Annotated in this window: 47 protein-coding genes and 1 tRNA gene (1 of these 48 running past the window's edge); 16 read left to right on the top strand and 32 right to left on the bottom strand. The window is 64.4% G+C overall.

Annotated elements, in window-relative coordinates; translation table 11 throughout:
- Nucleotides 1–171, top strand: the 3' portion of a protein-coding gene (locus L288_RS23715; RefSeq protein ID WP_021236606.1) for an inositol monophosphatase family protein. 627 nt of this gene lie to the left of the window's left edge; 171 of the gene's 798 nt are visible here — the last part of the coding sequence; its start codon lies beyond the left edge, outside the window; it ends in the stop codon at nt 169–171.
- A gap of 51 nt (nt 172–222) precedes the next feature.
- Here the strand turns inward: L288_RS23715 and trxA are convergent, their stop codons facing one another.
- The 10 genes from trxA to L288_RS23665 form a co-directional block, all read right to left on the bottom strand.
- Nucleotides 223–543, bottom strand: coding sequence for a thioredoxin TrxA (gene trxA / locus L288_RS23710; protein ID WP_021236605.1), 321 nt, complete (start codon nt 541–543; stop codon nt 223–225).
- 29 nt (nt 544–572) lie between these two features.
- Complete coding sequence (gene addA, locus L288_RS23705; protein WP_021236604.1) at nt 573–4013, bottom strand: double-strand break repair helicase AddA; 3441 nt, start codon at nt 4011–4013, stop codon at nt 573–575.
- Nucleotides 3994–6969, bottom strand: coding sequence for a double-strand break repair protein AddB (addB, locus tag L288_RS23700; RefSeq protein WP_021236603.1), 2976 nt, complete (start codon nt 6967–6969; stop codon nt 3994–3996). Before addB ends, addA begins: the two co-directional genes overlap by 20 nt.
- Nucleotides 6962–7672 carry a nucleotidyltransferase family protein gene (locus tag L288_RS23695; RefSeq protein ID WP_021236602.1) on the bottom strand — a complete coding sequence of 237 codons (711 nt, stop codon included), beginning with the start codon at nt 7670–7672 and terminating at the stop codon, nt 6962–6964. Before L288_RS23695 ends, addB begins: the two co-directional genes overlap by 8 nt.
- The gene (locus L288_RS23690; RefSeq protein WP_021236601.1) at nt 7669–8658 is read right to left on the bottom strand and encodes an aminoglycoside phosphotransferase family protein; all 990 of its coding nucleotides are present in this window, start codon (nt 8656–8658) and stop codon (nt 7669–7671) included. Before L288_RS23690 ends, L288_RS23695 begins: the two co-directional genes overlap by 4 nt.
- Nucleotides 8655–9113 (bottom strand): tRNA (adenosine(37)-N6)-threonylcarbamoyltransferase complex ATPase subunit type 1 TsaE, encoded by a 459-nt coding sequence (gene tsaE, locus L288_RS23685; protein ID WP_021236600.1) that lies wholly within the window; start codon nt 9111–9113, stop codon nt 8655–8657. The genes L288_RS23690 and tsaE overlap by 4 nt, the downstream gene beginning before the upstream one ends.
- On the bottom strand, nt 9106–11454 hold the full coding sequence (locus L288_RS23680) for a PAS domain-containing sensor histidine kinase (protein ID WP_021236599.1): 2349 nt from the start codon (nt 11452–11454) through the stop codon (nt 9106–9108). The genes tsaE and L288_RS23680 overlap by 8 nt, the downstream gene beginning before the upstream one ends.
- Before the next feature lie 232 nt (nt 11455–11686).
- Nucleotides 11687–13096: an adenosylhomocysteinase gene (gene ahcY, locus L288_RS23675; protein ID WP_021236598.1), complete on the bottom strand. Its 1410-nt coding sequence runs from the start codon at nt 13094–13096 to the stop codon at nt 11687–11689.
- A gap of 124 nt (nt 13097–13220) precedes the next feature.
- Nucleotides 13221–13772, bottom strand: a complete 552-nt coding sequence (locus L288_RS23670; RefSeq protein ID WP_021236597.1) for a hypothetical protein — start codon at nt 13770–13772, stop codon at nt 13221–13223.
- Between the two features lie 182 nt (nt 13773–13954).
- The gene (locus L288_RS23665; protein WP_030541829.1) at nt 13955–14515 is read right to left on the bottom strand and encodes a YqgE/AlgH family protein; all 561 of its coding nucleotides are present in this window, start codon (nt 14513–14515) and stop codon (nt 13955–13957) included.
- A gap of 137 nt (nt 14516–14652) precedes the next feature.
- Between L288_RS23665 and L288_RS23660 the strand changes: the two genes are divergently transcribed.
- On the top strand, nt 14653–15135 hold the full coding sequence (locus tag L288_RS23660; RefSeq protein WP_021236595.1) for a peroxiredoxin: 483 nt from the start codon (nt 14653–14655) through the stop codon (nt 15133–15135).
- A 74-nt stretch (nt 15136–15209) separates the two neighbouring features.
- Nucleotides 15210–16664 (top strand): AMP nucleosidase, encoded by a 1455-nt coding sequence (locus tag L288_RS23655; RefSeq protein ID WP_021236594.1) that lies wholly within the window; start codon nt 15210–15212, stop codon nt 16662–16664.
- Between the two features lie 31 nt (nt 16665–16695).
- Here L288_RS23655 and L288_RS23650 read toward each other — a convergent pair whose 3' ends face one another.
- The 5 genes from L288_RS23650 to L288_RS23630 all read right to left on the bottom strand — a co-directional run bounded on the left by L288_RS23650 (nt 16696) and on the right by L288_RS23630 (nt 21781).
- Nucleotides 16696–17457 carry an alpha/beta fold hydrolase gene (locus L288_RS23650; RefSeq protein ID WP_021236593.1) on the bottom strand — a complete coding sequence of 254 codons (762 nt, stop codon included), beginning with the start codon at nt 17455–17457 and terminating at the stop codon, nt 16696–16698.
- On the bottom strand, nt 17423–18148 hold the full coding sequence (locus L288_RS23645) for a DUF2238 domain-containing protein (RefSeq protein ID WP_021236592.1): 726 nt from the start codon (nt 18146–18148) through the stop codon (nt 17423–17425). The genes L288_RS23650 and L288_RS23645 overlap by 35 nt, the downstream gene beginning before the upstream one ends.
- A gap of 9 nt (nt 18149–18157) precedes the next feature.
- Nucleotides 18158–19183, bottom strand: a complete 1026-nt coding sequence (locus L288_RS23640; RefSeq protein WP_021236591.1) for an aspartate-semialdehyde dehydrogenase — start codon at nt 19181–19183, stop codon at nt 18158–18160.
- Between the two features lie 173 nt (nt 19184–19356).
- A complete protein-coding gene (locus L288_RS23635; RefSeq protein ID WP_021236590.1) occupies nt 19357–21585 on the bottom strand; it encodes a S9 family peptidase in 2229 nt (742 codons plus the stop codon).
- Between the two features lie 121 nt (nt 21586–21706).
- Nucleotides 21707–21781 (bottom strand) — tRNA-Val (locus L288_RS23630).
- Between the two features lie 133 nt (nt 21782–21914).
- Here L288_RS23630 and L288_RS23625 point away from each other — a divergent pair.
- Nucleotides 21915–22043, top strand: coding sequence for an entericidin A/B family lipoprotein (locus L288_RS23625; protein ID WP_021236589.1), 129 nt, complete (start codon nt 21915–21917; stop codon nt 22041–22043).
- 26 nt (nt 22044–22069) lie between these two features.
- On the opposite strand, the gene L288_RS43810 is transcribed toward L288_RS23625, so the two are convergent.
- Complete coding sequence (locus L288_RS43810; protein WP_021236588.1) at nt 22070–22258, bottom strand: hypothetical protein; 189 nt, start codon at nt 22256–22258, stop codon at nt 22070–22072.
- 170 nt (nt 22259–22428) lie between these two features.
- On the opposite strand from L288_RS43810, the gene hslV reads away from it, so the two are divergent.
- A complete protein-coding gene (gene hslV, locus L288_RS23615; protein ID WP_030541824.1) occupies nt 22429–22995 on the top strand; it encodes an ATP-dependent protease subunit HslV in 567 nt (188 codons plus the stop codon).
- Between the two features lie 143 nt (nt 22996–23138).
- Nucleotides 23139–24440, top strand: a complete 1302-nt coding sequence (gene hslU, locus L288_RS23610; protein WP_021236586.1) for an ATP-dependent protease ATPase subunit HslU — start codon at nt 23139–23141, stop codon at nt 24438–24440.
- 42 nt (nt 24441–24482) lie between these two features.
- Here the strand turns inward: hslU and proS are convergent, their stop codons facing one another.
- Complete coding sequence (gene proS, locus L288_RS23605) at nt 24483–26009, bottom strand: proline--tRNA ligase (RefSeq protein WP_031303759.1); 1527 nt, start codon at nt 26007–26009, stop codon at nt 24483–24485.
- Nucleotides 26010–26089: 80 nt separating this feature from the next.
- Nucleotides 26090–26695 carry a polyhydroxyalkanoate synthesis repressor PhaR gene (phaR, locus tag L288_RS23600; protein WP_021236584.1) on the bottom strand — a complete coding sequence of 202 codons (606 nt, stop codon included), beginning with the start codon at nt 26693–26695 and terminating at the stop codon, nt 26090–26092.
- Here phaR and L288_RS23595 point away from each other — a divergent pair.
- Together L288_RS23595 and L288_RS23590 are read left to right on the top strand one after the other, a co-directional pair.
- Complete coding sequence (locus tag L288_RS23595) at nt 26694–27782, top strand: alpha/beta fold hydrolase (protein ID WP_236612986.1); 1089 nt, start codon at nt 26694–26696, stop codon at nt 27780–27782. The genes phaR and L288_RS23595 overlap by 2 nt on opposite strands.
- 46 nt (nt 27783–27828) lie before the next feature.
- Nucleotides 27829–29001, top strand: coding sequence for an acetyl-CoA C-acetyltransferase (locus tag L288_RS23590; protein ID WP_021236582.1), 1173 nt, complete (start codon nt 27829–27831; stop codon nt 28999–29001).
- Between the two features lie 69 nt (nt 29002–29070).
- Here the strand turns inward: L288_RS23590 and alr are convergent, their stop codons facing one another.
- The 7 genes from alr to L288_RS23555 form a co-directional block, all read right to left on the bottom strand.
- The gene (gene alr / locus L288_RS23585; protein WP_021236581.1) at nt 29071–30117 is read right to left on the bottom strand and encodes an alanine racemase; all 1047 of its coding nucleotides are present in this window, start codon (nt 30115–30117) and stop codon (nt 29071–29073) included.
- Between the two features lie 40 nt (nt 30118–30157).
- The gene (locus L288_RS23580; protein WP_021236580.1) at nt 30158–31750 is read right to left on the bottom strand and encodes an MFS transporter; all 1593 of its coding nucleotides are present in this window, start codon (nt 31748–31750) and stop codon (nt 30158–30160) included.
- Between the two features lie 283 nt (nt 31751–32033).
- A complete protein-coding gene (locus tag L288_RS23575) occupies nt 32034–34019 on the bottom strand; it encodes an acetyl-CoA carboxylase biotin carboxylase subunit (RefSeq protein ID WP_021236579.1) in 1986 nt (661 codons plus the stop codon).
- A 164-nt stretch (nt 34020–34183) separates the two neighbouring features.
- The gene (bioB, locus tag L288_RS23570; RefSeq protein ID WP_021236578.1) at nt 34184–35185 is read right to left on the bottom strand and encodes a biotin synthase BioB; all 1002 of its coding nucleotides are present in this window, start codon (nt 35183–35185) and stop codon (nt 34184–34186) included.
- Between the two features lie 103 nt (nt 35186–35288).
- The gene (scpA, locus tag L288_RS23565; protein WP_030541815.1) at nt 35289–37442 is read right to left on the bottom strand and encodes a methylmalonyl-CoA mutase; all 2154 of its coding nucleotides are present in this window, start codon (nt 37440–37442) and stop codon (nt 35289–35291) included.
- A 91-nt stretch (nt 37443–37533) separates the two neighbouring features.
- Nucleotides 37534–37974 (bottom strand): methylmalonyl-CoA epimerase, encoded by a 441-nt coding sequence (mce, locus tag L288_RS23560; RefSeq protein WP_021236576.1) that lies wholly within the window; start codon nt 37972–37974, stop codon nt 37534–37536.
- A 65-nt stretch (nt 37975–38039) separates the two neighbouring features.
- Complete coding sequence (locus L288_RS23555) at nt 38040–39572, bottom strand: acyl-CoA carboxylase subunit beta (protein ID WP_021236575.1); 1533 nt, start codon at nt 39570–39572, stop codon at nt 38040–38042.
- Between the two features lie 120 nt (nt 39573–39692).
- On the opposite strand from L288_RS23555, the gene L288_RS23550 reads away from it, so the two are divergent.
- Both L288_RS23550 and L288_RS23545 read left to right on the top strand, forming a co-directional pair.
- Nucleotides 39693–41108, top strand: coding sequence for a helix-turn-helix domain-containing protein (locus L288_RS23550; RefSeq protein WP_030541812.1), 1416 nt, complete (start codon nt 39693–39695; stop codon nt 41106–41108).
- A 77-nt stretch (nt 41109–41185) separates the two neighbouring features.
- On the top strand, nt 41186–41902 hold the full coding sequence (locus L288_RS23545) for a 2OG-Fe dioxygenase family protein (protein ID WP_021236573.1): 717 nt from the start codon (nt 41186–41188) through the stop codon (nt 41900–41902).
- 32 nt (nt 41903–41934) lie between these two features.
- Here the strand turns inward: L288_RS23545 and gor are convergent, their stop codons facing one another.
- The gene (gene gor / locus L288_RS23540; RefSeq protein ID WP_021236572.1) at nt 41935–43281 is read right to left on the bottom strand and encodes a glutathione-disulfide reductase; all 1347 of its coding nucleotides are present in this window, start codon (nt 43279–43281) and stop codon (nt 41935–41937) included.
- Nucleotides 43282–43378: 97 nt separating this feature from the next.
- A complete protein-coding gene (pgi, locus tag L288_RS23535; RefSeq protein WP_021236571.1) occupies nt 43379–44881 on the bottom strand; it encodes a glucose-6-phosphate isomerase in 1503 nt (500 codons plus the stop codon).
- A gap of 178 nt (nt 44882–45059) precedes the next feature.
- Between pgi and lepB the strand changes: the two genes are divergently transcribed.
- The 3 genes from lepB to era all read left to right on the top strand — a co-directional run bounded on the left by lepB (nt 45060) and on the right by era (nt 47761).
- Complete coding sequence (lepB, locus tag L288_RS23530; protein WP_021236570.1) at nt 45060–45884, top strand: signal peptidase I; 825 nt, start codon at nt 45060–45062, stop codon at nt 45882–45884.
- Complete coding sequence (gene rnc / locus L288_RS23525; protein WP_051209595.1) at nt 45839–46552, top strand: ribonuclease III; 714 nt, start codon at nt 45839–45841, stop codon at nt 46550–46552. The genes lepB and rnc overlap by 46 nt, the downstream gene beginning before the upstream one ends.
- 300 nt (nt 46553–46852) lie before the next feature.
- Complete coding sequence (gene era, locus L288_RS23515) at nt 46853–47761, top strand: GTPase Era (protein WP_021236567.1); 909 nt, start codon at nt 46853–46855, stop codon at nt 47759–47761.
- 105 nt (nt 47762–47866) lie between these two features.
- Here the strand turns inward: era and topA are convergent, their stop codons facing one another.
- The 3 genes from topA to plsY form a co-directional block, all read right to left on the bottom strand.
- Nucleotides 47867–50455 (bottom strand): type I DNA topoisomerase, encoded by a 2589-nt coding sequence (gene topA, locus L288_RS23510; protein WP_021236566.1) that lies wholly within the window; start codon nt 50453–50455, stop codon nt 47867–47869.
- Between the two features lie 74 nt (nt 50456–50529).
- On the bottom strand, nt 50530–51612 hold the full coding sequence (gene dprA, locus L288_RS23505; RefSeq protein WP_021236565.1) for a DNA-processing protein DprA: 1083 nt from the start codon (nt 51610–51612) through the stop codon (nt 50530–50532).
- Nucleotides 51609–52208, bottom strand: coding sequence for a glycerol-3-phosphate 1-O-acyltransferase PlsY (plsY, locus tag L288_RS23500; protein WP_030541805.1), 600 nt, complete (start codon nt 52206–52208; stop codon nt 51609–51611). Before plsY ends, dprA begins: the two co-directional genes overlap by 4 nt.
- Before the next feature lie 230 nt (nt 52209–52438).
- Here plsY and murI point away from each other — a divergent pair, with 230 nt between their 5' ends.
- Together murI and hemA are read left to right on the top strand one after the other, a co-directional pair.
- Entirely contained in the window at nt 52439–53242 is an 804-nt protein-coding gene (gene murI / locus L288_RS23495) for a glutamate racemase (protein ID WP_021236563.1), read from the top strand.
- A 155-nt stretch (nt 53243–53397) separates the two neighbouring features.
- Nucleotides 53398–54618 (top strand): 5-aminolevulinate synthase, encoded by a 1221-nt coding sequence (gene hemA / locus L288_RS23490; RefSeq protein ID WP_021236562.1) that lies wholly within the window; start codon nt 53398–53400, stop codon nt 54616–54618.
- Nucleotides 54619–54693: 75 nt separating this feature from the next.
- Here the strand turns inward: hemA and L288_RS23485 are convergent, their stop codons facing one another.
- Both L288_RS23485 and L288_RS23480 read right to left on the bottom strand, forming a co-directional pair.
- Nucleotides 54694–55341, bottom strand: a complete 648-nt coding sequence (locus tag L288_RS23485; protein WP_021236561.1) for a class I SAM-dependent methyltransferase — start codon at nt 55339–55341, stop codon at nt 54694–54696.
- Complete coding sequence (locus L288_RS23480; protein WP_021236560.1) at nt 55341–56558, bottom strand: DUF3419 family protein; 1218 nt, start codon at nt 56556–56558, stop codon at nt 55341–55343. Before L288_RS23480 ends, L288_RS23485 begins: the two co-directional genes overlap by 1 nt.
- Nucleotides 56559–56689: 131 nt before the next feature.
- Here L288_RS23480 and L288_RS23475 point away from each other — a divergent pair.
- On the top strand, nt 56690–57671 hold a 982-nt coding region (locus L288_RS23475), incomplete at its 3' end, for a ligase-associated DNA damage response exonuclease (protein WP_021236559.1).

Raw genomic sequence — 57671 nt, 5'->3', positions numbered from 1 at the left:
CGCACCCTGCCCTGGGACCATGCAGCCGGAACCCTGTTCGTGAACGAGGCTGGCGGATGCTGTCAGAGGCTGAACGGGTCGCCCTATCGCGTGGGCGATCTGCGGCGGGGGCTGCTGGGCGCGTCTTCGCCGCGGCTATGGGATCTTGCGGCGGAAAAGCTGTTTGCGTGAAAGCATATTGCGCGCCCTCTCCCACCAAGGAAGGGGCGCGCGATAACGTGGTCAGAGGACGCTTTCGATCCAGCCCTTGAGCGCGCTCTTGGGCGCGGCGCCGACCTTGGTCGCGGCCGCTTCGCCATTCTTGAACAGGATCATCGTCGGAATGCCGCGGACGCCATATTGACCGGGCGCATCGGGATTTTCGTCGATGTTGATCTTGGCAATCGTCAACTTATCCGCCAACTCCTCGGAGATTTCCTCCAGGGCCGGTCCGATCATCTTGCAGGGGCCGCACCATTCCGCCCAGAAATCGACAAGCACGGGCTTGTCGGCGTCGATCACGTCCGCCTTGAAGCTGAGGTCAGTGACTGCCTTGGTAGCCATATCGAATTCTCCTTCAGTTGGACGCGTATCTAAGGCCGCAACGCATCCGTCTCAACGGTCGAATAGGGCAAATTCTCCTGCGCGGCTACAAAGCCGGGCTTGTGAGGCGCGAGCAGATCGGGCGAAAGCGGGATCAGGCGCGGCGCGCTGGTATAGAGCAAGGCGGCTTCCACTTGCCGGCCGGGAAAGATCACCTCCAGCGCGGCGGCATAGGCGGCCATCTGCCGCACGTGCGCGACGGGCACTTCCCCGGCGGACATGGGGGCCACGCGCCCGGTCTTGAAATCCACCAGTTGCACCCGGTCATCGTCGACGCACAGCCGGTCGACAGTGCCCGCAATCACCATTTCGCCGACGACAGCGGCAATGGGCGCTTCGGCCAGCGCTCCCGGCGCGAACAGGGCGGAGAATTGCGGATGATCGATCACGCGCAACGCCTGAACGACCACTTCCTGCCTGGATTCGGGGTCGGCAAGCCCCTGCTGCTGCAACCAGCTGTCAGCGCGCGCGTGCCGCTGATCGGGCGCGATGCCGGGCAGACGCTCGAACAAGGCATGGAGCCACCGGCCGCGTTCGGCCGCCTGACGCATGGCGGGCGTCGGCGGAGGATAGGGAATGTCATCCTCGACCTGTGCTGACGGCGCGAGGGGACGAGGCGGGCGCGATTCCGCCGGGGCGGGTTGCCGCAGCCATGCCGGTTCGGGATGGACGGCGGTTTCCGCAGCGGCCGCCTGTTCCGCGCGGCGCGGCGGCAAGGCTTCCGTCCCGCGCCAACTCCGCCGCGCGCCCCACAGCGGGTCCGCATCCCATTCCGCGCCCAGCGCCGCCATCGCATTTTCGACCGCCGTGAACCAGCTTTCCGGCTGCGGCGCGCCCTTCGCGCGGGGGCCAAGCGAACCGGCGACGGCCAGCTTCTCCTCCGCGCGGGTCAGGGCGACGTAGAGCAGGCGCCAATGCTCCTCCCGTTCAGCCGCGCGCGCCTGCTCCAGTGCTTCACCTATGGGGCCCTGCCGCTCAGGCTTGCGCGGCGCGATGATCGGGATGCCGTTCCATTCGAGCGAGTCGGTGCGCGTGCCTGCATCGGGGTCAAGGCAGGCGTCGGCCAGGATCACGACCGGCGCCTGCAACCCCTTGGCCCCATGCACCGTCAGCAGGCGCAGCGAGTCCGTCTGCGCCGCCGCGTCGCGGACGATCTCCACCTCTCCCCGGTCGAACCAGTCGATGAAGCGTTGCAGCGACGGATGATCATCGGTCTCGAATGTCAGGGCGGCGTTCAGCAGTTCCTCGATCGGATCGAGCGCTTCCGCGCCCAGCCGCTCGACCAGCCGCTCGCGGCCCTGCGCCGGGCCGGACAGGATCGCCTCCAGATAGCGGTAAGGCGTGGTGAAGTCGGCCCGCGCCAGCAGGGTGCGGAGCGGCGCCAGTTCCGCCTCGTCCAGCGTCGCCGTCAGGTGACGCCACAGCCCTGTGCGCCGCCCGGCGAGGCGCGTCATCAACTGATCCTGCGACCAGCCGATCAGCGGCGAGACCAGCAGCGATGCGAGGTTCAGGTCATCCTCCGGCTGCACGGCGAAACGCAGCGCGGCTAGCAGGTCGCGCACCGCCAGCGGCGCGTTCAGCCGCAGCCGGTCGATCCCGGCGACCGCCACCCCTTCCTCATAGAGGCGCGCGACGATCAGCCGCGCCAGTTCGCTGCGGCGGCGGACCAGGATCATGATGTCGCCAGCAGTGACAGGGCGGCCCCTGCTTTCCAGCATCATGCCGTCGTCGATCCATTGGCGAATCTGCCGCGCGATGGTCTGCGCCAGCACTCGCTCCTGATCGGCGGCCCAATCCTCTTCGCCTTCGGCTTCGTCGGACAGGCCCGCGACGATCGGTTTCCACAACAGCACTTCGCCCGGAAAACGGTTGGCGCTGACATGCCGCACCGCGCCGGAGGGAAGCCCCAGCCTTTCGGCGCTGAGGGTGGCGATCGTCTGGTCCACCACTTCGAGCACGGCGGGGGTGGAGCGGAAGCTGCGTTCCAGCGAAAGGTCGTGGAAGGGGTGCTCAGCCCGCTTCGCGTCACGCTCAAACAGTATCTGCGCCGCTGCAAAATTCTGCGGGCTTGTTCCTTGGAAACCAAAGATCGCCTGCTTGAAATCTCCCACAGCGAAGATGGTCCGCACCTTTTCGCTGACTTCCCACTCGCTCGTGAAAAATTCCTCCGCAATGGACCGTACGATCCTCCATTGGGCAGAATTCGTATCCTGCGCTTCGTCCACCATGATATGGTCGATGCGCTGATCGAGCTTGTAGCGTATCCAGTCGGCTATGCCAGGTTGCCCCAGCAGCGAAGCGGTGCGGGCGATGAGGTCGTTGAAATCGACCACGCCCGCCAGCGCCTTGGCCTCCGCATAGGCGCGGGCATAGGCGCGCCCGGCCTGGAGCGCCTGGCCCAGCAGGCCGGCATAGGCGGCGAGCGCCTGAAGGCCCAGAAGCTCGGCGCAGCGGCCATGCAGTTTCGCGGAGGCTTCGGCATAGCCGTCGACGGGCGGGACCCAGCCCTTGGCCGAAAGGATGGAGCCGTCAGACTTGCACCAGGCGAGATGAAGTTCCGCCAGCTTCTCCGCGCGTCCGGCGGCGTCGAGCGCGCGCCATTTGGCGATACGGTCGCAGCGCTCCAGCGCCCGGTCCTTCCCCCAATCCGCGTTAGCTTTGGCGATCCATGCCAGCGTGCTCATGTCGAACAGCGCGTCGCCGCATTGTTCCGCAATATATTCCGCCATGTCTCCTTCGGGCAGGCCAAGTTCCCGGTGCAGCCATGCCGTAATGTCCTGCGGAATCTGCTCAAGCGCATCCAGCTGCGATGCGCAGCGCAGCAGGAACTGCTCCGCGCCCCCTTCCCCCAGCCTGAGGCTGAGAGCCTGAAGCGCGCCGATGAGTGCGCCATCACCCTGCTCCTGCGCGCGGACGGCCATGTCCGCCAGCGTTTGCCGGGCAAGGGCGGCCTGCTCCCGCTGGTCGAGCGGACGGAAGCCGGGGGGTAGATCGGCCTCAAGCGGAAAAGTGGTCAGCAGTTGCTGGCAAAAGCCATGAATGGTCTGGATGCGAAGGCCGCCGCCCGTCGATTCCAGCACTTCCGCAAAGAGCCGCCGCGCCCGGTCGCGCGCATCGGGGCCGGATTCCTCGCCCAGCGCCTCCAGATCCTCGAACAGCCCCTTCTCATCCATCTGAACCCAGGCTGCCAGACGATCATGGATGCGATCGGCCATTTCCGCCGCCCCCGCCGTCGTAAAGGTGAGGCAGAGGATGTTTTCCGGCCGGACGCCCTGGAGCAGCAGGCGGAAGACGCGGGCGGTCAGCACATGGGTCTTGCCCGTGCCCGCCGAGGCCGACAGCCAGACATGGGCGTCCGGCTGCGACGCGCGCGCCTGATCGCCCAGCAGCTTCTGCAAGGGGGCGGCCTTCCTAGCCATCGTCGCGGCCATACCATTCCTCCAGCCGCATCAGCTGGTCATAATCGCCATAGCTGGCGACTTCCGGGTTCACCTGCGCGTCGAAGGGGGCGCTGCCGGTCAGATAGGCTGCGGCTACCTGCTCGAACTGGGCGTGAACCCAATCGGTGAAATCCGCCGTCACGATCTTGTCCCGCTTGCCCAGCGGGTCGACGGGACTGTCGCGATAGCCGAACGCATCATTCTTCTTCGCGAGCGACCAATATTCGAAGCTACCTGCTTTGAGCGGTGCTTCGACGCCGGGAAAGCCGCCCTGTTCCGCTATCAGGCCAAGGAGCCCAAGCTGGAGCGCATATCCCGCCCGCACCTGCCGGGCGCTGGGGGGCTTTCCGGTCTTGTAATCCACAATGCCGAGCGGCCCGTCTGGCATGCGGTCGATGCGGTCCGCCTTGCCCGTCAGCGTCACGCCAGCGACATCCGCCCGGCCGTCCGCCTCCACCGCCAATATGGTGCGTCCGGCGGCCTTGTCAGCCATCACCTCCGCCGCGATCCAGCGGATCGCCTCGATCAAGCGGGGCTGCCATAATGCTTTCAGCAGCGGATGAACATCGGGCCGGTCGAACATCGCGCGGGCGCGCCTTTCCAGGTCAGCCGGATCGCGCGCGGCGGACTCCGCCCAATGTTGCAGGATTTCATGCACCGCCGTGCCGCGCCAGGCGGGACCAGCGTCCGCATCGACGGGATCGAGCCGGGCGAGACGCAGGATGCGCTTTGCATAGAAGGCATAAGGGTCGGCCTTGAGGCGGTCGACATCAGTAACGGGGATGAGTTTGGGGCGGACCGATGCGGGAGGCACCGGCGCGGGGCGGCTGGCCGGACGGTGGCCGGAGGGACGGTCAAGCGCTTGCGCCAGAGCCGCATAGCGATCCGCCTGCTTCCAATGCGGCCCCGCCATCGCCTTCAACCGTAGCCAGAAGCGCGAAGCGATCGCCGGTCCGCCGGACCCGCGCCTCGCCCGCGTGATCAACACATGCGGCGCGCCCAGCCCGCTCGCAAAGTCGTGCGCGGCAAGGCCGATGCGGCTTTCAAGGCCGGGAAGGCCAAGCTCCCGCCTTATGCGGGGGGCAAGCCAGGGGTCAGGCGCGGGCAGGCCGGGCCAGACGCCTTCATTGAGGCCGCCCAATATCATGAGGTCGGCCTGAACGAGCTGCGCCTCGATCAGGCCCAATATGGCGATGCGGGGATGCCCCCCCTGCGGCGGCCGCACTGCGACACCGCCAAGCATATGGTCGAACAGGGCGGGAAGCGCGCGGACATCCGCCTGACGCGGCCCTTCCTCCGCCGATGCCTCTATTTCGGCGAAAAGTTCAGCGGCGGCATGGCCCTGATGCCCGGCCCATATGGCATCGAGCGTGAGCGCCCCCGCCTGCTCGCGAATGGCCGCGAACTGCTGCGCCAGCGCCGGGCTGCCCGAAAAGGCACGCTCCAGCGGCTCCAGCAAGGCGCGCGCCTGCGGCCACCACGCCCGCGCCGATGCGCGCAACGCTGCCTGCCTGTCCTCCCCGTCGCGCGGATCGAGCAGCAGGTCGATGCCCTGCAAACCAGCGGGAGGCCGGGGGCCGCGCAGCAGCAGGTCCAGCGATCGGACCCCCTCCAGCCAAGCCACGCGTGGCTCCCCGCGCATCACCAGCGGATGCTTGAGCAGGGTCAGCAGGGCGACCGGGGCAAACCGCTCCGCCACCGCTTCGGCCATGGCGATCAGCAATGTTCCGGGCGGCAAGCGTGACAGAGGCAGGCCCGCCGAATCGTCCGCCTCTATCCCCCAGCGCGCCAGATGCGCCGACACGCGGGTCGCCAACTGCCGGTCGGGCGTGACGAGCGCAGCGGTGCGGCCGGGTTCCTCCAATGCTTCGCGCAGGGCGATCGCGATCGCCTGCGCCTCTTCGCCCGGAGTGGCGACCTCCAGCGCTTCCACGCCGGACAGCGACCGGTCGGCGGATTTCAGGTCTCGCCAGCGGCTCGTCAGGCGAGGCGGCAGCATGGCGTTGGAAATGTTCCGGCTGCGCACCGCGCGCGCATCATGCTCGCTTCCCCAGCGCCATGCCGCCACATCGTCGCGTGTGGCGCTCATGCGGTCGAGCAGCAGCTTCAGCGCATATTGGGGATGGCTTTCATGGCCAGCGGGCGCGCGGCCTGTCAGCGGATCGGGATCGAACGGGCCGATCGCGTCCCAGGCCTGAGCATCCATCTCCTGATCCAGACCGGCGAAAACGACGCTGCCCTGCGGCATGACGGCGATGCGGCGGAGCAGGCTGGCGATGGCGGGCGCTGTCGTCGATATGCCCGCCGCGATCACGAATCCGGGCGGCGGTTCGCTGCTCCACCGTGCCGCTATCCGGTCGAACAGGCGGTTGCGGCGGTCGGCCAGGTCGATCACGCCCAGCCGCGCCAGTTCCTCAGGCCAGCGCATGATGAGGATGGAAAAGAGGTCCAGCGACCTTTGCCAATGAGCGGACAGTTCCTCGGTCAGCGACAGGCTGGCAAGCGCGGTGACGGGCACGCGCTCCACCTGCATCTGGTCCAGCACGGTGCCCAGCGCCTGCCCTAGCTTCAACGCCTGCCCTGCGTCGATCGGCTGGCTGGCGCTTTGCTGCACCATGCGGGCGAGGATCATCTGCCGCCGCACGGGAGCGATGGCGGGAGGAATGGCGTCCCCCTCGCCCAGCAGGTCGAGCGCGCCGCCAACCTGCTCGCCAAGGCCGGGATCGCCGATCGCCACGAGGCGCGGCAGCAGCAATCCGCCGCCGGACCTGCGCACGAATGCGTCGCTGACAGCCCGGACCGCGCGGTTGCTGGGCAGCAGGATCATGCCCTGAGCGAGGCGCAGGACGTCGCCGCCATACTGGGCGAGGATACCGGCCGCCAGCGCATCCGAAAAGGCGCGATGGGCGGGGATGTTGAACAAGGCTGGGCGGCTGCGCTCACCCATGAGCGAGCATGGCCTCCACCACGGGGATGGCGCGCGGGGTGCCTACGTCGAACCAGAGCCCCTGATGCGATACGCCATAGAGACGCCCGGCCTCGATCGCCCGGTTCCAGAAGATGTTGGTGGAAAATACGTCGGACGGCGGATCGACCAGCAGTCTGGGCGACATGATCTGCACCCCGGTGAAGACGAACGGCGCGACATGCGCGGTCTTCCGGCGGCTGAGCTGGCCGCAGGGGGACATATGGAAGTCGCCCTGCCCGTTGTGGCAATGGGCGCGGGCCAGCGGCACGAGCAGCAGCAGCGCGTCCATCCGGTCCGGGTCCCAGATGCGCCGCATCATGCCCAGCGTTTCCTGCGCGCCGTCTACCCACAGATTGTCGCTGTTGGCGCAGAAGAAGGGCTGATCCCCCAGCAATTCACGTGCATGCATGAGGCCGCCACCCGTTTCCAGCAGCTTTTGCCGTTCGTCGGACACCAGAAGCTCTATCCCGTGGCGGTCGGCCCGCAGATGCGCTTCGACCGTGTCGGCCAGATAGTGGACATTGACCACCACTTTCCTGATGCCGCCCGCTGCCAGACGATCGATTGCATGGTCCATCAGCGCCTTGCCCGCCACCTTCACCAGCGGCTTGGGACGAGTCGCCGTCAGCGGGCGCATCCGCTTGCCAAGCCCGGCCGCCATCAACATCGCCGTGTCGATCATGCGGGCACTTGGTCCTTCAGCGCATCATGGCGTTTGTCCGCCGGGATATTGGCGGCAAACCAATCCGCTACCGGGGCGAGCGCCGGGTGAGCAAGGTCCCGTTCCAGCAGCCCCCACATGCGGGGAAGGAAGGACAGGTAACGCGGCTTGCCATCGCGTTTCCACAGGCGGGTGAAGATGCCGATGATCTTCGCGTTGCGCTGCGCGCCGAGCACCGCATAGGCGGCGTCGAAATCGGCGGGCGGCTGGGCGATCGCGCGATAATGATCCAGCATCGCGGCCTCCAGCGTGGGGGAAACGTCGCGCCGGGCATCCTGCAACAGTGAAACGAGGTCATAGGCGGGGTGCCCCGCCAGCGCATCCTGAAAGTCGAGCAGGCCCAGCCCGCGCGCCTCCGGCCGGTTGATCAACATGATATTTTCAGCATGATAATCGCGCAGCACGGTGACGGGGGGACTAGCGGACTGTTCCACTATGGGCAGCACGGCATCCCATGCGCGGGCGTAGCCTTCGGCATCGGCGGACAGGCCTATGGCGGGGCAATACCATTCCGTCAGCAGGGCTGCTTCGCGCTGATAGACGGCGCGGTCATAGGGTGGCAGGCTGCTGGCGGCGGGCAGGCGGTGAAGGTCGGCGAGCAGATCGACCGCGCGGGTATAGACCCCGGCCTCATCGGCGGGCGCGTCCTCCAGATGTTCCTTGAGGCGCAGGTCGCCGAAATCCTCTATCAGCACCAGACCCTGCGCAAGGTCCCGCGCCAGGATGCGAGGCGCGGCGAACCCCTGCGTCTGGAGATGCTCCGCGACGGAGATGAAGGGGCGCGGGTCCTCATGCGGGGGCGGCGCATCCATCAGCACGGCCCGCCGCGCGCCGTCCACCACCCGGAAATAGCGGCGAAAGGAAGCGTCGCCTGCAAGCGGCAGGATCGCCGCATGCTCCCACCCCGCGCGCGCGAGGAAAGCAGGAGCATCGGCGGGCGGGATCATATCTGCGACCATCGCTCCGTCCAAGCGTCCGGCACGCACGCTGTCAAGCGCCTAGCGCCATCGGGTTCGATGCCGATGTGGAGCCGCAACGCATCGGGCCAGGCATCTTCGCCAAGCCTATCCGGCCATTCGACGATCAGCAGGCTGTCCATCCGGTAGTCGTCCAGAGCCAGTTCCTCCACCTCTCCCGGCGTGTCGAGGCGGTAGAGGTCGACATGCGCGACGGGCAAGCGCACCTCTGGCACGTCATAGGGCTGGACGATCGCGAAGCTGGGGCTCGGCGCTTCCCCCTCCAGGCCCAGCCCTTCCAATATGCCGCGCGCGAGCGTCGTCTTGCCCGCGCCCAGCCCACCCTCCAGTGCAATGACGTCGCCGATTCCGGCAACGGCGGCGAGGCGGCTGCCCAACGCGAGCATTTCGGCTTCATCCGCCAGCAGGATCGCCGCGTCAGCCACGGGGCAGATCGATCACGGCCATGGTGCCCTGCCCCGGTTCCGACACAAGTTGCAGGCTGCCGCCATGCGCCTCGGCAAATTGCTTGGCGAGCGGCAGGCCGATGCCCGCCTTTTCCCCACTGCGCGCCTGTTCAGCGCGCGCGGCGGCGTCGAATATCGTCGCCTGCCGCTGAAGGCTGATGCCCGGCCCATTGTCGGACACGACCAGCCGGGCGCTGTCGGCAGTGCCATCCCCATGCAGCAGCACACGCGCGCCCCGGCCGCTATAGCAGACGGCATTTTCCAGCAGATGATCGAGCGCCTGGCCGATCCTGCGCCGGTCACCCTGCACCGTCCCCAGCGAGCCTTGCAGTGACAAAGCAAGGTCGATCCCCTTGGCCAAGGCGTCGCCCTTGACCCGCGCCAGGCTTTCGCGTGCCAGTTCCGCGAGGTCGACGGGACTGCGGTCGATGGGCAGCGTCCCCGCCTCGCCCTGCGTCAGGTCCAGCACATTTTCGATCAGCATCGCCAGCCGGTTCGTGCTCTGCAAGATGCCGTCGACATATTCCTTGGCGGAATCGCCCAACTCACCGGCATAGCCCGCGCTCATCATCTCGGCGAAACCGGCGATGGTGGTGAGCGGCGTGCGCAATTCATAGCTCATATTGGTGACGAAGGCGGTCTTGACCCGGTCGGCATGCTCCAGCGCTTCGTTGCGGTCGCGCAGCACCTGTTCGACCCGGCGGCTGTCGGTCACGTCCAGCATGGTGAAAAGCGCGTTGCCGTCCGGCAGCGGGATGGCGGCGAATTCGAAGATGCGCCCATCGGCAAAACCGACATGGCCGACGCGCTGCTTACGCTCCACGGTCGCGGCGCGCACCAGTTCGCGGACGAGGTTGGCCTGTTGCGGCTTGGCCAGGCGGGACTGGACCGCGCGCATCAGTTCATCGATGCGGGGGTGCTTCGCCAGCACATCTTCCGAAATGTCCCAGATGGTGCGGAAGCGGCTGTTCCACAGGGATAGGCGGCCATCGGAGGAAAAGACGCCGATCGATTCGAACAGATTGTCGAAGGTCGCCGTGCGCACCCGCAGCAGCGTGTCGCGGGCACTCGATAGCTGGACCTGCTCCGTCCGGTCTTCGAAGATCAGCAGCAGGCCGCCATCGGGCAGCGGCTGGGCATAGACGCGCAGATGCGTGCCGTCGGCCAGCAGCCAGTTTTCCTCCAGCGGATCGGGCGAAAGGAACCAGCCCCGCCGCTCCGCCCGCCATGCGGGGAAGTCGCGATGTTCCGGCAGGCGGCGGGTTTCCCGCATGCGGTCGAGCACGCGTTCGAACACGGGCTGGTCGGCCAGATGGTCCTGATCCAGCCCGAACAGGCTCATAAAGGGCTGGTTCCAGAAACGCAGCGTGCGATCCGGGCCGAACCGCGCCACGCCCGCCGACAAGCGGTCGAGCAGGTCGCGCTGCGCCGCTTCCAGCCTGCGATGCTCGACCCGCGCCTGTTCCAGCTCATTCTGGTCCATGGCAAAGCCGGCAACTCCAGCGTCCCCCAGCGGCACGTCCACCACGCGCATGGTCCGCCGCTCGCCGTCTATGGTCGCCGGGACGATGCGCTCGACCGGACGGCTTTCGCTCAACGCCTGTTCCGCAGCGGCCTGCGGCGTCAGTCCTCCAATGGTTTCGACAAGTTCGGCCCCGCTGGCGATCACCTCACCCGCGCTCTCTCCGTCCACCGCCCGCACATAGGCCGCGTTCACAAGGCTGAGGCGCATGTCGGGGGTGCGGTGCCACATCGGGAAGGGCGCTGCCTCCACCAGTCCCGCCAGCGCTTCAAGAGCGTCGCGCAACTGTTCGACCCGCGCCTTGAGCGACTGGATTTCGGACTGGCTGTCGGTCGCGTCGAAGATCCACAGGACCACCCCGCCGCTTTCCGCCAGCACCGGCCCCGCGGGCGCGCCGCGCACCAGCAGCAGGCGGGACGATCCCTCTCCCCGGACCGGCAGCGCGAAGCTGCGCCCGGCGCGCTGCGTGGCGGCGATCTCCTGCGCCAGGGCGGCGGCGTCGGCTTGCTCCAGCCCGCCATCAGGCGCCGTCAGTTCGGAGACGAAGGAAGGCACACGGTCCTTCCCCAGCCATTTGGCGAGGCGGTCCGCCGCTTCCAGACGGCCGTCAGGATGGATGATGACGGGAGCGGCGGGGGCGGAGGCAAGCAGGCTGGTGAGCCGGTCAAGCCTGCCCTGCGCCTGCATCCCTTCGCGCCGCATGCGCTGGCCAGTGGAGAGCGCCCAAATGGCGGCGGCGAGCCAGCCGGCCAGGACAATCCCGAATATAACCGCCGCAAAGGGGGTCAATGACGTCATCGCGCCTGCTCACCCCTCATCACGAACTGCCCGCCCCCTTGCATGATTATCAGGGGACTAACCGAAGTCGGCAGCAGCGTGAAGCGGGCAGATGGAAGAAATATCGGTGATGAGCGCAAGGGCTTGTCTGCCAGCGTCACGCCTCACTTGCTTCGGCATGACGAAGGAGGAAGAAGCCGCGCTTGGCCCCAGATGCAAAAAGGGGAGACTTTCGCCTCCCCCATCAATGCGCTTAGTAGCGGTAGTGATCCGGCTTGAACGGACCTTCCGGCGTTACGCCGATATAGGCCGCCTGCTTCGGCGTCAGCTTGGACAGCTTCACGCCCAGCTTTTCCAGGTGGAGAGCCGCGACCTTCTCGTCCAGATGCTTAGGCAGGACATAGACGTCGTTCTTATATTCGTCCGACTTGGTCCACAGTTCGATCTGCGCCAGCACCTGGTTGGTGAAGCTGGAGGACATGACGAAGCTGGGGTGGCCAGTGGCGCAGCCCAGGTTCACCAGGCGGCCCTTGGCCAGAACGATGATCTTCTTGCCATCGGCGAATTCGACTTCATCGACCTGCGGCTTGATTTCGGTCCACTTCATATTGTTGAGGCCAGCGATCTGGATCTCGCTGTCGAAGTGGCCGATGTTGCAGACGATCGCCATATTCTTCATCGCGCGCATATGCTCGACGGTGATGACGTCTTCGTTGCCCGTCGCGGTGACGAAGATGTCAGCACGGGTCGCCGCTTCCTCCATCGTCACGACTTCATAGCCTTCCATCGCCGCCTGCAAGGCGCAGATCGGGTCGATTTCAGTGACCAGCACGCGCGCGCCGCCGTTGCGCAGCGAGGCCGCCGATCCCTTGCCGACATCGCCGAAGCCAGCAACGCAGGCGACCTTGCCCGCCAGCATCACGTCGGTGGCGCGGCGGATGGCGTCGACCAGCGATTCCTTGCAGCCATAGAGATTGTCGAACTTCGACTTGGTGACGCTGTCGTTCACGTTGATCGCCGGGAAAGGCAGCTTGCCCTTCTTCGCCAGCTCATAAAGGCGATGGACGCCGGTGGTGGTTTCTTCCGACACGCCCTTGATCGCGGCGACCGTCTTGGTGAGGTAGCCCGGACGCTCGGCGAGGAAGCGCTTGAGCGTAGCGACGAAGATTTCCTCTTCCTCGTTACCGGGGGTGAAGAGTTCCTCCCCCGCCTCGACACGCGCGCCCCACAGGGCGAACATGGTGGCGTCGCCGCCATCGTCCAGGATCATGTTGCAGGTGGTGTCACCCCAGTCGAAGATGCGGATGACATAGTCCCAATATTCCTCCAGCGTCTCGCCCTTCACGGCGAAGACGGGAATGCCGCGCGCGGCGATTGCGGCGGCGGCATGGTCCTGGGTCGAGAAGATGTTGCACGAGGCCCAGCGGATTTCAGCGCCCAGTTCGGCCAGCGTTTCGATCAGCACGGCGGTCTGGATCGTCATGTGCAGCGATCCGGTAATGCGCGCGCCCTTGAGCGGCTTGGCAGCGCCGAACTCGTCGCGCAGCGCCATGAGGCCGGGCATTTCGGTTTCGGCGATCTCAATTTCCTTGCGGCCGAACGCGGCAAGGTTGATATCGGCGATCACATAGTCCTGCGCCTGGGTGGCGGGTGCGGTGGCCACGAGCGTGTCTCCATCGGTTTAGAATGTGCCGGAGCCGCTCAGGAAAAGCCGAACGGCGGCGATGGCTGCGCTTTACCAACCGCCGCCGATGAAGGCAACTTCGATATAAAGTTTTCTTTATGTGTTAGTTGGCAGGGCCACGCGCCGCGACCGTGACGGGGGCCTGCCGCGCCTGTTCACCGTCCCGCTGATCGCCCTTGGCTACAGCCATGACCACGTCGCAGCGCGGCCCGGACAGATGCGGCGTGATCCCCGCCGCGTCCGACAGTTCCAGCAACGCCGCGCGCGTCGCAGGCAGCGCGTTGGCGGCATCGGTGATCGACTGGAGATCGCGACAGGCAAGCCCGTCCGCCCCTGCGCCATAGACGTTGGCGAGCGCGGTGACATAGTTGTCATAGGCTCCCAACGCACCCACCGGCCCGGCAACCGACCGGAAATGCTCCCGCAGTTCGTCATTCACCTGCGTCAGCGCATCACGCTTGTCCCGGATGAATTCATTGTAGGATGCAAGGAAGTTGTTTCCGGTCGCGCGGCACCGCAACGCCGACACCATCAGCATCATTTCGAAATCGCGGATCTGAGCCGCCTCGACCGCAGTCGTTTTCCAGCATGTTGCCGCCGTGGCAGGCGCAAGCGGCATCACCGCGGCAATCACCGCCGTCAGAATTTTCTTCATCGACAAAAACCCCCTCCCATTGTGACGGAGAGGGTGCGCGCCGCCGCTTGCGGCTATGTCAATGAAGTGGGTTAGCGGGCTTTTACCGCTATCGGTTCAGTTACGATACAGCAACAAGCGTTGCGCACGGCTGTCGTTTCGTTGTCGGATCGAACATCAACTGGCAGCGGCAGGCTGATTTTTCACGCCGAACCCGCGCCGCTGACCAGATGGGAGGCGTCGACTCCGGCCGCCGCATAGGCCGCCGCCCATTTGCGGTCCGCCGGCACGTCGAACAAAAGCTCCGCAGTGCATTCGGCGGGAAACCAGCTTTCGCCCGTCATCTCCTGATCAAGCTGTCCCGCGCCCCAACCGGCATAGCCGAGCGCGACGATGTAGCGGCTTGGTCCCCGGCCTTCGGCAATGGCCTTCAATATCTCAAGCGATCCTGACAAGCCCCAATCAGGTCCGACCTGCACCATGTCATGTTCCTGCCAGTCGAGCGAGTGGAGCACAAAGCCCCGGCGTGGCTCCACCGGCCCGCCGCGCAGAACCGGAACGTCAGGTACATTGGCGGGATCGATGTCGAAACTTTCCAGCAGGTCGTGGAGGCCGACGCCGTCAATCTCGTCACTGACGGCGATACCCAGCGCCCCGCTTTCATCATGGACGCAGATCGCGACCACCGAATGATCGAAGCGCATGTCCTCCATGCCCGGAAGCGCGAGAAGAAACTGACCCACATAGGAACGAGACTGGTTCATCATGCGAATATACGCCGCTTCGTATCTTTTCCAATGGCGCCCATCGCCGGGAAAAGGCGGCGCGGCACGTTCCGCTTCCCTTGACAGGAGCCGCGCGAGCCACAACCTCGCGGCCCTCACATGCGAGGATAGAGATCATGACCATCGCCAAGGGGGACCGGGTTCCCAGCGTCACTTTCACCATAATGACCGGGGACGGCCCGCAGCAACTGTCTTCGGACGAATTTTTCGCTGGCCGCACGGTCGCCCTGTTCTCCGTGCCCGGCGCTTTCACGCCTACCTGTTCGGCGCGGCACCTGCCCGGCTTTGTCGAGAAGGCCGAAGAATTGAAGCAGAAAGGCGTTGACGAGATTGCTTGCACCGCCGTCAATGACGTGTTCGTCATGGACGCATGGGGCAAGGCCGCCGGTGCTGGCGGCAAGGTGACGATGCTCGCGGATGGCAATGGCGATTTCGCCAGAGCTGTCGGCCTGACCATGGATGGCAGCAAGTTCGGGCTGGGCACGCGCGGCCAGCGCTTTTCCATGATCGTCAAGGACGGCGTCGTGACCGAACTGAACGTCGAGGAACCGGGCGATTTCAAGCTCTCGTCCGCCGACCATCTGCTCGGCCAGCTTTGATCATCATGGCCGCGCCGGGGCAGTTCTGGCGCGGCTGACTTCCTTCGGTCATCCATCTGCGGTAGCAAGGATCGATGACGAAAAGCATCGGCAGCGCGACCGTCGCGCAACTTGAGCAGCTTTACCAGGCCTCCATCGAAAATCTGCGCGAGGCGATGCAGGCCTATGCGCTCGACGGCAGCATTCCTCCGCCCGAAGCGCGGCAGGACAGGCGCTTTTGCTATCCCGAACTGCGCATCATCCATAAGGCGGAGACGGACGCGCCGCCGCCCGGCCGGTCTTTCGCCCGCCTGTCGAAGCCCGGCCTTTATGTGACCACCGTCACGCGGCCGGAGATGTTCGGCGATTATCTGGCCGAACAGATCGACTTGCTGGTCCGCGACTATGGGGTGGATGTCGAAACGGCGGTCAGCGGCCAGCCCATCCCCTTTCCCTATGTTCTCGACGGGCTCGACGTCACGGCGCTGGACGGCATACCGCCGACCGAGCTGGCGCGTCATTTCCCCGCGACCGAACTGGCGGAGATCGGAGACGAGATCGCTGACGGCCTGTTCATGCCCGATGCGAATGGTCAGCGGCCGCTTGCCCTGTTCGATGGCCTGCGCACCGATTTTTCGCTGGCGCGCCTCAAACATTATACCGGCACGCCGCCCGAGCATGTGCAACGCTACATACTGTTCACCAACTATCACCGCTATGTCGACGAGTTCGTGGACTGGGCGTGCCGCGAATTGCAGCGGGCCGACAGCAGCTATACGGCTCTTTCCGGCGCGGGCGGCGTCTATGTGACGCGTGAGACGGCGGACCCGGCACAGATGATCGCCGACAGCGCGTGGCGCAGGCATCAGATGCCCGCCTATCACCTGATCGCCCCCAATCGCAGCGGCATCACGCTGGTCAATATCGGCGTCGGCCCCGCCAATGCCAAGACGATCTGCGACCATTTGGCCGTGCTCCGCCCCGAAGCATGGCTGATGATCGGGCATTGCGGCGGGCTGCGGCCCAGCCAGCGCATCGGCGACTATGTGCTGGCCCACGCCTATCTGCGCGATGACAAGGTGCTGGACGACATGCTGCCGCCCGAAATCCCCGTGCCCGCCATCGCGGAAGTGCAGGTTGCCCTCGCCAAGGCGGCGGAGGCGGTGCTGGGCGGAAGCAGCGAGGAGGATTTCAAGCGCCGCCTTCGCACGGGCACTGTCGTCACCACGGACGACCGCAATTGGGAGTTGCGCTACTCCAGTTCAGCGCTGCGCTTCAGCCTTTCGCGCGCGGTGGGCATCGACATGGAGTCGGCGACGATCGCCGCGCAAGGATACCGGTTTCGCGTGCCTTACGGAACCTTGCTCTGCGTGTCGGACAAGCCGATCCATGGCGAATTGAAGCTGCCCGGACAGGCGAACCGCTTCTATGAAGAGGCGATCGCCGGGCATCTTCGCGTCGGGCTGATGACATGCGAACTGCTGCGGAAGGAAGGCCCCAAGCTCCACAGCCGCAAGCTGCGCGCCTTCAACGAGCCGCCATTCCGGTAAATGCGGCGCCCTCCCGTCAAGGCAGGGGGCATCAGGCCGTCAGAAAATCAACCATCGCCTGCCCCAGTTCCTTGCGAGTCACAGCGTTCATGTGATTGCCGGGCACTTCCACATAGCGGCCGTTGGGCAGGATATCGGCCAGTTCCTGCGCCACGCCATTGTCCTGATCGTCAGCGCCGCAAATGACTTCCGTGAGCTGGGTGAAGCTGCTGATCGTTTCGGCGGGCGTATCGACGAACGTGTCGAGGATGTGGAGCATGGCGACGGGATCACCCTTCGTCGTCTTGAGGAAAGCCTCCGTCATCCATTCCGACGTGCCCCGCTCGAAACTGCCGAGGTTCGTCAGGACGTTGCGGTAATAGCCGCCCTTGTCGAGCGTATTGACCAGCCCCCGCAGCCCCATGCCCGCCAGGATCACGCGGCGCGGCGTTGCGCCATGGGCGAGCATCCGCACCGTCGTCCGCGCGCCCAGCGAATAGCCGCCCAGATCATAATCGGTGAGGCCAAGTTGAGCCACCACCGCCAGATTGTCTTCCGTCAGCGCATCGGGCGGATAGGCGGCTGCATCATGCGGCTTTCCGCTTTCACCATGCCCGCGCAGGTCGGGCAGGATGAGGCGAAAGCCAGCCTCCACCAGCTTCGCTGCATGTCCATAGCGAACCCAATTGGTGTAGGCGTTGGAAAAATAGCCGTGGATCAGCACCAGGTCCCGCCCCTCGCCCGCGATATGGACGGCGATGGGAACGCCGCCCAGCCCTTCAATCTCGCGCTTTTCGAAGTTCAGGTCGGTCATCGGCTTGGCCTCCGGGATGATTGGGATTGATCAGGACGGGACTTTGCGCCTGCCCGATACGGCGCACGACCGGAAGCAGCAACGCCAGCGCCGCGCCGGCTTGAGCCGCCAGCAGATCCTTTTGCGGGTCCCATATGTCGCCCTGCTGGCCATTATACCAGTCTGCGGTTTCCCCGGCGGCGATGATCGTCAGCAGCCATTCGAATATCTCATAGGCAGCGCCGACGAAGCCCACTGTAACGAAGGCGAAGCACAGGCTCCAGCGGCGGCGCATGGCTCCATGGCGATATGCGGCCTGAGCGATCGGCGCCGTCAGCAGCGCGCCGAAAGCGAAATGGACGAGCCGGTCATAGCCGTTGCGCCGCCAGCCTAGGCTGCTTGACAGGTCATGTCCGCTGATCGCTCGCGCCCAATCATCATAAGGCACGTAGGAATAGATGTAGCGGCCGCCCAAAGTGTGGAGAAGGAGGAACGCCAGAACGCACGCAACCGCGCCATTGGACAATGGCCATCGACGCAGCAGCCATGGGGCCGCGAGGGCAAGGGCAAGGGTCGGCCCATGCTGTAGCGGAGCAAGTTCGGGAAAAGGCTGATCGATATTAGCCACGGCGATGGCGGCGATCAGGATCAGGATCATCCGGCGCTGCGCGGCTGGAAGGCTTTTCCAGACAGCAGCAGCGCCGGGGATCATCAAAAGGGCTCAGCCCTTCTTGAGGTGGCGGCGGCCCAGCAGTTCGGCGATCTGCACCGCGTTCAGCGCAGCGCCCTTGCGAAGATTGTCGCTGACGCACCAGAGCGACAGCCCATTGTCGATCGTCGAATCCTCACGCACGCGGCTGACGAAGGTGGCATAGTCGCCCACGCACTCGACGGGAGTGACGTAACCACCATCCTCGCGCTTGTCGACGAGCATCACGCCCGGCGCTTCCCGCAGGATATCCTGTGCTTCCTTCGCCGAAATCTCCTTTTCGAACTCGATATTGAGCGCTTCGGAGTGGCCGACGAAGACGGGAACGCGCACGCAGGTCGCGGTGATTTTCACCTTGGGATCGAGGATCTTCTTGGTTTCCGCGACCATCTTCCACTCTTCCTTGGTGGAGCCGTCCTCCAGGAAGACGTCGATGTGCGGGATCACGTTGAAGGCGATCTGCTTGGTGAACTTCTTGGGCTCGGCCGGATCGCCGACGAAGATGTTGCGCGACTGTTCGAACAGTTCGTCCATGCCCTGCTTGCCCGCACCGGAAACCGACTGGTAGGTCGCAACGACGACACGCTTGATCGTCGCTGCGTCATGCAGCGGTTTCAACGCCACGACCATTTGCGCGGTCGAGCAGTTGGGGTTCGCGATGATGTTCTTCTTCGTATAGCCATCGATCGCGTCCGGGTTCACTTCCGGCACGATCAGCGGCACGTCCGGGTCCATGCGGTAGAGCGAGCTGTTGTCGATCACCACGCAACCGGCCGCAGCCGCCTTGGGCGCATATTCCGCCGTCGGGCCGGAACCCGCGGCGAACAGGGCGATATCCCAGCCGGTAAAATCGAAATGTTCGATATTCTTGCATTTGAGCGTCTTGCCGGTTTCACCGAAATCGATTTCGGTGCCCTGCGACCGGGGCGAAGCAACCGCCGCGATCTCGTCAATCGGGAACTCGCGCTCGGCGAGAATGGTCAGCATTTCGCGGCCCACATTGCCCGTGGCACCAACGACGACGACCTTGTAACCCATGACTAAAGACTCCACTCCGTGCAAAATTGCGGAAGTGCGCGCCATAGCGGCATTGCGCCGTTTGTCCAGCGTGAAGCACCTTTGGCGCGGCAAAGCTGTGCTTGTCGCAACGGCGTTTTGGGGATGATTGAGAGGGCTGAACTGGATTCCTGCCGTAGCGGAAACAGGGCAGGTTATTTGCCGGGATCCTCCTCCCCATTCCCGTGGCGCGACAGAAAGTCTTCTATCGTCCGCCACAGGTGAACGCTGACGCCCGGACCGCCGACCCGATGCGTCTGCCCCGGATAGACCATCATCTCGAACGGGACGGCTGCCGCCTGCATCCTCGCGATCAGCGCCGTCGCATTGTCGAACACGACATTGTCGTCCGACATGCCGTGGATGATGAGGAGCGGATCGCTGATCTTCGCCGCATCCTCCAACGCGCCCGAAGCCGGATAGGCGCTGGGCTTATCCTGCGGCATGCCGAGATAACGTTCGGTATAATGGGTGTCATAAAGCTCCCATCGCGTGACCGGCGCTCCGGCGATCGCGGCGGAAAAGACGCCGGGCGCCTTTTCCAGCAGCTTGAGCGACAGATAGCCGCCATAGGACCAGCCATAAGTCGCGATCCGCCGCGGATCGACATAGGGCTGCGTCTTCAGCCACTCCACGCCCTTTAGCTGGTCATCGACCTCGACCGTTCCCATGGCGCGGTACAACTGGTCCTCGAAAGCCTTGCCCCGGTCGGGCGTGCCGCGATTGTCCACCGCGAAGACGATCCAGCCGCGATCGACCAGATATTGGTAGATGGGCGAACTCCACTGGTTCGTGACGACGCGCCCCGCGCCCGGCCCGCCATAATGCAGCATGAAGACCGGATAGCGTTTGCCCGGCTCAAGCGGCGGCGTCATGATCCGGGTATAGAGGGTGGCCCCATCGGCAGCCTTCAACGTGCCGAAGCGCGTCCTGGCATGGATGGCGAGATAGGGCGCGTAGGGATGATTCCCCGCGATCGCATTTTCGGAGAGCCAGCGCACGCGCTTGCCTTCCCGATCGGCGAGATAGACCTGCTTGGGCTGATCCACATTGCTGCGTGACACGACAAGCCGGGTCGCCGCGCCGTCCATGACGGCATCGTTCCACCAACCGCTGCTGGTAAGCTGCCGGACCGGACCCTTGCCCCGCAGCGGGACGGCATAGAGCTGCTGCTCCAGCGGCGTTTCCTTGTTGCCCGTGAAGTAGACGTTCCCGTTAGCCTCGTCCACGCCGATAAGGTCGCGCACTTCCCAATCGCCGCTGGTGAGCGCCGTCCAGCGGGAGCCATCGACATGATAAAGGTGGCCATGGCCGCTCTTTTCCGACCACCAGAGGAAGCTGCCATCGCCAAGGCTGTGGAAATTATTGGAGAGGTTGATCCAGCTTTTCGCCTTTTCGGTGAGGACGATCCTCCCCCTGCCCGTTGCGGGATCTACGGCCAGCAGGTCCAGCGTCTTCTGGTCCCGGCTCTGGCGCTGGACATAGAGCGTCCTGCCATCCTTCGACCAATCCACGCGGGCGAGGTAGATGTCCGCATTCGGGCCTAGATCGACCTTGACCTTGCCCGACCCGTCCGGCTTCATGACGTACAAGTCAACGAGTGCGTTGGGAGAGCCTGCCGCTGGATAGCGTTGCTGATAGACCCTGGTGCCTTCGCCGCCGATCGCCGTGCGCGTGACGATGCCGACAGGGCTTTCATCCACGCGGGCGACAGCGATCATCCGGTCATCGGGCGACCACCAATAGCCGGTGCGGCGATCCATTTCCTCCTGCGCGACGAATTCAGCAACGCCCCAGCTGACGGTATCGCTCGCGCCGTCCGTCAGTTGCCGCTCCTGTCCGTCCATGGGCTGCACGAACAGATTGCCGCCGCGCACGAAGGACACGAAGCCGCCCTTGGGACTGACGACGCCGTTCAGCTCGCCATCGGGAGTCTGGGTGAGGCGGGTGACCTGCCCGTCCAGCTTTGCGAGGTAAAGGTCGCCGTCGACGGGAACGAGGATGGACTTGCCGTCCGGCGCCCAGTCATAGCTGACGATGCCGGTGCTGCCCGCGACTGAGCGGTCACGTTCACGCTGCATCTTTTCGGCTTCCGACAATTCCGCCCCGCTGCCGGTTTTCTTCGAATCAACCAGCATCCGTTCGGCGCCCGTGGCGCTGTCGATCGCCCACAGGTCCAGCCGTTCCTTCTCATCCGGGCGCGGCTTCAGCAGGGTTACGAGGCTGCCGTCGGGGGAGATTTTGAGGGCGCGCGGCTGAGGTCCCGAAAGATCGGGACTGGCGAAGACCCGCTCCAGCGTCAGCGCCTCACCCGCCTGCGCCGGCATTTGGGACAGCGCCAGCAAAGCGCCTATGGCAACGCCGCTTTTCATGGCTGCGGACATGGTCAACCTTTCACCTAGGCCGCCCGGCGAGCAGCCATGTTTTACAAACGAAAGATTAGCCCGCTGCGGACAAAAAGATCAATGTGGAGAAATAATATTTCCTGCCATGACAAGGATGTCATGGTGGGCGCGACAGGGATTGAACCTGTGACCCCACCCGTGTGAAGGGTGTGCTCTACCGCTGAGCTACGCGCCCCCTGAAAGGAGGATGCGGCCATTGGCACCCGCATCCCCTCCTGTCAAGCAGGGACGCGATTAGCCGCTGAAAATCACTTTATCCGGCGGTCCGCTGCTGTCTATAGAAAGCGGGCTATCAAGGAGTGTCATTCATGCGCCAGACCGCCACCCTGCTGCTTGCCGGGCTGATCCTGTCCACCCTCGCCGCCTGCAATACGGTACAGGGTGTGGGGCGCGACATCGAATCCGTGGGCCGCGCGGGCAAGGATGCAATGCACTGACATAAGGAGCGCATCGCTCCATCTGATCATTGCAGGATGTGGTGGGGCATCCCAGGGCTTCGTTCCAGACGAACGCCGTCGCAGTCCGGCTCCCCGCAACTGCATGCGGCCAGGGTGTAGCGCACGCCGCACATCACCAGCACATCGTGATCGAAGGAATAGTTGGAGATTCCCGCCCTTTCGACCTTCTCCCTGGCTCTGGCCTTCAGAGACATAAGCTACCTCTAGTCATTGGTCGGTCATGATTCATGTCGCGGTGCACAATGTCAATTAACCGGAGTTGGTTCCTGAACGGATTGTCATATTTCACCTTCTTAATGGAACGTTCCGGCGCGAGGCCGCTCCACGCTTGCGCGGAACGGCGGCCGATCCCATATGCCGCGCCATGAACGACCAACATTCCAGCAGCTTTCCCGTGTGGCACGGCACCACCATCATGTCGGTGCGCAAGAATGGAAAGGTGATCGTCGCTGGCGATGGCCAGGTATCCATGGGCCAGACCGTCATGAAGCCCAACGCCCGCAAGGTCCGCCGCCTGCATGACGGATCGGTGATCGGCGGCTTCGCGGGCGCGACCGCCGACGCCTTTACCCTGTTCGAACGGCTGGAGGCAAAGCTGGAGCGGCATAATGGCCAACTCATGCGCGCTGCCGTCGAACTGGCCAAGGATTGGCGCACGGACAAATATCTGCGCAATCTGGAAGCGATGATGATCGTCGCCGACAAGGATGTGACATTGATCCTGACCGGAAACGGCGATGTGCTGGAACCGATTGGCGGCGTGGCCGCGATAGGATCGGGCGGCAATTTCGCCCTGGCCGCCGCGCGCGCCCTGGTCGAATATGAAGAGGACGCCGAAACGCTCGCTCGCAAGGCGATGAAGGTCGCCGCTGACATCTGTGTCTATACCAACGACGAACTGGTGGTCGAGGAGTTGGCGAGCGCCACCTGATTTTTCTGGCTCCTCCCTTTCAAGGGAGGGGTTGGGATGGGTCGCGCGGCACGCGTTCTGGCCTGTCCCTTCGACCGTTGCAGGCGCTTGCCAACGCAATCGCTCCCACCCCCTGCCCTCCCTTGGAAGGGACAAGGAAAGAGATGAACGACAACCTGACCCCCAAAGCCATCGTTTCCGCGCTCGACGCGCACATCATCGGGCAGTCCGAAGCCAAGCGCGCGGTCGCGGTCGCCCTGCGCAACCGCTGGCGGCGGCAGCGCCTCTCGCCCGATCTGCGCGACGAGGTGACGCCCAAGAACATCCTGATGATCGGGCCCACCGGCTGCGGCAAGACGGAGATCAGCCGCCGCCTGGCGAAACTGGCCGATGCGCCGTTCGTGAAGGTCGAGGCGACCAAGTTCACCGAGGTCGGCTATGTCGGCCGCGACGTGGAGCAGATCGTGCGCGATCTAGTGGAGGAAGCCGTCCGCCTGGAGCGCGATCGCCGCCGCGAATCCGTGCGGGAAGCCGCGTCCGAAGCGGCCATGTCCCGCCTGCTGGATGCGCTGACCGGCAAGGAGGCGAGCGAGGCCACGCGCCTGTCCTTCCGCCAGCGCATCGAAAATGACCAGATGAACGATGTCGAGGTGGAAGTGGAAGTCGCCGACAGCCCCTCCATGCCGATGGAGATTCCCGGCATGGGCGGCCAGATCGGCATGATCAACCTTAGCGATATGATGTCCAAGGCTTTCGGCCAGACCCAGAAGAAGCGGCGCAAATTGCGCGTCGCCGAAGCATGGGACAAGCTGGTGGAGGAGGAGCAGGACAAGCGGCTGGACCAGGATGATGTCGCCCGCGTCGCCATTGCCAGCGCCGAACAGAACGGCATCGTGTTCCTGGACGAGATCGACAAGATCGCGGTCAGCGACGTGCGCGGCGGATCCGTCAGCCGCGAGGGTGTGCAGCGCGACCTGCTGCCCCTGATCGAAGGGACGACGGTTTCCACCAAATATGGGCCGCTCAAGACCGACCATATCCTCTTCATCGCATCGGGCGCGTTCCATGTGGCGAAGCCCAGCGATCTGCTGCCCGAACTTCAGGGCCGCCTGCCGATCCGCGTGGAGCTGAAGGCGCTGACGGAGGATGACTTCGTCGCCATCCTTTCCGACACGAAGGCAAGCCTGGTCGAGCAATATCGCGCGCTGCTGGCGACCGAGGGCGTCACCATCGACCTGACCGCGGACGGCATCCGCGCCATCGCCCGCATCGCGGCGGAGGTAAACAGCGAGGTGGAGAATATCGGCGCGCGGCGGTTGCAGACCGTCATGGAAAAGCTGCTGGAAGATGTGAGCTTCGATGCCGAGGATCGGGCGGGCGAAACGCTGGTGATCGATCAGGCCTATGTCGAAAAGCAGTTGGGCGAAGTGGCGCGGAACACCGACCTCAGCAAATATGTGCTGTGATGCGCACCAGCCCCTCCTTTAAAAAGGGAGGGGCTGTTTTGATCAATAACTCCGCCCGACCAGCACCCGCTCGACCGCTTTCCCGCCGGTGAAGATACAGACGCCGTCAGCCACTTCCGCATCGACCGGCACATTGCGCAGCGTCAGCTTTTCGCCCTTGAGCCACTCGACCACCTTGTCGAGTTGAGCCCCCGTCGGCTTGGCCCATTGCACCAGTGCCCAGCCCTGCTTCTTGCTCGCCGCGAAATAGGCTTTCAGCGCGTCTAGCGAAGTGATGGAGCGATCGATGCCGCCATGCAGCCGCGCATGGGCGTCCGCGAACAGCGCCTGCTGAATCTCCTCCAGCATCGCCGCCGCCTGCGCCACAAAGGCGTCCTTCGCGACAATCTGGCTGTCGAGCTTGCCATCCTCGCGATAGAGGCGATCGCGCCGGATCACCGACACATTGCCGCCCGCGACATCGCGGCCGCCCACTTCGATCACGAGCGGCGCGCCCTTCTTCACCCAGCTCCAGCGCTTGTTCGCTGCCTTCGCCGCACGGCGGTCGAGCAATGCGCGAACGGGTTCGCGGAACACATCCTGCTTGTTCAGTTCCGTCACCAGTTCACCGCAATAGGCAAGGATCGCGGCATCCTCTTCCGTATCGCGCAGCATCGGCACGACGACAATTTGATAGGGGGCGATGCGCGGCGGCACGCGCAGCCCGTCATCGTCGCCATGCACCATGATGAGGCCGCCGATCATGCGGGTCGACATGCCCCAGCTCGTCGTCTGGGCCAGTTCCTGCTGCCCTTCGGCATTCTGGAACTTGATATTCTGCGCCGATGAGAAAGTGGTGCCCAGGAAGTGCGACGTGCCCGCCTGCAACGCCTTGCCATCCTGCATCATCGCTTCGATCGAATAGGTGGCGACGGCGCCGGGGAAGCGTTCATTTTCCGGCTTTTCGCCCGCAATCACCGGCATGGCGACGCATTCCTCGGCGAAGCTGCGATAGACTTCCAGCATCTTCATCGTTTCTTCCACCGCCTCTTCCGCGCTGGCATGAGCTGTATGCCCTTCCTGCCAGAGAAATTCGGCGGTGCGCAGGAACATGCGCGTGCGCATTTCCCAGCGGACGACATTGGCCCACTGGTTGATCAGGACCGGCAGATCGCGCCAGCTTTGCACCCAGCGCGAAAAGGCTGCGCCGATGACTGTTTCCGACGTGGGACGGACGACCAGCGGCTCCTCAAGCTTCGCTTCGGGGTCGGGCACCAGCTTGCCGTCCTTCTGGACGAGGCGATGGTGAGTGACGACCGCCATTTCCTTGGCGAAGCCGTCGACATGCTCCGCTTCCTTTTCGAAATAGGACAGCGGGATGAACAGCGGGAAATAGCAATTTTCATGGCCCGTCGCCTTGATGCGATCGTCCAGCAGCTTCTGGATGCGTTCCCAGATGCCATAGCCCCATGGCCGGATCACCATACATCCGCGCACGCCGCTTTCCTCGGCCATATCGGCTTCGGAAATGACGGCCTGATACCAGGCTGCAAAATCCTGTTCGCGGGTGACGGAAAGCGCGTGCTTCACTTGGGACAGACCTTGATCTTCTTGAAAGGAAGGCGCGCCATAAGCCAAGCGCGCCCTTCCGTCGACCCCGAACCCGCGCCTCAGTTCAGCTTGTCGATCTTCGCGTTGAGGGCTGCAAGCTGCGCCTTCAACTGCGCGATCTCGTCATCCTTGCTGCCCTCCGATGCGGCGGGCGTTGGCGTTGGAGTGGGCGCAGAAGCCGTCCCGGACGCGCCCGGCATCGCCGGCATCCCCGGCACATTGCCAAAGGCGCTGGCGGCCGCTTCGAACATCTGCATGTTGCGCTTGGCGATCTCCGCCAGAGGGCCGCCGCCAAACGCGCCCTTCATCGCTTCCTGAAACTGCATCTGGTTCTTGCGGAAAGCATCCATTGACGCTTCCAGATATTGCGGCACCATCGACTGCATGGAATCGCCGTACATGGCGATCAGCTGGCGCAGGAAGTTCACTGGCAGCATGTTCTTGCCTCGCTGTTCCTCTTCCATGATGATCTGCGTCAGGACATTATGGGTGATATCCTCACCCGTCTTTGCGTCCACGACCACGAACTCGCGCCCCTCACGAGTCATCTGGGACAGCAGATCGAGCGTGATGTAACTCGATGTTTCCGTGTTATAGAGACGCCGGTTCGCATATTTTTTGATAATGACCGGTTCTGAAAGGTTCGCGGTCTTGGTTTTGGCCATGGATTCCTCTCCCACACCTGTAGTTTCCGCATTAGCACAGGGCGTTGCCGCACCGCAACATGGCCCACGGCCTTTACCCCTGTTTCTCAGCATTTTGTGGCGGGAAACCGAAGGGAATCCCGATTTGAGACAATCGGCGTTCCGCGGCTTACGCAGATATCAGGAGACGGTTCGCCCCGCGCCGCCGCCCGTTCCAGCGCCGTTCGCATCCGCAGGAAGCGCACGATTGCTGCGTTTCGGACGCGAAAATGGCCGCGCGCCCGTCATCTTCATCCCTTCGCTGATCAATCCGCCGCAGGTGCTCGACCTGTCGGAAGGCCGGTCCATGCTGCGCCACATGGCCGCAGCAGGACATGACGCCTATCTGGTCGATTGGGGACACCCCGCCAGCGAAGACAGGCATTTGGGACTGGACGGCCATGTCACCGGCCGCCTGCTCCCCATGCTCGCTGCCCTGCCCCGGCCGCCGATCCTGGTGGGTTATTGCCTTGGCGGCAGCCTGGCGATCGGCGCGGCAGCGCTCATGGAGGTTCAGGCGGTCGCCACCATTGCAGCGCCATGGCAGTTTGACGGCTTCCCTCCCGCTGACAGGGAATTGATCGCATCCCTCTGGAACAATGCAAAGCCGACTTGCGAGCGGCTGGGCTATGTTCCGATGGAGGTGCTTCAATCCGGCTTCTGGGCGCTCGATCCGGCGCGGACGATTCAGAAATATGCCGCTTTCGCGTCGATGGAGACGGGCTCCGAAGCGGAGCGCGCCTTTCTGGCGGTGGAGGATTGGGCCAATGGCGGAGCGCCTCTGACATTCGCGGCGGGTGAGGACCTGTTCGAAAAATTCTATGCGGCCAACCTGCCCGGACAACTGCAATGGCGGGTCGCGGACCAGATCGCTGACCCCGCCGCGCTTGCCTGCTCCACCCTGTCGATACGCTCCTCGACGGACAGGATCGTGCCTGCCGGTGCTGCCCCGGCGCTTGACGGCGGCTTCACTCTGGACCTGGGCCATGTGGGCATGATCGTGGGCGGCAAGTCGCGCAATCTCTTGTGGAAACCGCTGTCCGAATGGCTTTCCACCCATGGGGGATGATGGTAAGGCGGCGCCAAATTCGTCACCAGACCGAAGGATTGGGCCGTTGTCAGACATCGTCATCACCGCAGCCAAGCGCACCGCTGTTGGCAGTTTCATGGGCGCTTTCGCCTCCACCCCGGCGCATGAGCTTGGCCGCGCCGTCATCGTCGCCGCGCTGGAGCAAGCGGGCGTTTCACCCGAAGAGGTGGATGAAGTCATTCTGGGCCAGATCCTGACGGCCGGACAGGGTCAGAACCCGGCGCGGCAGGCGGCCGTGAACGCGGGCATCCCGGTTGAAAGGACCGCCGTCGGGCTCAATCAGCTTTGCGGCTCCGGCCTGCGCGCAGTCGCTCTGGCGGCGCAGGCGATCAGGGCGGGCGACGCGCGCATCATGGTCGCTGGCGGACAGGAAAGCATGTCGCTCGCCCCGCATGCCCAATATCTGCGCGCTGGCGCCAAGATGGGGCCGATCACCCTGATCGACACCATGACCCATGACGGGCTGACCGACGCGTTCAACAATTACCACATGGGCGTCACCGCCGAAAATCTGGCGGAAAAATATCAGATCAGCCGCGAGGCGCAGGACCAGTTCGCCGTGAGCAGCCAGAACAAGGCAGAGGCGGCGCGCGCTTCCGGCCGCTTCAAGGATGAAATCGTCCCCGTGACGATCAAGGGCCGCAAGGGCGACACGGTCGTGGACGCCGACGAATATATCCGCGCCGGTGCGACGCTGGAGGCTGTTCAGTCGCTGCGTCCTGCTTTCAAGAAGGACGGCACCGTGACTGCGGGTAACGCCAGCGGCATCAACGATGGCGCGGCCGCTTTGGTGGTGATGAGCGCGGAGGAAGCGGCCCGCCGCAACGCGCCCGTCCTCGCCCGTATCGCCAGCTTCGCGACCTGCGGCGTCGATCCCGCCATCATGGGCATCGGCCCGGCCCCGGCCACTCGCAACGCTCTCGCCAAGGCGGGCTGGTCGCTTGCCGATCTCGACCTGATCGAGGCCAATGAAGCCTTCGCTGCCCAGGCTCTGGCTGTCGGGCAGGAACTGGGCTGGGACCCGGAAAAGGTGAATGTGAACGGCGGCGCGATCGCCATCGGCCATCCCGTCGGCGCATCCGGCGCGCGCGTCCTTACCACGCTTCTCTACGAGATGCAGAAGCGGGACGCCAAGAAGGGCCTCGCCACCCTCTGCGTGGGCGGCGGCATGGGCGTGTCGATGTGCATTGAACGCTGATCTCTATTGCTGAACTGACCGGGCCGCCAATCTCCCAACGGGATTGGCGGCCTTTTTTATGGCCCGCGTTCAGTACCAAACGCGATCAAATCGGGCTCCGAGACCCGTCAGCAACTCATATTGGGACAATCCCGAAGCCGCAGCGGCCGATGGAAGCGCATAGTCTATATCCACCCAATCGCCCTCAGCGACATGAGGCGAGCGGCTGGCATCGACCGCCACGAGGTCCATCGAAACGCGTCCGGCGACCGGCAGGCTTTCGCCTTCGAAGGCAACACTGCCGCGCCCAGAAAAGCCGCGCAAATATCCGTCCGCATAGCCGAGATTGAGGACCGCAACCTCCATGTCGCGCTCCGCGATATGGGTGGCGTTGTACCCGATGGTGTCGCCAGCCAGCACGCGCCGTCTTTGCAACACCTGCGCCTGTGGAAAGACGACCTGCCGGATCGCGCCAGCCGCTTGCGCGCGAGGAACGCCGCCATAGAGCGCCAGCCCCGGACGGGTCAGATCGAAGGCGTAGCTTTCGCCCAGGCATATGCCAGCGCTGTTGGCCAGACTGTAGCGGGCGGCAGGCACGATGTTCTTGATGTCTTGGAACCGGTTCAACTGCGTGGCGGTAAGCGGCGTATCCTCATCCGCCGAGGCGAGATGGCTTAGCAGCGTCACGACCTCCAGCTCCTCCGTTTCGGCTACGACATCCTGCCGCCAGTCGAGGCCAAGGCGGTTCATCCCGGTATCCACCATCACGTCGCAAGCGCCGCCGCCTGCGCCTTTCCATCGCGCTATCTGCGCCGGGCTGTTCAGCACCGGCCGCGCACGCGATTGCAGCGCGGCCGCCATGTCCTCCGCACGAACGCCATGCAGCACGGCCAGCGAAACCCCTTGTTCCAGCAGCGGCTCGACCGCGATCGCCTCGCCCCAGTTGGACACGAAAAAATCGCGGCACCCGGCCTTCATCAGGCGGCGCATCACTTCGGCCGCGCCCGTGCCATATCCGTCCGCCTTGATCGCGGCCCCGCAAGCGGCCTTTCCGCTGCGCGCATTCAGCCAGGACCAGTTTGACACAAGCGCATCGCCATCCAGGCGAAGGCGCAGCGGAGCAGTGAAATCCGTCATCGCGCCGCGATAGCCTCATCCATCCGGCGCGTCGAGGCCGTCACGCGTCGAGTTTCGCTCCGCGCGTCTCCGGCAGCGCGGCAAGGCAGGTCACCAGCGCCGCCGCGACCACCGTAATCGTGTACCACAGCCCCGCATAGGGATCACCCGTGCGCGCGACGATATATTGGCTGACCAGCGGCAGGAACCCGCCGAAATAGCCCGTCCCGATATGATAGGGGATGGACAGCGAACTGTAACGGATGCGCGCGGGAAAATATTCGGAAAGAAGCGCGGCCACCGGCCCATAGGTCGCGCCCGACAGCGTCCACAGCAGGAGCAGCGCGACGAACACCAGTGCCGCGCGGGGCCAATCCGGCGTGACTTGCCCCGTGGAGTAGCCATTGGCGGCAAGCGCAGCCTCGATCCCCTTGCTGCTGAGGCCGGCGACCGGATCGCCGCCGATGGTTACGGACGGTTCCCTGCCCGCAACGGCGTCATAGGGAATGCCGCGCTTCGAAAAATGGTCGAGCAGCTTGCCGCACGCCGTTGGCTGGACCTTGGCGAAAGGATCGAACGAGCAGTCAGGGCCGCGCACCACTACCGGAGCCTTCGCCGCTGCCTGGGTCAGGGCTGGATTGGCCATGCTTCCCATGAATTGATAGATCGGAATGAGAAGAAGCAGCACCAGCGCATAGCCGACGATGATCGGCTTTCTGCGCCCGATCCTGTCCGAAAGCCAGCCGAAGAAGACAAATGCCCCCATGCCCGCGAAGGCGCTGCCGCCCACGAGCAATTGGGCGATACCCGGCGCGACATGAAGCCCGCTTTGCAGGAAATACAGCGCCTGAAACATCACGGTGTAGGCAATGACGGTGAAGCCCGCCGCAATGCCGATCATCGCCACGAGCATCCGGCGCTTGTTGCCGGGAAAGGTGAATGCCTCCTTGAGGGGATTGCGGGATTGTTCCCCCGCCGCCTTCATCGCCGCGAAGACCGGACTTTCGCGCAGCATCAGCCGCATCCAGAGCGAAATCGCGAGCAAGGCGAGGGAAAAGATGAAGGGCAGGCGCCAGCCCCAGCTGTCCCATACCTCCGCGCCCACCAGCCATTGGGTGACGACGACCACCACCAGCGACAGGATGAATCCGCCAATCACGCCCGCCTGGATGAAGCTGGTATAGAAGCCGCGCTTTCCGGGCGGCGCATGTTCCGCGACATAGATGGCTGCTCCGCCATATTCGCCGCCCAGCGCCAGCCCCTGGGCGATGCGGAGCAGGATGAGGATGATGGGAGCGGCAATGCCGATGCTGGCGGCAGACGGCGTCAGCCCGACACCCGCCGTCGCTCCGCCCATCAGGACGATCGTGGCGAGGAAAGTATATTTGCGTCCCAGCCGGTCACCCAGATAGCCGAACAGCGCCGCTCCCAATGGACGGAAGCCGAAGCCGATGGCGAATCCGGCAAGGGAATAGAGCAGCTCGACCGTGGGATTATCGGTCGGAAAGAATGTGCGTCCGATGATGGGCGCAAGCACGCCATAGATGTAGAAATCATACCATTCGAATACGGTGCCCAGAGCCGACGCGGTGATGACCAGCCGGTCGCGCTTCGCATTCATCACATAATCGGCGCTGCCTGTCCCCTCGCCCATCTGCCCCCGCTCCCCTCCATGAGCGATTGCTTTTAGAGAAAAAGGAACCGGCGGCAATAAGTGCCGGACGATGCCGGCGACAGGTTATGGATGAGTGTTGCCGCTAGACTCGCACTGATCGAAGTCGAAGGGTTCTGCTGAGCGGAGGCGAAGCACAGGAAACCCCGCCGGGATAAGCCGAGCGCCACTACCTCGCCTCCGGGATTGTCGCACCGGCAACGGACTTATTGCGCCCGCTCATATGGAACGGTCCGCGCCGCCAAGGCAGCGCGGCTAGTCCGCCCTATTCCAGTTCCAGAATGATCGCGTCCACCGGCAGGCTCTCGCCCTGTGCCGCCGACACGCTTTTCACCACACCCGCCTTTTGCGCGCGCAGGATATTTTCCATCTTCATCGCCTCGATCACCGCCAGCGGCTGACCAACCTCGACCTTGTCGCCTTCCTTGACATTGAGCGCGACGAGCAGGCCGGGCATAGGGCAAATCAGGAAGCGCGAAAGATCCGGCGGGATCTTTTCGATCATATGTTTGGCAAGCGGCGCCGCATGAGCGGGCAGGATACGCAGCTTGTGGCTGGCGCCATGAGCCGTCAGCACGAACCCGGCCCGCACCGGCGCGATCCTGACCGCCAGTTGCTCCTCGCCAAACTCCGCTTCGATCAGGCGATCGCCGGGGGTATATTCCAGCGCCATGTCAACCGCTTCGCCATCAACAGTGACGTCATCGCCATTGATGACGACATCATGCACCGCGTCGCCGATCTTCACCTGCCAGCCGGTCGGTGCGCGCAGCTTCTTGCCAAGCTGACCGTCGATACGGCGCGCGCGGTCCGCCTGTGCCATGGCGGCGAAGGCACCGATGGCCGACAGCCGCTTCAGCAACGTTTCGGATGCGGGCGCGCCGGTGAAGCCTTCAGGATATTCCTCCGCGATAAAGCCGGTGGTGATGTTGCCGGAACGGAAACGCTCATGCTGCATTAGCGCGGACACGAAGTCGATATTGTGCCCCGGCCCTTCGATCTCGAACCGGTCGAGCGCCGCGATCTGCTTGTCGATCGCTTCCAGGCGGGTGGGAGCCCAGGTGATCAGCTTGGCGATCATCGGGTCGTAGAACATCGACACTTCGCCGCCTTCGACCACGCCGTCATCGACGCGCACGCCATCGACCGCTTCGGGCGGATTGTAGCGGATCAGGCGGCCCGTGGAAGGCAGGAAGCCGCGATAGGGATCTTCGGCATAGACGCGGTTCTCGATCGACCAGCCGTTGATCTTCACATCCTCCTGACGGAAGGACAGTTCCTCGCCATTGGCGACGCGGATCATCTGCTCGACCAGATCAAGGCCGGTGATCTCTTCCGTCACCGGATGCTCGACCTGCAAACGGGTGTTCATTTCCAGGAAGTAGAAGCCGTCGCCCGTCTTGTCCGCGCCCGACACGATCAGTTCGACCGTGCCCGCGCTGAAATAGCCGACCGCGCGCGCCAGGGCGACGCACTGCTCGCCCATCTTCTTGCGCATTTCGGGGCTGACAAAGGGCGAAGGCGCTTCCTCGACCACCTTCTGGTGGCGGCGCTGGATCGAACATTCGCGCTCGTTCAGGTAAACGATATTGCCGTGCTGATCGCCCAATATCTGGATTTCGATGTGGCGCGGGCTTTCGATGAACTTCTCGATGAACACGCGGTCATCGCCGAAGCTGGCGAGGCCTTCACGCTTCGTCGCCTCAAAGCCCTCCCGGACGTCCTGCTCGGAATAAGCAAGGCGCATGCCCTTGCCGCCGCCGCCCGCCGACGCCTTCATCATCACCGGATAACCGATCTCGTTAGAGATGCGGACGGCATGTTCGGTGTCCTCGATCACACCGACAAAGCCGGGGACGACATTGACGCCCGCTGCCTTGGCGAGCTTTTTCGACTCGATCTTGTCGCCCATGGCGGCGATGGCGTTGGCGGGAGGGCCGACGAAGATGATCCCTGCCTCGTCCAGCGCCTTGCGGAAACTCTCACGCTCCGACAGGAAGCCATAGCCCGGGTGCACCGCATCGGCGCCGGTCGCCTTGCAGGCCTCGATAATCTTGTCGGCCAGCAGATAGGACTGCGCGGCAGGCGGCGGGCCAAGGTGCACGGCTTCGTCCGCCATCAGGACATGAGGGCTGCGCGCGTCCGCGTCCGAATAGACCGCCACGGTCTTGATGCCCATCTTCCGCGCGGTGCGGATGACACGGCACGCAATTTCGCCACGGTTTGCGATCAGGATCTTGGTGATTGCCATTATCTGTCCTTGCCCAGTCCTATTTTGTCGCCCAGTCGGGCTAACCCATCACCATCCCTCAACGTCACCCTGAACTTGTTTCAGGGTCCATTTCCCCCCTCAACCGAAGGCTGCGGAGGCGCGATGGATGCTGAAACAAGTTCAGCATGACGAAAGAGGAGAAACTATTCAGCAGCCTCCAAATGCCCATGCGGCTGCGCCATCATCGGCGTCAGCCCGAGCTTCGAAAGCAGCGCGCTGTCCTTGTCATCGCCAGCATTGGCCGCCGTCAGCAGCTTGTCGCCAGTGAAGATGCTGTTCGCCCCCGCCATGAAGCAGAGCGCCTGACAGGCTTCGCTCATGCTTTCACGCCCGGCGGAAAGCCGTACCATCGACTGCGGCATCACGATCCGTGCCACCGCGACCGTGCGGACGAACTCCACCTCGTCGATCTTGGCGAGCGGCGTGTCCTTCAGCATGTCGCCCAACACGGTTCCGGCCACCGGCACCAACGCGTTGATCGGCACGCTTTCGGGATGCGGCATGGTGCCGAGCGCATGGAGGAACCCGATGCGGTCAGACCGCGTCTCGCCCATGCCGACGATCCCGCCGCAGCAGACGTTGATTCCTGCCGTACGCACATTTTCCAGCGTCTCGATCCGGTCCGCGAAGGTCCGCGTGGTGATGACGTTGGCGTAATTTTCCGGCGAGGTGTCGATATTATGATTATAATAATCGAGCCCCGCATCTGCGAGTTGCTTCGCCTGATCGGCCGACAGCATACCCAGCGTCATGCAGGTTTCCATGCCCATCTGGCGCACGCCCTTCACCATCTCGATGAGCTTGGGCATGTCGCGTTCCTTGGGATTGCGCCACGCCGCGCCCATGCAGAAACGGCCCGAGCCGTGATCCTTGGCCTGCGCCGCCGCTTGCAGCACGGCCTGCACGTCCATCAGCTTGGTGGCCTTGAGCCCGCTTTCCGCCTCGGTGGACTGGCTGCAATAGCCGCAATCCTCCGGGCATCCACCGGTCTTGATCGACAGCAGGGTGGAAAGCTGAACCTCATTGCGCGGAAAGTTCGCGCGGTGGATCGACTGCGCCTCGAACAGCAGGTCGTTGAAGGGCAGGTCGAACAGCGCGGCAATCTCGTCGCGGGTCCAGTCGGTGCGGGGAGCTGTAGCGGTCATTTTCCACCTCCGTTCGCTTCGGGCGAAGTCGAGAAGCGGAAAGTGCCCATATGTCGTTTCTCGACTACGCTCGAAACGAACGAGGCTTGGGTAGTGAGACTATTCAAGCGGCTTCCTCCAGCCCCGCCGGGGGCATGTTGTGGCCGAGGAGGCGCAGCACATCGGCTGCGCATTCCACGACATTGGAGCCTGGTCCATAAATGCCCTGCACGCCCGCGTCACGGAGGAAGTCGTAATCCTGCGGCGGGATGACGCCGCCCGCGATCACCTTGATGTCGTTGCGGCCCTTTTCCCGAAGCTGCCTGATGAGTTCGGGGATCAGCGTCTTGTGACCGGCCGCCAGCGATGACGCGCCCACCACGTCCACGCCGCTGTCGAGCGCCAGCACAACCGTTTCCTCTGGCGTCTGGAACAGCGGACCCGACACCACGTCAAAGCCCATGTCTCCGAAGGCGGAGGCGATCACGTTGGCGCCCCGGTCGTGGCCGTCCTGTCCCATCTTGGCGATGAGCAGTTTCGGCTTGCGGCCGAGGCGCCGCTCGACGGCCTGCACACCGTCAAGAACCTGTTTCCAGCGGCTGTCCTGCGCGTAAGGCTTGGAATAGACGCCCTTCACAGGCGTCGGCACCGTGCCATACCGGTCAAAGCTGTCCTCCATGGCGGAGGAAATCTCACCCAGCGTAGCGCGGGCGCGGGCGCATTCCACCGCCAGGGCGAGAAGATTATTCTCGATGCTGGAAGGCCGGGCCGCACCGTCGCGCAGCGCCTGCAACGCCGCCTGGCACCTAGCTTCGTCGCGTTCCGCCTTCACCTTGTTGATGCGGGCGATCTGCGCCTCCCGAACCTTGCTGTTGTCGACCTCCAGCGTTTCCAGCAGGTCTTCATTAGCAAGGCGGTATTTGTTGACGCCGACAATGACATCCTCGCCACGGTCGACCCGCGCCTGCCGCGCCGCCGCCGCTTCCTCGATCATCGCCTTGGGCCAGCCTGCCGCCACGGCCTTGGCCATGCCGCCTTCGCTCTCGACGCGGTCGATGATTTCCTGCGCGGCGTCGACCAGTTGCTGGGTCAGCGCTTCGACATAATAGCTGCCGCCAAGGGGATCGACGACCTTGGTCATCCCCGTCTCTTCCTGGATCACGATCTGCGTGTTGCGCGCGATCCGGGCGGAAAAGTCGGTCGGGAGCGCGATCGCTTCGTCAAGCGCATTGGTGTGCAGCGACTGGGTGCCGCCCAGCATCGCCGCCATCGCCTCGATCGTGGTGCGGATGACGTTGTTATAGGGGTCCTGCTCCGTCAGCGACACGCCTGACGTCTGGCAGTGCGTGCGCAGCATCTTGCTGCGCTCATCCTGCGCGCCCAGCTTCGTCATGGCGCGGTGCCACAACACGCGCGCGGCACGCAGCTTGGCCACCTCCATGAAGAAGTTCATGCCGATCGCGAAGAAGAAGCTGAGGCGCCCGGCGAACTTGTCGATGTCAAGGCCCGACGCCACGCCATATTTCACATATTCAATGCCATCGGCGATGGTGAAGGCCAGTTCCTGCACCTGCGTCGCACCGGCTTCCTGCATATGGTAGCCGGAAATGGAAATGCTGTTGAACTTGGGCATCTCGCGGCTGGTATAGCCGAAAATGTCCGAGATGATCCGCATGCTCGGTTCGGGCGGGTAGATATAGGTGTTGCGGACCATGAACTCCTTCAGAATGTCGTTCTGAATGGTCCCGTCCAGCAGCTTGCGCTCGACCCCCTGCTCCTCGCCCGCGACGATGAAGAAGGCGAGGATCGGGATCACCGCGCCGTTCATCGTCATGGAAACCGACATCTGGTCGAGCGGAATGCCGTCGAACAGGATCTTCATGTCCTCGATCGTGTCGATCGCGACGCCCGCCTTGCCGACGTCGCCCACGACGCGGGGATGGTCGCTGTCATAGCCGCGATGCGTCGCAAGGTCGAAGGCGACGCTGAGGCCCTTCTGACCTGCGGCCAGGTTGCGGCGGTAGAAAGCGTTGGATTCCTCGGCGGTGGAAAAGCCCGCATATTGGCGGATGGTCCACGGACGGCCCGCATACATGGATGCGCGCACGCCGCGCGTGAAGGGCGCGAAGCCGGGCAGGCCGGGGTCGACGGTCACGTCCTGCGCCGTATAGAGCGGCTTGACGGTGATCCCTTCCGGGGTTTCCCAGTTCAGGTCCTTGCCCTTCACCTCCTTGGCGGCGGCGGCGGCCCACTGGTCCAGCGTCGGCTTGTCGGTCACTTCCATTCTCCGTTCGTCTCGATCGAAGTCGAGAGACGTTATATGCGCCCTGTCCGTGTCTCGACTTCGCTCGACACGAACGGATGTTGGTTCAGTGCGCCCCTTCTTTCGGCGTTTCCATGATCTCGGTCAGCACCCCGTTCATGTCCTTGGGGTGGACGAAGAAGATCAGCGTCCCGTGCGCCCCGATGCGCGGTTCGCCCAGCACTTTCTTGCCCAGCCCTTCGAACCAGGCCTTGGCCTCGTGAATGTCGGGCACTTCATAGCACATATGATGCTGCCCGCCCGCCGGGTTCTTGGCGATGAAGCCGTGGATCGGCGAGTTCTCACCCAGCGGCTCGATCAGTTCGATCTGCGTGCCCTGGGTGCCATTCTCACCCGGCGTATCGACGAAGCAGACCTTCACGCCCTGCGCGGGCAGGTCGAAGGGTTCGTGCGTCAGCGTCGCGCCCATCACATCGCGATAATAAGCCAGCGATGCCTCCAGAGAGGGCGTCGCCACGCCGATATGGTTCAAGCGGCCGAGTTTCATCTTCTGTCACCCCTTGGCAGGAACCTGCCCTGCCCTAACCCCTCCCGCTTGCGGGAGGCGGACTATCACAGCGGAATATTGTCGTGCTTCTTCCACGGATTCTCCAGCGCCTTGTTGCGCAGCTTGCGCAGGCCAAGGGCGATCCGCTTGCGGGTCGAGTGCGGCTGGATCACCTCGTCGATGAAGCCCTTGCTAGCCGCCACGAAGGGGTTGGCAAAGCGGTCCTCATATTCCTTGGTCTTCTCCGCGATCTCTTCCGGCGTCTTGCCGCGGAAGATGATCTCCACCGCGCCCTTCGCGCCCATCACCGCGATTTCGGCGGTGGGCCAGGCATAGTTGAGGTCGCCGCGCAGATGCTTTGACGACATGACGTCATAGGCGCCGCCATAGGCCTTGCGCGTGATGACGGTGATCTTCGGCACGGTCGCTTCGGCATAGGCGAACAGCAGCTTCGCGCCATGCTTGATGATGCCCGAATGTTCCTGAGCGGTGCCCGGCAGGAATCCCGGCACGTCGACGAAGGTCACGATCGGGATTTCGAACGCATCGCAGAAGCGCACGAAGCGGCCCGCCTTCTTCGACGAGTTGATGTCGAGCACGCCCGCCAGCACCATCGGCTGGTTGGCGATGATGCCCACCGTCTTGCCTTCGATCCGGCCGAAACCGCAGATGATGTTGGCGGCATGGGCGGGCTGCACCTCGAAAAAGTCGCCTTCATCCACGACCTTGCGGATCAGCTCATGCATGTCATAGGGCTGGTTCGCATTGGCGGGGATCAGCGTATCCAGGCTTTCCTCGATGCGGTCCCACGGATCGGCGCTGGGACGCTCCGGCACAGGCTCCTTGTTGGAGGCGGGCAGGAAGTCCACGAAATCACGGACCGACAGCAGCGCTTCGATATCATTTTCGAACGCCACGTCCGCGACGCCCGACTTGGTCGTGTGCGTCACCGCGCCGCCCAGTTCCTCCTGGGTCACCAGCTCGTTGGTAACGGTCTTCACCACGTCCGGACCGGTCACGAACATGAAGCTCGAATCCTTCACCATGAAGATGAAGTCGGTCATGGCAGGCGAATAGACCGCGCCGCCCGCGCAGGGCCCCATGATGACGCTGATCTGCGGCACCACGCCCGACGCCAGCACGTTGCGCTGGAAGATTTCGGCATAGCCCGCGAGCGAAGCCACGCCTTCCTGAATGCGCGCGCCGCCGGAATCGTTGAGGCCGATGACCGGCGCGCCGACCTTCAGCGCCATGTCCATGATCTTGCAGATCTTCATGGCGTGCCGTTCCGACACAGCACCGCCATAGACCGTGAAATCCTGACTGAAGACATAAACAAGGCGGCCGTTGATCGTGCCCGATCCGGTGACGACGCCGTCGCCGGGGATATGCTGCTCGTCCATGCCGAAGTCGATGCAATTATGCTCGACATACATATCCAGTTCTTCGAAGCTGTCTTCGTCCAGCAGCACTTCCAGGCGCTCCCGCGCGGTCAGCTTGCCCTTGGCATGCTGCGCGTCGATGCGGCGCTGGCCGCCGCCCAGGCGCGCGGCGTCCCTCTTGGCTTCCAGCTGTTCGATGATGGCGAGCTTCGACATATTAGAATATCTCTCCGGTGACGGCGGACGGCTATATCTGCCCCTTCCCGCTTTTTACAATTTTCGCAAATGCAAATTTGCCAATTTGCAAATCACCATTTCGCAAATTATGGGCGAGACATGGCACGAGGCAATCGCATTTTCGCAGGACCGCGGCTGCGCCAGCTCCGTCTGGACCACCGGATGGATCAGGCCACCATGGCGCAGGCGCTGGGCATTTCCGTGTCCTATCTCAGCCAGCTTGAAAACGACGATCGCCCCCTGACCGCCAAGGTGAAGGCCGCCGTCGCCAGCGCCTTTCCCACCGACTGGGCAAGCTTCGACAGCCGGGAGGAGGAGCAGCTTCTCGGCGCCTTTACCTATGCGCTTGCCCACCCCGAACTGCCCGGTCCTTTGATGGAGCCGGAACGGATCGAAAAGCTGCACTTGCAATTCCCGGAATTCGCCGCCCGCTACATCGATCTCTACAACGCTCATATGCGCGCCAATGAGCGGATCAACATGATCGAGGAAGCGATCGCCAACGATCATGAGGTGCAGGCCCGCCTCCCCTGGGAAGCGGCGCGGGACTGGTTTCATGAGGCGGGCAATTATGTCCACGCGCTCGATTGCCTGGCGGAGGACATGGCGTCCAGCTTCACCGCCGGGCAGGTGTTGGACGAAGGCATGCTGGTCGAAGCGCTGGCGCGGCGTCATGGCATCGAAACGCTGATCGCGGACACGCCCGATTCCGCCCTGCGCGCTTATTCCTCGGCGGACCGGCGGCTGTTCGTGAATGCGGCGCTGCCCACCGAAAGCCGCAAGTTCATGCTGTCGCACCAGCTTATGATGCTGGAGGGGCAGGCAGTGATCGCCGATGTGGTGAACCGTGCCGCCCTGCCCGTCGAGGGCGCGGACCGGCTGCTCGCCATCGGCCTTGGCAATTATGCCGCGGGCGCGCTGCTGATGCCCTATGCGCAATTCCGCGCGGCGGCGCGGGAAGTTCGCCACGATATCGACCGGCTGGCCCGCCGTTTCGGTGTGAGCTTCGAACAGGCATGCCATCGGCTTTCGACGCTCCAGCGGCCCGGCCTGCGCGGCATTCCCTTCTTCTTCTGCCGCGTCGACATGGCTGGCAATATCACGAAGCGGCACAGCGCCACCCGCCTGCAATTCGCCCGCTTCGGCGGCGCATGCCCGCTCTGGAACGTGCATGAAGCGGTCGCCATTCCCGACCGCATCAACGTGCAACTGGGTGAAACCCCCGACGGCGTCCGCTATGTTTCCATGGCGAAGGGGCTGGTGAAGCCGTCGGGCAGCTATTCGCGCACGCCGCGCCGCTACGCCGTGGTATTGGGCTGCGAAATCGCGCATGCGGCGAACTTCGTCTATGCCGATGGCCTTCAACTGGAGATGGAGGGCGCGGCGACGCCCATCGGCATCACCTGCCGCCTCTGCTCGCGCCAGGGTTGCGATCAGCGCGCCTTCCCTCCGGCGGACCGTCCGATCCGCGTCGATCCCGACAACCGGCAGATCGTCCCCTACTGGATCGGTTGAGGCAGCGGCTGCGCAGCCACCCAGCTTGCGGAAACTGGCCCTGTCGCTCGTTTACCCGGCGGCCTAAGAGGGGACCCATGGATAACGCCACCCTTACCGTCCCCGATCTTCGGACCGATCTCGCCCGGCATGGTTTCGCGCGCGTCGCGGGGCGTGAGATGCTGGCGATGCTGGACGCCAGGGAACAGGCGTGGCGCGCCTTCGCGCAAAGCTGGGATGATCTTGGCCCGGACCTTTATATGGCGGATGGAGGCCGCTACCGGCGCAGGAGGCATGCCGCCTTCCATTGCGCGCAGGGCCGCTTCACCCGCAAGCCGCATCAGCCGCACTTTCAGAGCCGCGACTATAATCCCCTGAATGGCGATGTGCAGCGCTGGTTCGATCCGGTGCATCAGGCCGTTATCGACAATCCCGTCATGCAGGCGGTCTTCGCCTTTTGCGCAGCGAGTTTCGGCGAAGCGATCCCAGATGGCTGGCATGTCGAAATGCATCAGTTCCGCATCGAGACTGGCGATGGCGAAATCGGCCGTCCGACGCCGGAAGGGCTGCACCGGGACGGCGTGGACTGGGTGTTCGTGATGCTGATCGAGCGCCGCAACGTCCGCGAAGGCGTGACCCGGATCGGCGCGCCTGATGGCACGCCGCTGGGCGAATTCACGCTGGCCCGGCCGGGGGACGCGGTGCTGATCGACGACCGGCGCATCCTGCACGGCGTCACCGAAATCCATGCGGTGAAGCCCGGCCTTCCCGCCTGGCGCGACGCGCTGGTGGTGACCTTCGCAAGGGAGCGATAACCGTCAGATCCTCCTCTTGAAGGGAGCGGCGATTATTTCAGCAGCACCAATTCTTCCGCCATGCTGGGGTGCAGCGCCACGGTGTCGTCAAACTGCTCCTTGGTGAGGCCCGCCTTCACCGCGACGGCCGCCGCTTGCAGGATTTCCGGCGCATCCGGCCCGATCATGTGCAGCCCGACGACGCGGTTCGTCGTCGCATCCACCACCATCTTGTACAGCGCCCGCTCGTCCCGGCCCGCCAGCACATTCTTCATCGGGCGGAAGTCGGACGTATAGACCTTGACCGTGCCCAGCTTGTTCTTCGCCTGCGCTTCGGTCAGCCCCACTCCGGCCAGCGGCGGATGGCTGAACACGGCCGATGGCACGCAGTTATAATCAACGGTGCGCGGATTGTCGCCGAACACGGTGTCGGCAAAGGCATGGCCTTCGCGAATGGCGACGGGGGTCAGTTGCAGCCGGTTGGTGACGTCGCCGACCGCATAGATGCTCTCGCAACTGGTGCGGCTGTAATCATCGACCTTGATCGCGCCCTTCTCGTCCAGTTCCACGCCCGCGCTTTCCAGGCCCAGCCCATGGACATGCGGCTGCCGCCCGGTCGCGAACAGGACCGTGTCGCAGGGGATCGGATCGCCATTGCTGAAATGCATGCACAGCGTTCCGTCGGCATTCTTCTCGATCCGCTCCATCTCCGCATTGAACCGGAACTGGATGCCCTTGATGGTGGAGATTTGCAGCAGCCGGTCGCGGATCTGCTCGTCATATCCGCGCAGCAGGGCGGATGACCGGTTGACGATCGTCACATGACTGCCAAGCTGATGGAAAATCCCCGCAAATTCATTGGCGATATAGCCGCCGCCGACGATGACGATCCGTCCCGGCGCATCCTCCAGATGAAAGACTTCGTTGGACGTGATGCCATGTTCCGCGCCCTCGATCTGCGGGACCGCGGGCCAGGCGCCGGTCGCAACCAGTATATATTTGGCGCTCACCTCCCGCCCGCTCGCAAGCTTGACCGAATGAGGCCCCGTGATCGTGGCGCGCTCCGGGATCAGTTCGGCCTTATGGCTCGACAATGTGTTCTTGTAGAGCCCTTCCAGCCGGTCCACCTCCGCCAGCACATTGTCGCGCAGCACCTTCCATTCGAAACCGCAGTCCGGCACGTTCCAGCCGAAGCGCCGCGCATCCTTCAGATCCTCCGCGAAATGCGCGCCGTAGATCAGCAGCTTCTTGGGCACGCATCCGCGAATGACGCAGGTTCCGCCGACGCGATATTCCTCCGCCACGGCGACCTTCGCCCCATGCGCCGCCGCCACCCGCGAAGCGCGAACGCCCCCCGAACCCGCGCCGATGACGAAAAGGTCGAAGTCATAGTCGCTCATGCTGGTCTCCCTGTGGATGTGGCGGGATATGGCGGGAGACGGGCCGAGTTACAATCTTCCTAGCCCTCCCTTGAAAGGAAGGGGTCTGCCTCGCGGCTTACGCCCCCAGCGCCAGGTCGATCAGCGCCATGGTGGAAGGATCAAACCCTTTCGTCCCTTCCGCCTCGATCGACTTGGCGATCTCCTTGCCCAGTTCGACACCGAACTGATCGAACGGATTGATCCCCATCAGCACGGCGTTGGCGAAAGTCCGATGCTCGTAAAAGGCGATCAGCGCGCCCAAGGCGTCGGGCGTGACATCGTCCAGCAGGATGGTGGTCGAAGGCCGGTTGCCCGGATAGGCGCGCGCCGGGTCGTCCGCATTGTCCTTCCCCCGCATCAGCGCCGCGCCCTGCGCGAAGCAGTTGACCAGCAGCGCGCGGTGATGCGCCGGGTCCAGCGCATGGCCGGGCTCGATCGAAGCGACGAACTCGACAGGTGTCAGGATCGTGCCCTGGTGCAGCAATTGGAACACCGCATGCTGTGCGTCCGTGCCCACGCCGCCCCAGGTGATGGGAGCGGTGGGGCCGTCCACCGGCTGGCCATCCCGCGTCACGCTCTTGCCATTGCTCTCCATCTCCAGTTGCTGGAGATAAGAAGGCAGCAGCCTCAACCGCTCGTCATAGGCGAACAGGGCGCGGGTCTGGCATCCCATGACGCGCGTATAATATTGATCCACAAAGGCGGCGATCAGTGGCGCGTTCTGCGCCGGGGCGGACAGGCGGAAATGCCGGTCCATCGCCGCCGCGCCCTCCAGCAGGCTTTCAAACGCATCCCAGCCCAGCGCCAGCGCCGCGGGAAAGCCGATGGAGGACCAGAGCGAATAGCGCCCGCCCACCGTTTCGGAAAAAGGCAATATGCGGGTTTCGTCGATCCCCCATTCGATCGCCTTTTCAGGATTGGCGGTCAGCGCGATCACCTTGCCATAGGGATCGTCCACGCCCGCCTCCACCAGCCAGTTGATCGCGCTCGCCGCGTTCAGCATGGTTTCGGTGGTGGTGAAGGTCTTGGAGGCAACGGCGATCAGCGTCGCTTCGGGATCAAAGCGGGAAATCGCCCGCTCCAGCGCCGTGCCGTCGACATTGGACACGATCGCCACGTCATAACGCGCGCCGTCGCCGCCCAGCGCATCGATGATCAGGTCGGGACCAAGCGCCGACCCGCCGATGCCGATGTGCAATATGTGCCGGATCGAGCCCAGCGCTTCCCCCTCGATCGCGTCAATCAGCGCGCGCATGCGGGCGTGCAGCATCTTGGCGCGGGACACGCTTTGCGCATTGCCCTCGCCCCGTTCGGCGGGATGTTCGGCCGCCCGGCCTTCGCTGTTGTTGATCGGCTCGCCCGCGAAAAGGGCGTCGCGCCACTTGGCGAAGTCCATATCCCCGGCCAGCTTGAGGAACCCGTCCAGAATATCGCTGGTCAGATGCGTTTTCGACCAGTCGAAACGGAGAGGCCCCTGCGTCATCGTGAACTTGCTCAGCCGGTTCGGATCCGCCGTGAAGACGGATTTCAATTCAGGCCGCGCAAGGGCTGCAATGGCCTTCAGTGCAGGGCTGGACATGGAAGGGCGTATCCTCTTTTCCGTTGATCGATACCGACGCTGCACTGTCGATTCTCGCCTCTCTTAGCCAAGCGGCACGGCCAATGCACCGCCCCATGCGCTTGACGGCGGGTTTCCAACACAGCAAAAGCCGCAGCGGCCTGTTTTCAGGGCAAATCGAAGGACTAGACGAGCTGGCATGAGCGCAAAATCCGAAACGCGGGACTTCCTCTGGTTTCTCGCAAAGCTGGCGGTGTTCGTCTTCATCCTGCGCAGCTTCATCGTCTCACCGTTCAACATACCATCTGAATCGATGCAGCCGCGCCTGCTGATCGGGGACTATCTGCTCGTCGCAAAATGGCCCTATGGCTATTCGCGCTACTCGCTGCCCTTCAACCTGCCGCTGATCCCCGGCCGCATCTTCGCGTCGACGCCTCAGCGGGGCGATGTGGTGGTGTTCAAGGCGCCGCCAAATCAGAAGAATGACTATATCAAGCGCGTCATCGGCCTGCCGGGCGACATGATCTCGGTGCGCGGGGGAACCGTCTACCTGAACGGCCAGGCCATTCCCAAGCAGCGGGTCGCGGACCTCGTCATCCCGGTGTCACCCAACATGCTCCTGGCCGCAGACAAGGAAGGCAGCCCCTCGCCCTGTTTCCGTCCCAAATTCGAAGAGAATGCGCCGGGCGGTGGCCGCCAGTGCCGCTATCCCCAATATCGCGAGACTCTGCCGGGCGGGCGCAGCTACAATGTGCTCGATCTGGTGCCCGATGGCGCGGCCGACGATCGCGACACGGTGCTGGTGCCCGAAGGCCATCTCTTCATGATGGGCGACAATCGGGATCGCAGCGCCGACAGCCGTTTCCCGGCGGTGGAAGGCGGCGGCATCGGCCTCGTCCCGCAGGAAAATCTGGTGGGCAAGGCGATGATCTCCGTCTTCTCAACCGATGGCAGCGCCAACTGGCTGCTCCCCTGGACATGGTTCACCGCCGCCCGCTGGAACCGCATCGGGGAAGGTTTTTGAGCAAGCCCGGCACGGCAGGCTGGCTCGCCGGGCTGATCGGGCGAGCGCCCAGGGACGCCGCGCCCTTCCAGCAGGCGCTGACTCATGGCAGCGCCAACGCGGTCAATTATGAGCGGCTGGAGTTTCTGGGCGACCGCATCCTTGGCCTGATCATGGCCGAATGGCTCTATGAACGTTTCGCGGGCGAGCCCGAAGGCAAGCTGTCCCGCCGCTTCAACGCGCTTGTGTCGGGTGAGACATGCGCAGAGGTGGCGCGCGCCGCTGGCGTCCCCGCCCATCTCATCCTGGGCAAGCAGGCGCGCGACGATGGCGCGGCGGACAGCGACAATGTGCTGGGCGACGTCATGGAGGCGCTGATCGGCGCGCTTTATCTGGAGGCGGGGCTGGATGAAGCGCGCGCCCTCGTCCGCCGCCTGTGGGCCGACCGCGTCGACACGCAGGAAAGCGCGCCCAAGCACCCGAAGTCCGCGCTCCAAGAATGGGCCGCCGCCAACCGCCGCAAGCCGCCCGAATATGCCATGACCGACCGGTCGGGGCCGCACCATGCGTTGCGCTTTACAGTAACGGTATCGATCAAGGGCGCAGGCGAGGCGAGCGCGACGGGTGGGTCGAAGCAGGAAGCGGAGACGGCGGCGGCAAAGGCGCTGCTGGACAAGCTGACGGGCTAGACGGCGCCTCGCTGCCATTCCCCACCCCTCCCTACGCGGACGATCTCCAAACCCGCATCGCACAGCATGAAGCTGGCGCAATCCCCTGACACACGCAAAACCGCCGCCCGATAAAACTGGTCTGGCCGCAGCAGTTCGGCGCGCGTATGGAGGCGCTTGAAGCAGAGCGCCAAATCAAAGGCTGGAGCCGGGCGAAAAGCTGGCTTGATCCGCGAGGATTGGAAGCTGATCTCCAGCTTAGCCCGCTCGAACAAGGACAGTGAAGCCCTTCGACAAGCTCAGGGCGAACGGAGATAGTGATTGACGGTCGATACTGAATCTCAACGCTGCGGCGTCGTCGCCATTGTTGGCGCGCCCAACGCGGGCAAATCCACGCTGGTGAACGCCCTTGTCGGCCAGAAGGTCGCCATCACCAGTCCCAAGGCGCAGACCACCCGCACGCGGGTGATGGGCGTGGCGATCGAAGGGGACGCGCAGATCGTGCTGGTCGATACCCCCGGCATCTTCCAGCCCAAGCGCCGCCTTGATCGCGCCATGGTGCAGGCCGCGTGGGGCGGCGCGCAGGGGGCTGACCTGATCGCGCTCATCGTGGATGGCAAGGCGGGTCTGGGCCCCAAGATCGAACCGATAATCGAAGCGCTTTCATCGCGGCCCGAACGCAAATGGCTGATCCTCAACAAGGTCGACATCGCCGCCAAGGACAAGCTGCTCGTCCACACGCAGAAGCTGAATGACGCGCTGGGTTTCGAGGAAACCTTCTTCATCAGCGCGGCAACAGGTGATGGCCTTGCCGAACTCAAGACCGCCTTCGCCAATGCCATGCCAGAAGGCCCCTGGCACTTCCCGGAGGATCAGGTTTCCGACGCCACCGACCGTATGCTGGCAGCCGAAATCACGCGCGAGCAGCTCTACCATCAGCTCCATGCCGAACTACCCTATGCCGCAGCGGTGGACACCGAGAAATATAGCGAGCGCGAGGACGGCTCGGTCGAAATCCACCAGCAGATCCTCGTCGGACGCTCCAGCCAGCGCGCCATCGTGCTGGGCAAGGGCGGCCAGCGGCTCAAGGAAATCGGATCAAAGGCGCGCGCTGAACTCGCCAGCCTGCTGGGCGTCAAGGTCCACCTTTACCTCCACGTCAAGGTAAAGGAAGATTGGGAGGATGACCGCTTCATCTACCGCGATATCGGGCTGGATTGGGTGGAATAAGACTCACCGCAGTTCCAATCTCCGTTCGTTTCGAGCGTAGTCGAGAAACAGCAAGTGCGTCCTATGCGCTTCTCGACTTCGCTCGAAGCGAACGGAATATGTTAGTTACTCAGCCGCAGCCTTCTTCTTGGCAGGCGCCTTCTTCGCAGCAGGCTTCTTCGCCGCCGCCTTTTTCGGGGCAGCCTTCTTCCCCTTCTTCGCAGGTGCCGCAGCAGCCCGCGCATCGATCAGTTGCGCCGCTTCCTCCAGCGTCAAGGCATCCTGCTCAATCGTTTTGGGCAAGGTCGCGTTGGTGGTGCCATCGGTCACATAAGGACCATAGCGCCCAGCCATCAGCTTGATCTCCGCCTCGGTACGCGGATGCTTGCCCAGCAGCTTGAGCGGCTCGCGCGATGCTCCGCCGCGCCCGCCCTTGTTCGCCGCATCCGCCAGCTTCGCGACGGCGCTGTTCATCCCGACTTCGAAAATCTCCGCGGTGGAGGACAGCCGCCCATATTTGCCGTCATGCAGCAGATAAGGCCCGAAACGCCCGATATTCGCCACGATCGGCTTGCCGGTTTCCGGGTGCAGCCCCACTTCGCGCGGCAGGCTGAGCAGCTTCACCGCCCAATCCAGCGTCAATTCGCCATCGGGCAGGTCCTTGGGGATGGAGCCGCGCTTGGCCTCCTTGCCCTCGCCCATTTCGATATAGGGACCGAAACGGCCGGATTTCCGTACGATGTCCTGCCCGGTTTCGGGATGCTGCCCCAGCACCTCCGGCCCCTTGTCTTCCCCGCCGTCGCTGCCGCCCGGCTGGCCGAACTTGCGCGTATATTTGCATTCGGGATAGTTTGAGCAGGCGATGAACGCCCCGAACCGCCCGCCTCGCAGCGACAATTGTCCGTCGCCGCACATCGGGCAGGCGCGCGGATTGCTGCCGTCCGCCTTGGGCGGGAACAGCATCGGTTCAAGGAACTTGTCCAGTTCCGCCGTGATGTCGGATGGCTTCTGTTCCATGACTTCTGCTGTCTTGGGCTTGAAGTCACGCCAGAAGGCCTCCAGCACCGCCTGCCATTGCGCCCGGCCGCCGGAAATATCGTCCAGCTCGTCCTCCAGCCCCGCTGTGAAATCGTAAGAGACATAGCGTTCGAAGAAGCGCTCAAGGAACGCCGTCACCAGCCGCCCGCTCTCCTCGGCGAAGAAGCGGTTCTTCTCGATCCGCACATAGTCGCGGTCCTTCAGCACCTGGAGCGTGGAGGCATAGGTGGAAGGACGCCCGATCCCCAGTTCCTCCAGCTTCTTGACCAGCGATGCTTCGGAATAGCGCGGCGGCGGCTGGGTGAAATGCTGCTCTGCCGTCACCTTCTTCTTGGCCGGGGCGTCGCCCTCCGCCATGCGCGGCAGCAGTTTGCTGTCGTCATCCTCCCCAGACCCGGCATGTTTGCCGGGGTCGTTCACATTAACGTCGTCGCGGCCCTCTTCGTAGAGCGCGAGGAAGCCGGGAAAGATCACCACCTGACCGGTCGCGCGCAGGCCGTGCTGGCCGGTGCCGTCGACCAGATCGATCGTCGTCCGCTCCAGCCGCGCGGAAGCCATCTGGCTCGCCAGCGCCCGCTTGAAAATCAGGTCGTAGAGCCGCGCATGATCGCCGCTGCCGACCTTGTCCCGCCCGAACTCGGTAGGACGAATCGCCTCATGTGCTTCCTGCGCATTCTTGGCCTTGGTCTGATATTGGCGCGGCTTTTCCGGCAGGTATCCGCCGTCATAGCGCTCCGCGATAGCCTTGCGCGCGGCGGAAATGGCGCTGCCGTCCATCTGCACGCCATCGGTACGCATGTAGGTGATCGCGCCATCCTCATAAAGCTGCTGCGCGATCCGCATCGTGTGGCTGGCCGAGAAGCCCAGCTTGCGCGCCGCCTCCTGCTGCAAGGTCGACGTTGTGAACGGCGGCGGAGGATTGCGCGAAACCGGCTTGGTTTCGACCTTCTCGACGGTGAAGCGCCCAGCCTCCACGTCCGCCTTGGCGGCCATGGCGTCGCCTTCCTTGCCGATGGTCAGCCGGTCGATCTTTTCCCCGCGCCAGCGCACCAGCCGCGCGGTGAAGCCCTGCCCGCCCTGCTCCATCTCCGCCGCGACGGACCAATATTCCTGAGCGACGAAGCTCTCGATCTCGCGCTCACGATCGACCACCAGCCGCAGCGCCACGGACTGCACGCGCCCGGCCGACTTGGCCCCCGGCAGCTTGCGCCACAGCACCGGCGAAAGCGTAAAGCCCACCAGATAGTCAAGCGCCCGCCGCGCCCGGTAGGCGTCGATCAGGTCCTCATCCAAGGCACGCGGCTGCGCCATCGCCTCGGTCACCGCCTGCTTGGTGATCGCGTTGAAGGTGACGCGGTCCACCTTCTGCGGCAGCGCCTTCTTCGCGCGCAGCACTTCCTGCACATGCCAGCTGATCGCCTCCCCTTCGCGGTCAGGGTCAGTGGCCAGGATCAGGCGATCGGCCTTCTTGGCCTCGTCGGCAATGGCCTTGAGCTGCTTGCCCTTGTCGCCATAATTTTCCCACTGCATGGCAAAGCCATTGTCGGGGTCCACCGATCCGTCCTTGGGCGGCAGGTCGCGGATATGGCCATAGCTGGCGAGGACGTGGAAATCCCCGCCCAGATATTTCTCGATGGTCTTCGCCTTGGCTGGCGATTCAACGATGACAAGCTGCATTCATGCCCCGGTTCTTGAGTGCTCTCACGTACACGCGCGAGTCTGGAAGGCGCTGGCGGCCCGCGTCAAGAGCGTCACGACAGGCTCACCTTTCCGCCCGCATGGCGTTCGAGGCGGCCCGCAAGCTCCAGCTCCAGCAATACCGTCTGCACGATCGCCGGGCTCAACGCAGATAGGCGGATCACCTCGTCCACCGGCACCGGCGCATGACCCAGCAGCCCCGACACAAGGTCCCTGTCGCGTCCCTCCACATCCGGCGATACAGGCTCCGCATCGAAGTTCAACCGCCCCTGCCGCACCATCCGCCCATCCAGCCCGCCGATCGCCTCGATCACGTCAGCGCCATTCTGCACCAGCGTTGCGCCTTCACGGATCAACTGGTTGCAGCCCTGCGCCCTGGGATCGGCGGGCGAACCCGGCACCGCCATGACCTCACGCCCCGCCTCCACCGCCAGCCGTGCGGTGATGAGCGATCCCGACTTGGGCGCAGCCTCCACCACAACGGTTCCGGCGGCGAGCCCGGCGATGATCCGGTTGCGCGCAGGGAAATGCCTGGCGAGCGGCTGCGTGCCCGGAGGATGCTCCGTCACCAGCAGCCCCTGGCTCGCCAGTTGCTCCTGCAACCCGGCATTTTCCGGCGGAAAGACGATGTCGATGCCGCAGGCGATGACCGCGATCGTCCCGGTCGCGACCGCCCCCTGATGCGCCGCCGTGTCGATGCCGCGCGCCAGCCCCGACACGACCACAGCGCCCTGCTGCCCCAATTCCTGCGCGAGCGTGCGGGCGAAGCGGCAAGCGGCGGCCGAAGCGTTGCGCGCGCCGACCATCGCCACGCACGGCCTTGCCGTCAGCCCCACATCGCCCCGGACGATCAGCGCTGGCGGCGAACCGTCCATCTGCTCCAGCAGGAAAGGATAGTCCTTGTCGCCCATCAGCAGATAACGCGCGCCCAGCGCCTTGCTGCGGGCGATCTCCTTCTCGACCACCGCAGCATCCGCCACGCTCGCCTTGCCACCGCCGCGCGCCGCCAGTTCGGGCACGGCCCGCAATGCGTCGCCCGCCTTGCCGAAGCGCGCCATCAACTGCCGGAAGGTGACCGGGCCGATGCGGGGCGAACGGATCAGGCGCAGGCGGTCGAACCGCTCCTGCTCGCTCACCCCTTCGACGCTCCGATCCTGGGCTCCGTCCCCTTGGCGAGCCGCGCGATATTGCCCCGGTGCCGCCACAACAGGATCAGCGTCAGCGCCAAGGTCGCCGGCACCAGGTCGATCCGCCCCATGAACCACAAAGCGACTGGCGCGCTGATCCCCGCCGCCATGCCGCCGACGGACGACCATCGCGTGCCGAACAACGCCCCCAGCCAAACAAGTGCGAACACGATCCCGGCAGGCCAATGCAGCGCCGTCACCACGCCCATCATCGTCGCCACGCCCTTGCCACCCGCAAAGCGCAGCCAGACCGGGTAGCAATGCCCGATAAAGGCCATCGCCCCCGCCATCGGCCCGCCGCCATCCACCAGCGCCGCGCCGATCAGCACCGCCGCCACGCCCTTGAGCAAGTCCAGCAGCAAAGTCGCCGCCGCCAGCCCCTTCCGTCCCGTCCGCAACACATTGGTCGCGCCGATATTGCCCGACCCGATCTTGCGCAGGTCGCCCGCCCCGGTGAGCCGCGTCAGCAGCAAGCCGAAGGGAATCGACCCCAGAAGATAGGACATCAGCAGGACGGATGCGGGAAGGAGCCAGGGAGGATTCATGATCTCGCCAAGATGATTGCGCGCGGACCATAGCGTTGCCGCCGCAAGGGGCAATGGCGAAGCTGATCCAGCCGCAACAAATCCTCCCATGCTCGTCATGGGGAGCGTGACCAGCCAAAGGCTGGTGGAGGGGAACTGGCGCAACCTCCGCCTCCCGCGCCACCGGCACAGGGCGGATCGGGAAGCCCGATATTGACAGCCCCCGCCTCTCCCGCGAGATGTGCCGCATAATGAAAGCCGCCCCGTCCGCCCCCCTGCTGTTCTTCGATTCCGGCGTAGGCGGGCTTTCCATCCTCATCCCGGCCCGCGCCGCGCTGCCGAACGCGCCCATCGTCTACGCGGCGGACAGCGCCGGTTTCCCCTATGGCACCAAGAGCGAGGCGGAAATCGCCGCCCGCGTCCCCGCGCTGCTCGGCCGCCTTGTCGAACGCTACCGCCCGCGCCTCGCCGTCATTGCCTGCAACACCGCCTCGACCATCGCGCTGTCGGCCGTTCGCGCCGCGCTCGACATCCCCGTCGTCGGCACCGTTCCCGCCATCAAGCCAGCGGCGCTCCTTTCGAAAAGCCGCGTGTTCGGCGTCCTTGGCACCGATGCGACCGTGCGCCAGCCTTATGTCGATCGCCTGACCGCAGAGTTCGGCGCTGACTGCACCGTCCTGCGCCATGGCTCCGCCGCGCTGGTGCAGCTTGCCGAAGCCAAGCTGCGCGGCGAACCCCTCGACCCCGGCATCGCGCGGGATGCGCTTGCGGGCCTGCTCGATCAACCCGCTGGCGACCGGATGGATACGGTCGTCCTCGCCTGCACCCATTTCCCGCTGGTGGAGGCCGAACTGGCCGCCGCCGCGCCCCGGCCGCTCACCTTCGTCCATGGCGGCGACGGCATTGCGCGCCGCATCGCCTATCTGACGCAGGGGCAGGACTGGCCAGCCTCCAACCCATCCGGGAAAGCGGTCTTCACGCGCCTCGACAACAGCGTCGCGGCGCTTGCTCCCGCGCTGGCGGACTATGGCCTCACCCAGATGGAAGCATTGTGACGGGTAGGACCTTTGGTCCACTCTCAACCGCCTCTATCATTGTGATAGGTATTTCTCCCTAACGCTGCGAACGGTTATCGCTGGTAATGAGGCGGCGCAGCGGGTAAACGCCCCCAAAGAGGGGATGCGGGCCACTAAGGGACTAGGGCGGTTACGTGAATTACAAGCATATCTTCGCGCAGGCGATCGACCGGCTCCATAGCGAGGGCCGCTACCGCGTGTTCATCGATATCCTGCGGAACAAGGGCGCATTTCCCAACGCCCGCTGCTTTCACGGCCATAATGGTCCCAAGCCCATCACCGTCTGGTGCTCCAACGACTATCTCGCCATGGGGCAGCATCCCAAGGTCGTCGCCGCGATGGAAGAGGCGCTGCATGATGTCGGCGCGGGATCGGGCGGCACACGCAATATCGGCGGCAACACCCATTATCATGTCGATCTGGAAGCGGAACTGGCCGGTCTGCATGGCAAGGAAGCCGCACTGCTGTTCACTTCGGGCTATGTGTCGAACGAAGCAGCGCTGTCCACCCTCGCCAAGCTGCTGCCGGGCTGCATCGTCTTTTCCGACGAACTGAACCACGCCAGCATGATCGCGGGCATCCGCAATTCGGGCTGCGAAAAACGCGTCTTCCGCCACAATGACGTCGATCATCTGCGCGAACTGCTGGCCGCCGAAGATCCCGACGCGCCCAAGCTGATCGCCTTCGAAAGCGTCTATTCCATGGATGGCGACGTCGCGCCGATCGCTGAAATCTGCGATCTGGCTGACGAGTTCAACGCCCTCACCTATCTGGACGAAGTCCATGCTGTCGGCATGTACGGCGCGCATGGCGGCGGCATTTCGGAGCGGGACGATGTTGCGCACCGCCTGACCATCATCGAAGGCACGCTGGGCAAGGCGTTCGGCGTCATGGGCGGCTATATCGCGGCTGACCAGATGATCATCGACGTGATCCGCAGCTATGCGCCGGGCTTCATCTTCACCACCTCCTTGTCGCCGGTGCTGGTCGCGGGCGTGCTGGCGAGCGTCCGGCACCTCAAGCAATCGAACGAGGAACGCGAAGGCCAGCAGGCGGCCGCCGCGACCTTGAAGCGGCTGATGGCGGAATCCGGCCTTCCGGTCATGCCGTCGGTCACGCATATCGTTCCGCTGATGGTCGGCGATCCCGTGAAGGCCAAGCGGATCAGCGACATATTGCTCGCCGAATATGGCGCCTATGTGCAGCCCATCAACTATCCCACCGTCCCCCGTGGCACGGAACGCCTGCGCTTCACGCCGGGTCCGGCGCACACGGTGGAGATGATGGAGGAACTGGTGCAGGCGCTGGTGGAAATCTGGGACCGGCTGGAACTGGAATTCAAGAAGGCGGCCTGAGCGGCCATTCTCCGGCTCGTCACGACCAATGGTTGGACGCCTGCTCCTGCGCAGGAGCAGACTCACTGCACCCACTCAAACCCGTATCAACCCGCCCCTCACCGCATAGCCGCGGTACAGCGTCCGGCTGTGCGGAAAGCCCCCCGTTTCCGCCGCCAACCCCTCAAGCACCTGCCTGATCCCGGCACGCGGCGAAACGTGAAACTTCGCCAGCCATGCGAACAGCGCCCGCTTCCAATATGCCGGCAACCCTTCCTGCTGGCCGAAATCCACCACCTCCAGCTTGCCGCCCGCCGCGACGCAAGACGCCGCATGCCGCAACGCGCCTTCCCATCTCGGAATCATTGACAGCGCGTAACTGATGAACACCCGCTCGAACGCGGCCTGTCCGAACAGCGTCACCGCATCGAAACCGCAGGCATCTCCCCGCGCCAGCACCACGCGGTCCGCCATGCCCGCCTTCGCCACCGCCCTGCGCGCCGTTTCCAGCATGGCTTCTGAAATATCGACGCCATAAAGCCGCGCTTCCGGCCACGCCCTGCCCACCGCGATCAGGTTCCGTCCCGTCCCGCAGCCAATCTCCAGCACGGCCCCGCCGCGTGGAGGGGCCAGATCGGCGATCAGCCCATCCCGCCCCAGCAGATAATATTTGCGCGACAGGTCGTAGATATGCCGCTGATGCCGGTACACGCTGTCCATCAGCCCGCCATGCCCGCCGCTCATCACGCGTCCTTCCGCACATAAAGGTGGACGCCGCCATAAATGGCCGATCGGTCGCGCGCCGTGAGATCCAGCGATTCCTCCGCCCGATAGTCCCAGCGCGACAGCATGGCGTCATCGACCCGGCCGGGCAGGATGCTCGGTTCCCCCGCCGTGCGGAACAGCACCCGCGCCCCCCGCCGCGCCGTCCGCGTGATCTGCGCCCAAAGCGCGTTGAGCTGCGCATCGTCCATCCAGTCCTGCGCGTCCAGCAGCACATAGCGGTCCACCGATCCCGCCTCCTGCGAAGCGAGGAAGTCGGTGAAGTTTACATGCCGCACGTCCACCCGCCCGGCACGCTCGACCACCGCCTGATGGTTCCCCGCCTGTAAATAGGGTGGCAACGGCCCCTCGCCGCCCGCATAGCCGCGCCCGAATGCCTGCACCGCGAAATAATTGTCCTTGAGGTCAAAGCCGCACGCCAGCTTTTCCAGCCGCGCCTTCAGCACGCTGTCCATCCGCTCGTCGCCCGCCAGAGCCTCATATTGCGCGGGCGGAATGCCCAGGCCGAACAGAGAGGCAGGCTGGCTCGTCAGCCAGCGCGTGAAGGCGCTGTCGAACACTGGCGCAAGTTCCGCCTCGAATATGGCGCGCTGCTCGTCCAGCGACTGCGCGTCCAGCATCCGCCGCGGATTGACGCCATGCAGCCGCGCCAGCAGATGCGCCGCGCCGATGAAGCGCCCCAGCAGGCCATGCTTGTAGATGCCCCGCGCAAAGCCGCCGATCCGCCGCCGCCCGGTAAAGTCGCGCCCCTCCCAATAGCGCCGCGTCGCATCGTCCAGCACCGGCGCTACGAACTGCCGGTACGCGCTCACATTCTCCCGGCAATCCGCCCTGGCGAAGAAGCGATGGAACGCGTCATGATCGGGCAAGGCGCCCGCCGCCGCCAGCTTCAAACGGTTGAGCGCGATATGGGCGGTGTTCAGGTCCACCGCCGTGATCCTGGCCGGGTCCGCCGTCAGGTAGCTCAGCACGTTGCAGCCGCCCGAAGCGATGGTGACGACATGGCTGTCGGGCGTGATCGCCAGCGCTTCCATGTCCACGTCCGGGTCCTCCCAGATCTGCGCATAGACAAGCCCGCGAAAGGCGAAGGTGAAGGCCCGCTCCAGCAGCCCCTGTTTCGACAGGCGCCGATGCCGGTGTACGGCGCGGGTGATGTTCCGATGTGCCACAGATGCCATATGCCGCGCCTCCTCGCTGCCGGGTCGTGGCGCTCCCGCTAGGGCAGCGGCATGTCGGCCGCATGTCGATCAGGTTACGGCTTTGTGAAGCCCTTGCGGAACCAACCCCGCCCATCCACCTTCTCCCAGACATGCCGCACTGGATCGAACCGCACCCCACCGGAATTTACGTCCGCCCCGCCAATGCCTGGATCGATCCGTCCCAGCCCTGCGAAAGGGCGCTCGTCACCCACGGCCATGCCGATCATGCGCGCGGCGGCCATGGCCATGTATGGGCGACGGAAGAAACCCTTGCCATCATGGCGCTGCGCTACGGCACCGCCAGCGGCACGGCCGTGGGCTATGGCGAGCAGGTCCGCATGGGCGGCGTGGACATATCCTACATCCCGGCGGGGCATGTGCTGGGCTCCGCGCAGATCCTGCTCGAACATGCGGGGGAGCGGGTGATCGTCACCGGCGATTACAAGCGCCGCCCGGACCCCACCTGCAAGCCGTTCGAGCCTGTCCCCTGCGACATCTTCGTCACGGAAGCGACGTTCGGCCTTCCCGTCTTCCGTCACCCCGAAACCGGCAGCGAGGTCGACCGCCTGCTCGCCGCGCTCCATGCGCATCCCGGCCGCTGCGTCCTTGTGGGCGCCTATGCGCTGGGCAAGGCGCAGCGCCTTATCTGCGAAGTGCGTGCGCGGGGCCACCATGACCCCATCTACATCCACGGCGCGCTGGAACGCATGTGCGCGCTCTACAGGGACTTCGGCATCGACCTTGGCGAACTGCGTCCAGCCACGGGGGTCCCCGCCAGGGAGATGCGCGGCCACATCATCGTCTCGCCCCCATCGGCGCTCAACGACCGCTGGAGCCGCCGCTTGCCCGATCCGATCACCGCCATGGCGTCAGGCTGGATGCGCGTGCGCCAGCGCGCCCGGCAGAAGAATGTCGAACTGCCGCTCGTCATCTCCGACCATGCCGACTGGGACGAACTGACCGCCACCATCCGCGAGGTCGCGCCATCGGAAACCTGGATCACCCACGGCCGGGAAGAAGCGCTGCTCCACTGGTGCATGACCCACCAGATGCGCGCGCGCGCCCTCGAACTGGTCGGGCGCGAAGATGAGG

This window comes from Sphingobium quisquiliarum P25, from assembly GCF_000445065.1.
Lineage (GTDB): Bacteria > Pseudomonadota > Alphaproteobacteria > Sphingomonadales > Sphingomonadaceae > Sphingobium > Sphingobium quisquiliarum.
This window is presented reverse-complemented; position numbering and strand designations above follow the sequence as displayed.

Bases quoted from the DNA above. Each gene is read 5' to 3' on its own strand.
- hslV (WP_030541824.1), top strand. From the start codon at position 22,429: ATGAACGACCAACATTCCAGCAGCTTTCCCGTGTGGCACGGCACCACC.
- trxA (WP_021236605.1), bottom strand. From the start codon at position 543: ATGGCTACCAAGGCAGTCACTGACCTCAGCTTCAAGGCGGACGTGATC.
- hslU (WP_021236586.1), top strand. From the start codon at position 23,139: ATGAACGACAACCTGACCCCCAAAGCCATCGTTTCCGCGCTCGACGCG.
- alr (WP_021236581.1), bottom strand. From the start codon at position 30,117: ATGACGGATTTCACTGCTCCGCTGCGCCTTCGCCTGGATGGCGATGCG.
- L288_RS23580 (WP_021236580.1), bottom strand. From the start codon at position 31,750: ATGGGCGAGGGGACAGGCAGCGCCGATTATGTGATGAATGCGAAGCGC.
- L288_RS23655 (WP_021236594.1), top strand. From the start codon at position 15,210: ATGACGAAAAGCATCGGCAGCGCGACCGTCGCGCAACTTGAGCAGCTT.
- lepB (WP_021236570.1), top strand. From the start codon at position 45,060: ATGAGCGCAAAATCCGAAACGCGGGACTTCCTCTGGTTTCTCGCAAAG.
- L288_RS23550 (WP_030541812.1), top strand. From the start codon at position 39,693: ATGGCACGAGGCAATCGCATTTTCGCAGGACCGCGGCTGCGCCAGCTC.
- L288_RS23575 (WP_021236579.1), bottom strand. From the start codon at position 34,019: ATGGCAATCACCAAGATCCTGATCGCAAACCGTGGCGAAATTGCGTGC.
- mce (WP_021236576.1), bottom strand. From the start codon at position 37,974: ATGAAACTCGGCCGCTTGAACCATATCGGCGTGGCGACGCCCTCTCTG.
- plsY (WP_030541805.1), bottom strand. From the start codon at position 52,208: ATGAATCCTCCCTGGCTCCTTCCCGCATCCGTCCTGCTGATGTCCTAT.
- L288_RS23695 (WP_021236602.1), bottom strand. From the start codon at position 7,672: ATGATCGACACGGCGATGTTGATGGCGGCCGGGCTTGGCAAGCGGATG.
- L288_RS23625 (WP_021236589.1), top strand. From the start codon at position 21,915: ATGCGCCAGACCGCCACCCTGCTGCTTGCCGGGCTGATCCTGTCCACC.
- addA (WP_021236604.1), bottom strand. From the start codon at position 4,013: ATGGCCGCGACGATGGCTAGGAAGGCCGCCCCCTTGCAGAAGCTGCTG.
- L288_RS23680 (WP_021236599.1), bottom strand. From the start codon at position 11,454: ATGACGTCATTGACCCCCTTTGCGGCGGTTATATTCGGGATTGTCCTG.
- L288_RS23670 (WP_021236597.1), bottom strand. From the start codon at position 13,772: ATGAAGAAAATTCTGACGGCGGTGATTGCCGCGGTGATGCCGCTTGCG.
- L288_RS23660 (WP_021236595.1), top strand. From the start codon at position 14,653: ATGACCATCGCCAAGGGGGACCGGGTTCCCAGCGTCACTTTCACCATA.
- L288_RS23480 (WP_021236560.1), bottom strand. From the start codon at position 56,558: ATGGCATCTGTGGCACATCGGAACATCACCCGCGCCGTACACCGGCAT.
- L288_RS23635 (WP_021236590.1), bottom strand. From the start codon at position 21,585: ATGTCCGCAGCCATGAAAAGCGGCGTTGCCATAGGCGCTTTGCTGGCG.
- topA (WP_021236566.1), bottom strand. From the start codon at position 50,455: ATGCAGCTTGTCATCGTTGAATCGCCAGCCAAGGCGAAGACCATCGAG.
- L288_RS23545 (WP_021236573.1), top strand. From the start codon at position 41,186: ATGGATAACGCCACCCTTACCGTCCCCGATCTTCGGACCGATCTCGCC.
- phaR (WP_021236584.1), bottom strand. From the start codon at position 26,695: ATGGCCAAAACCAAGACCGCGAACCTTTCAGAACCGGTCATTATCAAA.
- pgi (WP_021236571.1), bottom strand. From the start codon at position 44,881: ATGTCCAGCCCTGCACTGAAGGCCATTGCAGCCCTTGCGCGGCCTGAA.
- murI (WP_021236563.1), top strand. From the start codon at position 52,439: ATGAAAGCCGCCCCGTCCGCCCCCCTGCTGTTCTTCGATTCCGGCGTA.
- L288_RS23690 (WP_021236601.1), bottom strand. From the start codon at position 8,658: ATGATCCCGCCCGCCGATGCTCCTGCTTTCCTCGCGCGCGCGGGGTGG.
- addB (WP_021236603.1), bottom strand. From the start codon at position 6,969: ATGGGTGAGCGCAGCCGCCCAGCCTTGTTCAACATCCCCGCCCATCGC.
- L288_RS23485 (WP_021236561.1), bottom strand. From the start codon at position 55,341: ATGAGCGGCGGGCATGGCGGGCTGATGGACAGCGTGTACCGGCATCAG.
- bioB (WP_021236578.1), bottom strand. From the start codon at position 35,185: ATGACCGCTACAGCTCCCCGCACCGACTGGACCCGCGACGAGATTGCC.
- gor (WP_021236572.1), bottom strand. From the start codon at position 43,281: ATGAGCGACTATGACTTCGACCTTTTCGTCATCGGCGCGGGTTCGGGG.
- L288_RS23555 (WP_021236575.1), bottom strand. From the start codon at position 39,572: ATGTCGAAGCTCGCCATCATCGAACAGCTGGAAGCCAAGAGGGACGCC.
- rnc (WP_051209595.1), top strand. From the start codon at position 45,839: ATGGTTCACCGCCGCCCGCTGGAACCGCATCGGGGAAGGTTTTTGAGC.
- L288_RS23595 (WP_236612986.1), top strand. From the start codon at position 26,694: ATGGATTCCTCTCCCACACCTGTAGTTTCCGCATTAGCACAGGGCGTT.
- L288_RS23645 (WP_021236592.1), bottom strand. From the start codon at position 18,148: ATGATCCCCGGCGCTGCTGCTGTCTGGAAAAGCCTTCCAGCCGCGCAG.
- L288_RS23665 (WP_030541829.1), bottom strand. From the start codon at position 14,515: ATGAACCAGTCTCGTTCCTATGTGGGTCAGTTTCTTCTCGCGCTTCCG.
- L288_RS23650 (WP_021236593.1), bottom strand. From the start codon at position 17,457: ATGACCGACCTGAACTTCGAAAAGCGCGAGATTGAAGGGCTGGGCGGC.
- L288_RS23640 (WP_021236591.1), bottom strand. From the start codon at position 19,183: ATGGGTTACAAGGTCGTCGTCGTTGGTGCCACGGGCAATGTGGGCCGC.
- L288_RS43810 (WP_021236588.1), bottom strand. From the start codon at position 22,258: ATGTCTCTGAAGGCCAGAGCCAGGGAGAAGGTCGAAAGGGCGGGAATC.